54 protein-coding genes (1 of these 54 running past the window's edge) are annotated in these 57,671 nt (G+C 37.2%); 50 read left to right on the forward strand and 4 right to left on the reverse strand.

Annotation, left to right across the window (positions count from 1 at the left end; all coding sequences use genetic code 11):
- The 16 genes from QRD39_RS02055 to QRD39_RS02130 form a co-directional block, all read left to right on the forward strand.
- The coding region (locus tag QRD39_RS02055; RefSeq protein ID WP_285955486.1) for an LPXTG cell wall anchor domain-containing protein at nucleotides 1-332 on the forward strand (332 nt) is incomplete at its 5' end.
- 250 nt (nucleotides 333-582) lie between these two features.
- Nucleotides 583-2,268 carry an LPXTG cell wall anchor domain-containing protein gene (locus QRD39_RS02060; RefSeq protein WP_285955487.1) on the forward strand — a complete coding sequence of 562 codons (1,686 nt, stop codon included), beginning with the start codon at nucleotides 583-585 and terminating at the stop codon, nucleotides 2,266-2,268.
- Between the two features lie 318 nt (nucleotides 2,269-2,586).
- The gene (locus QRD39_RS02065) at nucleotides 2,587-2,814 is read left to right on the forward strand and encodes a hypothetical protein (RefSeq protein WP_285955488.1); all 228 of its coding nucleotides are present in this window, start codon (nucleotides 2,587-2,589) and stop codon (nucleotides 2,812-2,814) included.
- Between the two features lie 76 nt (nucleotides 2,815-2,890).
- Nucleotides 2,891-3,235 (forward strand): hypothetical protein, encoded by a 345-nt coding sequence (locus QRD39_RS02070; protein WP_142390727.1) that lies wholly within the window; start codon nucleotides 2,891-2,893, stop codon nucleotides 3,233-3,235.
- 61 nt (nucleotides 3,236-3,296) lie between these two features.
- Entirely contained in the window at nucleotides 3,297-4,046 is a 750-nt protein-coding gene (locus tag QRD39_RS02075) for a hypothetical protein (RefSeq protein ID WP_037599298.1), read from the forward strand.
- 86 nt (nucleotides 4,047-4,132) lie between these two features.
- On the forward strand, nucleotides 4,133-4,438 hold the full coding sequence (locus tag QRD39_RS02080; RefSeq protein WP_285955489.1) for a PrgI family protein: 306 nt from the start codon (nucleotides 4,133-4,135) through the stop codon (nucleotides 4,436-4,438).
- A complete protein-coding gene (locus QRD39_RS02085; RefSeq protein WP_285955490.1) occupies nucleotides 4,389-6,794 on the forward strand; it encodes a VirB4-like conjugal transfer ATPase, CD1110 family in 2,406 nt (801 codons plus the stop codon). Before QRD39_RS02080 ends, QRD39_RS02085 begins: the two co-directional genes overlap by 50 nt.
- 56 nt (nucleotides 6,795-6,850) lie before the next feature.
- Entirely contained in the window at nucleotides 6,851-9,622 is a 2,772-nt protein-coding gene (locus QRD39_RS02090) for a phage tail tip lysozyme (protein WP_285955491.1), read from the forward strand.
- 24 nt (nucleotides 9,623-9,646) lie between these two features.
- On the forward strand, nucleotides 9,647-10,330 hold the full coding sequence (locus tag QRD39_RS02095; protein ID WP_049546151.1) for a hypothetical protein: 684 nt from the start codon (nucleotides 9,647-9,649) through the stop codon (nucleotides 10,328-10,330).
- An 18-nt stretch (nucleotides 10,331-10,348) separates the two neighbouring features.
- Nucleotides 10,349-10,618 (forward strand): hypothetical protein, encoded by a 270-nt coding sequence (locus tag QRD39_RS02100; protein WP_285955492.1) that lies wholly within the window; start codon nucleotides 10,349-10,351, stop codon nucleotides 10,616-10,618.
- A 2-nt stretch (nucleotides 10,619-10,620) separates the two neighbouring features.
- On the forward strand, nucleotides 10,621-11,523 hold the full coding sequence (locus tag QRD39_RS02105; RefSeq protein ID WP_285955493.1) for a hypothetical protein: 903 nt from the start codon (nucleotides 10,621-10,623) through the stop codon (nucleotides 11,521-11,523).
- A gap of 12 nt (nucleotides 11,524-11,535) precedes the next feature.
- Entirely contained in the window at nucleotides 11,536-12,060 is a 525-nt protein-coding gene (locus QRD39_RS02110; RefSeq protein WP_285955494.1) for a DUF3801 domain-containing protein, read from the forward strand.
- A 9-nt stretch (nucleotides 12,061-12,069) separates the two neighbouring features.
- On the forward strand, nucleotides 12,070-14,064 hold the full coding sequence (locus QRD39_RS02115) for a VirD4-like conjugal transfer protein, CD1115 family (protein WP_285955495.1): 1,995 nt from the start codon (nucleotides 12,070-12,072) through the stop codon (nucleotides 14,062-14,064).
- 33 nt (nucleotides 14,065-14,097) lie between these two features.
- A complete protein-coding gene (locus QRD39_RS02120; protein ID WP_156921844.1) occupies nucleotides 14,098-14,253 on the forward strand; it encodes a hypothetical protein in 156 nt (51 codons plus the stop codon).
- Nucleotides 14,254-14,326: 73 nt separating this feature from the next.
- Entirely contained in the window at nucleotides 14,327-15,508 is a 1,182-nt protein-coding gene (locus QRD39_RS02125) for a JAB domain-containing protein (protein ID WP_285955496.1), read from the forward strand.
- 11 nt (nucleotides 15,509-15,519) lie between these two features.
- A complete protein-coding gene (locus QRD39_RS02130; RefSeq protein WP_285955497.1) occupies nucleotides 15,520-15,798 on the forward strand; it encodes a hypothetical protein in 279 nt (92 codons plus the stop codon).
- Here the strand turns inward: QRD39_RS02130 and QRD39_RS02135 are convergent.
- A complete protein-coding gene (locus QRD39_RS02135) occupies nucleotides 15,784-16,734 on the reverse strand; it encodes a hypothetical protein (RefSeq protein ID WP_285955498.1) in 951 nt (316 codons plus the stop codon). The two genes, QRD39_RS02130 and QRD39_RS02135, sit on opposite strands and share 15 nt — an antisense overlap.
- Nucleotides 16,735-16,900: 166 nt before the next feature.
- Here QRD39_RS02135 and QRD39_RS02140 point away from each other — a divergent pair, with 166 nt between their 5' ends.
- From QRD39_RS02140 to rpsU, 13 genes are all read left to right on the forward strand, one after another.
- Nucleotides 16,901-18,646 carry a DNA topoisomerase gene (locus QRD39_RS02140; RefSeq protein ID WP_285955499.1) on the forward strand — a complete coding sequence of 582 codons (1,746 nt, stop codon included), beginning with the start codon at nucleotides 16,901-16,903 and terminating at the stop codon, nucleotides 18,644-18,646.
- A 15-nt stretch (nucleotides 18,647-18,661) separates the two neighbouring features.
- Nucleotides 18,662-21,895: a PBECR4 domain-containing protein gene (locus QRD39_RS02145; protein WP_285955500.1), complete on the forward strand. Its 3,234-nt coding sequence runs from the start codon at nucleotides 18,662-18,664 to the stop codon at nucleotides 21,893-21,895.
- A gap of 78 nt (nucleotides 21,896-21,973) precedes the next feature.
- A complete protein-coding gene (locus QRD39_RS02150) occupies nucleotides 21,974-22,276 on the forward strand; it encodes a hypothetical protein (RefSeq protein ID WP_285955501.1) in 303 nt (100 codons plus the stop codon).
- Between the two features lie 445 nt (nucleotides 22,277-22,721).
- A complete protein-coding gene (locus tag QRD39_RS02155; RefSeq protein WP_070849653.1) occupies nucleotides 22,722-23,096 on the forward strand; it encodes a plasmid mobilization protein in 375 nt (124 codons plus the stop codon).
- Nucleotides 23,059-24,702, forward strand: a complete 1,644-nt coding sequence (locus tag QRD39_RS02160; RefSeq protein ID WP_285955502.1) for a helical hairpin domain-containing protein — start codon at nucleotides 23,059-23,061, stop codon at nucleotides 24,700-24,702. Before QRD39_RS02155 ends, QRD39_RS02160 begins: the two co-directional genes overlap by 38 nt.
- A 60-nt stretch (nucleotides 24,703-24,762) precedes the next feature.
- The gene (locus QRD39_RS02165; RefSeq protein ID WP_285955503.1) at nucleotides 24,763-24,957 is read left to right on the forward strand and encodes a competence regulator inhibitor paratox; all 195 of its coding nucleotides are present in this window, start codon (nucleotides 24,763-24,765) and stop codon (nucleotides 24,955-24,957) included.
- A 77-nt stretch (nucleotides 24,958-25,034) separates the two neighbouring features.
- Entirely contained in the window at nucleotides 25,035-25,763 is a 729-nt protein-coding gene (locus QRD39_RS02170; RefSeq protein ID WP_285955504.1) for a hypothetical protein, read from the forward strand.
- An 88-nt stretch (nucleotides 25,764-25,851) separates the two neighbouring features.
- Nucleotides 25,852-26,436 (forward strand): recombinase family protein, encoded by a 585-nt coding sequence (locus tag QRD39_RS02175; RefSeq protein ID WP_285955505.1) that lies wholly within the window; start codon nucleotides 25,852-25,854, stop codon nucleotides 26,434-26,436.
- 178 nt (nucleotides 26,437-26,614) lie between these two features.
- The gene (locus tag QRD39_RS02180) at nucleotides 26,615-27,025 is read left to right on the forward strand and encodes a hypothetical protein (RefSeq protein WP_285955506.1); all 411 of its coding nucleotides are present in this window, start codon (nucleotides 26,615-26,617) and stop codon (nucleotides 27,023-27,025) included.
- A 164-nt stretch (nucleotides 27,026-27,189) separates the two neighbouring features.
- Nucleotides 27,190-28,503, forward strand: coding sequence for an ISLre2 family transposase (locus tag QRD39_RS02185; RefSeq protein ID WP_285955507.1), 1,314 nt, complete (start codon nucleotides 27,190-27,192; stop codon nucleotides 28,501-28,503).
- Between the two features lie 427 nt (nucleotides 28,504-28,930).
- Nucleotides 28,931-30,040, forward strand: a complete 1,110-nt coding sequence (locus QRD39_RS02190) for an aminotransferase (protein WP_285955508.1) — start codon at nucleotides 28,931-28,933, stop codon at nucleotides 30,038-30,040.
- Between the two features lie 67 nt (nucleotides 30,041-30,107).
- Nucleotides 30,108-30,902 (forward strand): transporter substrate-binding domain-containing protein, encoded by a 795-nt coding sequence (locus QRD39_RS02195; RefSeq protein WP_285955557.1) that lies wholly within the window; start codon nucleotides 30,108-30,110, stop codon nucleotides 30,900-30,902.
- A 428-nt stretch (nucleotides 30,903-31,330) separates the two neighbouring features.
- Nucleotides 31,331-31,507, forward strand: coding sequence for a 30S ribosomal protein S21 (gene rpsU / locus QRD39_RS02200; RefSeq protein WP_002884573.1), 177 nt, complete (start codon nucleotides 31,331-31,333; stop codon nucleotides 31,505-31,507).
- A gap of 157 nt (nucleotides 31,508-31,664) precedes the next feature.
- On the opposite strand, the gene mscL is transcribed toward rpsU, so the two are convergent.
- A complete protein-coding gene (gene mscL, locus QRD39_RS02205; protein WP_285955509.1) occupies nucleotides 31,665-32,057 on the reverse strand; it encodes a large conductance mechanosensitive channel protein MscL in 393 nt (130 codons plus the stop codon).
- Nucleotides 32,058-32,218: 161 nt separating this feature from the next.
- On the opposite strand from mscL, the gene dnaG reads away from it, so the two are divergent.
- The 21 genes from dnaG (at nucleotide 32,219) to radC (ending at nucleotide 56,420) form a co-directional block, all read left to right on the forward strand.
- Entirely contained in the window at nucleotides 32,219-34,030 is a 1,812-nt protein-coding gene (gene dnaG / locus QRD39_RS02210; protein WP_143568018.1) for a DNA primase, read from the forward strand.
- A 3-nt stretch (nucleotides 34,031-34,033) separates the two neighbouring features.
- Nucleotides 34,034-35,143, forward strand: coding sequence for an RNA polymerase sigma factor RpoD (gene rpoD, locus QRD39_RS02215; protein ID WP_008535195.1), 1,110 nt, complete (start codon nucleotides 34,034-34,036; stop codon nucleotides 35,141-35,143).
- 54 nt (nucleotides 35,144-35,197) lie between these two features.
- Entirely contained in the window at nucleotides 35,198-35,533 is a 336-nt protein-coding gene (locus tag QRD39_RS02220; RefSeq protein WP_008535193.1) for a metal-sulfur cluster assembly factor, read from the forward strand.
- A gap of 10 nt (nucleotides 35,534-35,543) precedes the next feature.
- Nucleotides 35,544-36,470, forward strand: coding sequence for a glycosyltransferase family 2 protein (locus tag QRD39_RS02225; protein WP_285955510.1), 927 nt, complete (start codon nucleotides 35,544-35,546; stop codon nucleotides 36,468-36,470).
- Nucleotides 36,471-36,472: 2 nt separating this feature from the next.
- Entirely contained in the window at nucleotides 36,473-37,948 is a 1,476-nt protein-coding gene (locus tag QRD39_RS02230; RefSeq protein WP_285955511.1) for a glucosyltransferase domain-containing protein, read from the forward strand.
- Between the two features lie 48 nt (nucleotides 37,949-37,996).
- Nucleotides 37,997-38,884, forward strand: coding sequence for a dTDP-4-dehydrorhamnose reductase (rfbD, locus tag QRD39_RS02235; protein WP_285955512.1), 888 nt, complete (start codon nucleotides 37,997-37,999; stop codon nucleotides 38,882-38,884).
- Nucleotides 38,885-39,002: 118 nt separating this feature from the next.
- Nucleotides 39,003-40,256, forward strand: a complete 1,254-nt coding sequence (locus QRD39_RS02240) for an MATE family efflux transporter (RefSeq protein WP_285955513.1) — start codon at nucleotides 39,003-39,005, stop codon at nucleotides 40,254-40,256.
- A gap of 1 nt (nucleotide 40,257) precedes the next feature.
- Nucleotides 40,258-41,238 (forward strand): glycosyltransferase family 2 protein, encoded by a 981-nt coding sequence (locus QRD39_RS02245; protein WP_285955514.1) that lies wholly within the window; start codon nucleotides 40,258-40,260, stop codon nucleotides 41,236-41,238.
- 32 nt (nucleotides 41,239-41,270) lie between these two features.
- Complete coding sequence (locus QRD39_RS02250; RefSeq protein WP_285955515.1) at nucleotides 41,271-42,239, forward strand: glycosyltransferase family 2 protein; 969 nt, start codon at nucleotides 41,271-41,273, stop codon at nucleotides 42,237-42,239.
- On the forward strand, nucleotides 42,240-42,956 hold the full coding sequence (locus QRD39_RS02255; protein WP_205030435.1) for a glycosyltransferase family 2 protein: 717 nt from the start codon (nucleotides 42,240-42,242) through the stop codon (nucleotides 42,954-42,956). It abuts the gene before it with no gap.
- Nucleotides 42,956-43,312 (forward strand): DUF2304 domain-containing protein, encoded by a 357-nt coding sequence (locus tag QRD39_RS02260; RefSeq protein WP_285955516.1) that lies wholly within the window; start codon nucleotides 42,956-42,958, stop codon nucleotides 43,310-43,312. The genes QRD39_RS02255 and QRD39_RS02260 overlap by 1 nt, the downstream gene beginning before the upstream one ends.
- Nucleotides 43,302-44,078, forward strand: a complete 777-nt coding sequence (locus QRD39_RS02265) for a glycosyltransferase family 2 protein (RefSeq protein ID WP_285955517.1) — start codon at nucleotides 43,302-43,304, stop codon at nucleotides 44,076-44,078. Before QRD39_RS02260 ends, QRD39_RS02265 begins: the two co-directional genes overlap by 11 nt.
- Nucleotides 44,079-44,288: 210 nt before the next feature.
- The gene (locus QRD39_RS02270) at nucleotides 44,289-47,240 is read left to right on the forward strand and encodes a rhamnan synthesis F family protein (protein ID WP_285955518.1); all 2,952 of its coding nucleotides are present in this window, start codon (nucleotides 44,289-44,291) and stop codon (nucleotides 47,238-47,240) included.
- Nucleotides 47,227-48,534, forward strand: a complete 1,308-nt coding sequence (locus QRD39_RS02275; RefSeq protein WP_285955519.1) for a DUF2142 domain-containing protein — start codon at nucleotides 47,227-47,229, stop codon at nucleotides 48,532-48,534. Before QRD39_RS02270 ends, QRD39_RS02275 begins: the two co-directional genes overlap by 14 nt.
- A 3-nt stretch (nucleotides 48,535-48,537) precedes the next feature.
- Nucleotides 48,538-49,785 carry a glycosyltransferase family 4 protein gene (locus QRD39_RS02280; RefSeq protein ID WP_285955520.1) on the forward strand — a complete coding sequence of 416 codons (1,248 nt, stop codon included), beginning with the start codon at nucleotides 48,538-48,540 and terminating at the stop codon, nucleotides 49,783-49,785.
- A 166-nt stretch (nucleotides 49,786-49,951) separates the two neighbouring features.
- Nucleotides 49,952-51,100 (forward strand): beta 1-4 rhamnosyltransferase Cps2T, encoded by a 1,149-nt coding sequence (cps2T, locus tag QRD39_RS02285; RefSeq protein ID WP_285955521.1) that lies wholly within the window; start codon nucleotides 49,952-49,954, stop codon nucleotides 51,098-51,100.
- A complete protein-coding gene (locus tag QRD39_RS02290; RefSeq protein WP_285955522.1) occupies nucleotides 51,097-52,035 on the forward strand; it encodes a glycosyltransferase family 2 protein in 939 nt (312 codons plus the stop codon). The genes cps2T and QRD39_RS02290 overlap by 4 nt, the downstream gene beginning before the upstream one ends.
- Nucleotides 52,036-52,842, forward strand: a complete 807-nt coding sequence (locus QRD39_RS02295) for an ABC transporter permease (protein WP_021146225.1) — start codon at nucleotides 52,036-52,038, stop codon at nucleotides 52,840-52,842.
- The gene (locus QRD39_RS02300) at nucleotides 52,842-54,044 is read left to right on the forward strand and encodes an ABC transporter ATP-binding protein (protein ID WP_021146224.1); all 1,203 of its coding nucleotides are present in this window, start codon (nucleotides 52,842-52,844) and stop codon (nucleotides 54,042-54,044) included. The genes QRD39_RS02295 and QRD39_RS02300 overlap by 1 nt, the downstream gene beginning before the upstream one ends.
- Nucleotides 54,045-55,688, forward strand: a complete 1,644-nt coding sequence (locus QRD39_RS02305; protein WP_285955523.1) for a rhamnan synthesis F family protein — start codon at nucleotides 54,045-54,047, stop codon at nucleotides 55,686-55,688.
- Nucleotides 55,689-55,733: 45 nt separating this feature from the next.
- A complete protein-coding gene (gene radC, locus QRD39_RS02310; protein WP_008535178.1) occupies nucleotides 55,734-56,420 on the forward strand; it encodes a RadC family protein in 687 nt (228 codons plus the stop codon).
- Nucleotides 56,421-56,479: 59 nt separating this feature from the next.
- Here radC and QRD39_RS02315 read toward each other — a convergent pair whose 3' ends face one another.
- Together QRD39_RS02315 and QRD39_RS02320 are read right to left on the reverse strand one after the other, a co-directional pair.
- Nucleotides 56,480-57,175 (reverse strand): gamma-glutamyl-gamma-aminobutyrate hydrolase family protein, encoded by a 696-nt coding sequence (locus QRD39_RS02315; protein ID WP_285955524.1) that lies wholly within the window; start codon nucleotides 57,173-57,175, stop codon nucleotides 56,480-56,482.
- On the reverse strand, nucleotides 57,168-57,671 hold the 3' portion of the coding sequence (locus tag QRD39_RS02320; protein ID WP_002889417.1) for a redox-sensing transcriptional repressor Rex. It continues 156 nt past the right edge of the window; only the last 504 of its 660 coding nucleotides appear in the window; its start codon lies beyond the right edge, outside the window — the gene reads right to left on this strand; it ends in the stop codon at nucleotides 57,168-57,170. The genes QRD39_RS02315 and QRD39_RS02320 overlap by 8 nt, the downstream gene beginning before the upstream one ends.

Below are 57,671 nucleotides of genomic sequence, written 5' to 3' on the forward strand. Positions count from 1 at the left end.
ATGTATCAGACGGGACTTCTGGTGTTACAGCACCTACCACACCTGTGACACCAGCTCCTTCAACAACACCCAAGTCTAAGGAAAAACCATCTACTTCTAAGACGAAGAAGTCAAAAACAACTGCTTCTAACAGTCAAATTCCTGATCCAAATAAGGTAACGGATAAAGCCCCTGAAGCTAAACCGTCAACTGACAAACAAGCAGTAGCCACTGAAACAGAGTCGTTACCACATACTGGTGATGATACCGCCCTTACAGTAAGCCTTACAAGCCTAGGCGCATTTCTAATTGCAGCAGGACTTGGTTTCTTGCCAAAACGTAAGAAGGACTAGATGGATTACCTAAGACCAATTTTAGGAATTATTTTATCCTTTGTAATTTTAGTTGGCCTTAATATGTTATACATTTTAATTAGCCGTTATATTACAAATTTGAAAAAATTACCAGGACGGTTTGAATGGCTTGATAAACCCGTCTTTAAAAAGAGGTTCACTACAACCTCAACACAAAAAAACCCCGACGGCCATCGGGGTTAGTTAAAAATTTTAAAAAATTTAAAACCTACGGAGATATTATACCATAATGATGTCAGAAAATAAAACTTACACAGTTCGTAAAAACAAAAAATACCGCAATTTGTGTGGTGCTATTTTAGCAGCTGCCTTATTCTTGGCATTAGGTGCAGCAAATGCTTCAGCAGATGAAGTAACACCTTCAACTGCCTCAACAAACACAACAAACACCACTCAGGTGTCGCCGGTAAACACAACTGAAAAAGTTGAAGTCTCAAAAGATGCTACGTTTAATACGGAAGTTCCTACGACTACAAAACTTAATGAAGTTGTTTTTAGCGCCAAAAATGCAGGTGTGACGGTCAATGAAACATCAGCGACAACCGTTGATAATGACAAAACAGCTCACAACGATTACGACAAACAGGCAGTAGCTATTGATAAAGCTACACAAGATTATCAAAAAGCAACAGAGGCTTATAACAAAGAAGTTGAAGCCTACAACAAAGCTACAGATGTAGCAACTGAGGGTAAAGGGGAGTCTCAGACTACCCAAGACCAAGGGCAATATAAGACTTGGCAAAAAGTCACTGTCAACAATGACGGTACTTTCACAAGCACACACGATCTGAACGATGGTGTTTCATCATTTGCACAAGGAACACTTTCAGGAAAAATCAACTACACAGTGTCTAATAATGGTGATGGTAGCGAAAAAATCACAGTATCAACTGTAGATTTGAACAGCTACAATCTCAACGTTACAGGGCCAAACACAGCAGTTAATAAGGATATTCGCTATGTAGCGAAATCTCCAGACGGAACAGAATGGTTTGCATGGAGCCACAATGGTCTTGAGTCAAAAGATAACGCTATCAACAAATCATTTGCACTCAACCAAACATTCAATGTCAAAACAGGTGAATACACTCCTTGGGTCAACTTCTTGAAGATTGATGACACATGGATTGAAGACACATTTGGTCAACTCTATTTCCGTATTCAAAACAAAAACACAGCACCAACAGCGCCAGCAGTTGCCTCTGTATCATGGCACAAAGACAATGTTAAGAAGCCAATTTCGGTTTCTAAACAAGTAGTGGACGCTGATGGTAAAGACATCAACAATGGTACTGTTCAAGTAGGTCAAGAAATTGCCTATGTTCTTAATGGCGCACGCATTGAAAATCAATCAGCAGAAGCTATTAAGAAATGGAAGTTGATTGACTACCTTGATGGCAAACATGACGAGTATCTAGGTTGGGAACCAATCGCAGACTCAATCAAAGGCGTCAAATATGCTGACGGTTCAGCAGTTACCGTGGACGACATTGTAAAAAATGCTAACGTTACTTACAATGCAGAAAACCACAAGTGGGAACTCGACTTGCCACAAACATTCTTTGCAAAACTTGACCGTAAGAGCGCATTCGATCTCGATGTTAAATTGAAAGCGAAACGCATTGCGTCAGGTGACGCTTATAACGATGTGGTGCAAGTTCTCAACGATAAGACTGTTATTTCTAAAACAGTAGTGACCCACACACCAGAAAAACCAAAACCAGTAACACCAACTGGAGAAAAAACACCAACTACACCAGTAGTTTACACACCAGAAGCACCAAAACCAACAACTTATCAAGCTCCAGCGTTGCCAAAGACAGGTGAAGCAGAAACTGGTCTTGCTATCGTTTATGGTTTGTCTATGGTCTTATCTGCCGTAGGCATTGCAGGTATTAAACGCAAACAAAACTAATCACTAAAATATAAGCCAATTAGATTTCATTTAACCAAAAACTCCGATAAGACATTGGTTAGTGACGAGTGCTTTTAGGAGCATGACAGGGTTCGAGTCCCTGACTCGTTGTTAGTTTAAATATTGACCTAGATAAGTCAATAAACTGTCTATGAAATCTAATTGGCTTTTTGTAAAAATGGAGGTTCTATCATGATTGAATATAAACAAGAAGATTCACAAGTTATCCTGCTAGAAGATGAACCTTGTGTAATTATTGAAGAAAACTAACTAGAGGCTAATGCCTCTTTTTTGCAAAACAAAGGAGAAATAATAAAAATGGAAGTTGTTACAAAAATTATTACTGTCATGGGTGCATTGGTCGCTATTGGTGGCCTAGGATGGGCATTTGTAGGTGCAATTGAGTTCTTCCAAGGAAAAAAGAACCAAAACCCACAGCAAACCGATAACGGAATGGCGGGTATGGTTTATGGTGGCGGACTAGCTGTTGTAGCATCAGGTATTGCAGCTGCAATTGTTGCTGCAATCAACTCAATTCAATTTTAAAAGATATTTAGAGAGATACCAAAGCGTTAATAATTATGATACAATAAGAAAAAGATTAGGAAAGAGGTTGATGATTATGAATAGAGAAGAATGGATTGACTATTATGAAAGCATCAATGGTCATAAACCATCTATTTCAGAGGTTTATGAAGCCGAAAAAAATGGTGATATTTTTGTAATTTCTGAGTCATCTACTCCTTTAACTGTCGAAAGTCAGGATTATATTTCAAATCATAGTCCTAACTATCGCAAAAAATCAGCCTGGAGAAGCCTTTGGAATGCACTGACATTTATCTTCAGTGTTTTATGGGGGTTGGTAAAACTTGCTTTCTCACTTGCTTTATTTATAGTTAATATTATTTTGACCATTTTCTTCTTTTTTGTACGTATCATAGGTTTTGTTTTTCTCTTATCACGTTAATATTTATCATGAAGTGTTTCAGACACTTCTTTTTTTATCCTTAAAGTATGAAGGGAGGACTATGGACGAACTTATAAAAAACATGACAAAAAGTTTAAGGCAATATAATAGCGCTGCAAACCAAGCTGTTATTGGTATTAATAAAAGTTTTGTTGTAGTAGGTTATATTATTGTTAGTTTCTTTTTGTTAGTAGAAATGATGTCCTGGTACAAGTATCTTAAGCAACAAGGCGGAGAACTGACTTATCGTCTCATGTTAGAAGTTGCTTTAAAGTATCTTATTGCATACTTTCTGGTAGCCCTGTCAAGCCAAATTGTTGTTGCTATTATGCAGGTTACTAGTCTATTGATACGTATGGTTGGAGCTAACGTATCGAATGATCTTTTTGAATTTACAGCTCTTAAAAAAGGAAATTGGGTCATTAGGGCGGTTGTAAATGCACTAGCATATCTTTGCGGTGCCACAGCCTTGATGCTAACAAATATCCTAGTATTTATGAGATTTATTGAACTTTATCTCTACAGAGCCGTATCACCTTTAATCGTTGCTTTTTGGATGTCTGATGACACAAGAAGCATTGCGACTAATTTATTGAGAAAGACTACCGCAGCTGCCCTACAAGGACTTTTGATTGTCATTTTATTGGTTATTTGGCATGCCTTCGGAGTGCAAACCGATATTGACCTAGCTAATGCAGATTGGATAAAAACATTTGCATCAGGTTTTTCTTATATTGGAAAGTGCATTTTATTTGTTTGGTTGCTCTTAGGTTCACAACGGATGGCAAGATCACTTCTCCAAGCTAACTAAATGGAGGTATATAGTTGAATAAAAGTAAATTAGGGTCGATTTTCCTAAAAGAAATTGACCAGTATGAAAGGTCGATAGTAGGGGGTATGACGGCCCGTATTTTTATAATGGTCTTAGGTGTAGGAACTGTCGTTATGATTGGTGTCTTACCAACAGTTTTTTGGTCTATTCCTGACCTATATATGTATATGGTGGTTGCTCTAGGAACACCACCTTTTATCATCTATGGGTTTAAGTTGGACGGGATTGTTAAAGAACGGTTGCTATTTATCTTAACAATTCAAGAACGAAGCTATCAAACTGATGATGATTTCACAGCATTTGGAAATAAGGAGGTAACTTATGGCAATTCTGCCTTTTCGCAAGCAAAAGATGTCCACGAATGGAATTAAGCCAACTCTTACACAAGAGGAGCTAGAACGTGGGAAACAGCTACAAAAAGCATTAAAAAAATCAACTCAAAATACAATTAAGTACACGAGTCTTTTTGAAGATGGACTCATGCACATTACAGGTCGTGAATTTTCACGGACCTATGCCTTGGGTGATGCTAACTACATTACCGCAAGTGATGATGAAAAATCAGATATTATAGATTACTATGCTGATGCTTTAAATGTCTTAGACAGTGATAACACCTACCAACTCACGGTCATTAACCGTCCTTTACCTGACAATGCTGTAGAGCAAATTTCTTATGATAGAGTAAATGATGGTTTCAATGATTATCGTGATGAATACAACAAAATAATTAAAGATCGTTTTGATAAGGAACAAAATAACTTTGAGGTTAAAAAATTTGTTACAGTTTCTACAATAGCTGAAGATAGAAAAATGGCCTACCGTAGGCTTAATGACGTTGAAAACAACTTTACAGCTCAATTCCAGGCGGTAGATGTTGATTTCAAGGTATTAAATGGCTCAGAGCGATTAAATATCTTCTCTGATATTCTTAGAGGTAATCCATACTTGAACCTTGATTACCGTGACCTTATCCGAAGTGGTCTTGGTACCAAGTCATTTATTGCACCTGGTTCAATTTGGTTCCAACCTAAAATGATGAAGATTGATAATCAATTTGGACGTGTAATGTTTGTCAGAAATTATCCGAATTTCCTTAATGATCGTTTGATTAAGTCGCTCGTAGATGTTGGTATTGAATTAGTTATCAATGTTTTAGCACGTCCTTATGATGTAGGTGAGTCCTTGAAAAAAATCAATAATGCAGAGGCGGCTATCAAAATGGATATGGTCAAAAGTCAAAAAGCAGGGGCTCGTGATGGTATTTCACAGGAACTTGCTACTGGTGGGGTTGCTGCGGAGCTTGCTGAAGAAGCCGAAGTTTGGAAGTCTGAAATACAGGATAATGACCAAAAAATTTATTCAGGCATTTTCACAGTCTTCTTTAAAGCGGATAGCGAAGAAGAGCTAGAAGACTTTACAAGTCGAGTTAAGGCTGCTGGACGTAAGCATGGCGCAGAATTTGATGTAGCCTCTTACCAACAAGAAAATGGTCTTAATTCAACTTTACCGATTGGTATTCCGTTCCTTGAAGTGAAACAAAATTATATGCGTGACATGACAACCTCTAATATTGTGACACAGGTCCCTTTCACAAACGTTGACCTTCAAAGTAAGAGCCCCTGGGCAGTCTATTATGGACAAAACCAATTAAGCCATAATTCGATTACCCTTGATCGTCAACGTGATTTGAATACACCTTCAGGTGTTATTCTTGGGAGCTCAGGAAGTGGTAAGTCGGTAACAGTTAAATCAATGGAAGTAATTCCAACATTATTGAAAAACATATATGATAGAGTCATCATAGTAGACCCTGAAGACGAGTATAGTGATATCGGACGAGAATTTGGAGCGCAGATGATAGATATTTACCCAGGTTCTCAGACTCACCTTAACCTACTAGATTTGCCTGATATGGATAAACTGGATGCTGAAGATGGAGATCCAATTGCTCAAAAATCTTCATTGTTGATTGGTTTCTTTGAAAACGTACTTACAGAAGTTACGGATGCCCAGGTGTCTATTATTGACCGTGTGACTCACTTAACTTACGAACGTTTCCAAGATAAAGGACGTATGCCAACCCTTAAAGATTGGCATGATATTATGTTAGATCAACCAGAACAAGAAGCTAGAGATATGGCAATTGCTTCTGAAACCTATGCTAAAGGTTCTCAAGATATTTTCTCTTATGAAACTAATGTAGATATTGACCGCTTTGTTATCTTCAATTTGAAAAAACTTGATGGGAAATTGAAACCTTTCGCACTGATGGTTGTTCAAGACTATATTTGGAATATGGTTGTTAATAATCAAGGAAAATTCACTACACGTATCTATTTTGATGAAATGCAAAACCAATTTCAAACTGATAATCAGGCGTTGTTTTTCACTAACTTGTACGCCCGTGTCCGCAAGTATGGTGCAATCCCTACAGGAATTACTCAGAACGTGGAAACGTTGCTTGATCGTACTGAAGGACGTAAGTTATTGAACAACTCAGAATTTGTTGTTCTTCTAAAACAAAAAGGGTCAGATGCCCGTGAATTGGCTGCTATGTATGAATTGACAGAAAGTCAATTAAGATATGTAACGAAACCTAAAGCAAAAGGTACAGGTCTTATTATCGCAGGCGGAACAGTGGTTCCATTTGAAAATCCAATACCTAGAACAACGAAATTATTTAAACTAATTGCAACAGATGCTTATTCGGAAGCAGGTGCATAGAGGTGATAGATAATCACCTCTTTTTTCATATCTAAACAGAAAGGGGTGATTATTTCTTGAGTAATAAACAATCGCCAAAAAGTAGATACTCTCAAAGAAAACAAGAAATCAGTCAGGCTGTTCAAAGGCATAATAACAATAGAGGCCGAATTGCACAGCGAGGTGCTAATAAAGAGTATAAAGAAGCTAAGGCCGCTTATCGGGAAGCTGCTAAGAACTATCGTAAAGGAGGGGGAGCTGAAGCTCTCAAACTTAAGAAGAATAAAGATAACTTAAGGATTGCTCGTAAGACAAAGAAGATAGTTAAAAAGACAAACCCGACAAAGACTCAGAAGATTACAAGAGCTGTTGCTCAAACAGGTACAAGAGCTGCTACTTCCTATATTGCGGCAGGTTTAAGTCAAGACGAAGATTTAGAAGAAATTGTAAAGCATACGAGAACGTCAAAAAATGCCCTTCACGTTGCTAAAAAAGGTGCCAGAGGTATCGGAAGAGTATCTAAAGCAACAGGTAGGGGTGTTGTTAAGGGCTCTCGTTTTGCCAAACGTTCAACGAAATCAGCAGGAAGAGTCGCAAAAAGGACTGCTAAGAATGCTAGGCGTGCTGCACAGGCAAGTGTCAAAGGAGCCAGAAGAGCCTTGCAAGTGGCTCAGCTAGCTATTAAGGCTGCTGCTGCTGCTGTCAACGGAGCGATTGCTTTCTTTGCGACACCAGTTGGTTGGGTGGTTGCTGTAATTCTAGCTTTAATGTTACTTGTGGTCATGGTCACTGGTGTATTCTCGTCAAATATTGTTCAACAAACAGATTTCAGTTTAAATGACTCTTGGGTCCAATTATCTAAGACAGACCGTAAAAAATCGAATGATAAGGTTGAATACTACACAGATATTGATGAAATTCTACTATACATGAATTATCGTTACGGAGGAGAATGGGAACCATCTGCCAAGTGGGAAGATGGTAATGGTGGAAAATGGGCAGGAAAATTTGGCCTAAACCATTTCTCAGATGCTCTTGATGATATTTGGAAGCAGGAAAACGAAGATCCAAACAACCTGAAGACAATGAAAGATGTCTATACAAACGGGAAAGAGTGGACCAAACTCAGTAAGTCTGATCGTGAAGAATATGAAGAAATTCTTGAAAATGCAAAGGAGTCAGGGAAATACCCTGGAATGCAAGAACTTCAAAACCCTCTATATAATGCTGCTGATGATAAAAGTCAGTCTGAAGGAGTCATGATAGAAAAACGATATGGTTATACAGCAAAAGATAAGTTTAGCTATAACACGACTATCAAGGCCTCTTCAGGTCAAAAACTTTATGCGCCTATGGACGGAAAAGTTGAGGTTGGAAAATCTACACTAAAGACCTTTAAAACGAACCTTCCAAAAGATAAAAAGGAAAGCGAAGAAAAGAAACAGAAGACTAATATCATTATCTATACAGATGATGCAGAGTTTATTTTCTATAACGTTTCAGGAGCTCGTGTTAAGTCTGGAGACAAGATTGAAGAGGGGACTGAATTAGGGTCTGTTCAAGGTAATGGACAAGAAATTGCCTATGCTAAACGCAAAGAGACTTTGGACAGTAATGACAAAGATGACAAAAGGTATTATGACGAAGCCAAATATCTTGAAAAACGTGATGAAGATAATGAGGATGCCAGAACCTTCACCCGTAATGTAGATAAAAAAGGGAAGAAGATTGATAAATGGCAAATCGTCAATCCTGGCTTTTACTTCCCTTTTGTCGCCTATAGCCAACATACTCAAGTAACAACGATAGAGACAGCAGGTGAAATGAGTGGACGAGCAAAACAACTTTATGATTTAGTCAAGAAGTACCTTCCTGAAGCGACTGACAATGGAATTGCTTCAATGGCAGGGTGTTTTGGTGTAGAGTCTCTAATTGAGCCTAAACGTGCTGAAGGAGATTATCTCTCCCCTCCTGTCGGGGCTTCTGCCGACTCATGGGAAAATGAGGAATGGTTGAATATGGGAGGCCCTGCTATTTATGGTGGAGGTTTTCCAAACATTCTTCACCGTGGACTCGGTCTAGGTCAGTGGACAGACACAGCAGATGGGGCAACACGTCACACACTCTTACTTGAATATGCTAAGAAGATTGATAAAAAATGGTACACGCTTGAAGCTCAAGTCCGTTTCATGCTTGAAGGTGACAACCCTTACTATATCAATATTCTGAAAAGCGTATTAACAAGCAATGATGACGTAGATACCCTGACAAGTCGCTTTCTTTCTCAATGGGAAGGTGTTCCAGGTGATAAAATCAGCGAACGTCAAAAGATTGCGAAACAGGCTTTGACCTGGTTCCATCAAACACCTAAGAGTTCAGGAACAGGTTCAGGACCAGGAGGCACTAAGGCCTCTTCTTGGGACTTCCCTAGTGAATACGAAGGAAAACTAAAATGGGGTCAACCGTCTAGCAACACTATCACAGGTTACCCAGGAAACAATTACCCTGCAGGACAGTGTACCTTCTATGTTTGGAACCGAGTCCACGAAACTTGGGGACTTGATGTAGCTCCACAACTTGGAAACGGTCAAGATTGGGTTGCTAACCTTGTAGCTCAAAACGGTTGGCATACTACCTCAACCCCTCAAGTTGGGGCCGTATGTTCAACTGCTGGTGGCTTTGACGGAACTTTAGGTATCTATGGGCATGTAATGTTTGTTGAGCACGTTAATGATGATGGTTCATTCTTGATTTCTGAGCTTAACTATACTTTTGTCCAAGATAAGGTCCATTGGAGGGTTGTCAATAATGCAAATTATTATAGTTTCGCTATGCCTCCTGGACAGTAAAATACAATGAAAGAAAGGTCTATTATGATTGATACATTCAAAGTTAAAATTTTAAAAGGAGTAGGAATTGCTATTGTGGTGGTTCTGATCTTCGTTATTGGGTTCGGTGTTGGACATATTGGAAAGTCAACACAGAAAGTGTCAGCTCCTAAAACAAAAAAAGTTGCTGAAGGAACAGAATTGACCCAGGACTATATCAGGAAATTCTTGATTGCCTATTACACGAAGAAGGACCTAGAGGAGAACCGTTCTCGTTATAAACCATTTATGACTGATGGACTATATACGTCTGTTGTCAATATGGAAAATGAACCCGTTAATCAAACTTATAAGGGTTATGTTGTTGACCAGGCTTTCAAATCAGCTGATATCTTTATTGATGAAAAGAACAATACAGCCATTGCCACAATCAACTATACAAATACACTTCTGAAAAATAAGGGCGACTATAAAGATGCTCAGAAGAATGTTGCTAGTAAAAATACACTGCGCCTAACATTTACTAAAGATGGTAAAAAGTTCAAGGTCAATAACATGAGCTACCTTATTGTTACAGACTCAGCAAATGTTACAGACACTACTAATAGCTATGGCACACTAGAGAGTGCTTCAAGCTCTGGAAGTAATACCTCTGCTTCTACTGGTACTAGCGGAAGCGGAAATGCTACTTCACCAACCTCTACAGACTCTTTAAACAGTGAGGAATAATGAAAGGGAATATAAACAATGAACGACTATCAAGAAAAACTACAAGAAGAACAAACTGAACAAAAACCTAAACGTAAAAAGAAAACAATTCAAGAACGCTTAGATAGGGCTTTAGAATTGAAAGCAAAGACGGAGAAACAACTTGCTAACATTCAGAAGCGCCTGGATGGTTATAATAAGCAAGTCGAAGAGCTCCAAGTGGAAGCACGTCTTGAAGTAATCAAGCGCTATGATATAAGTCCTGAAGAATTAGATGCTGCTCTTAAGAACTACAAGGAGGGTGATTGATAATGTTTCAAGTTACAAACCTACAGACAAACAAAATTAGTGAGTTTACTAATCGTGCTCAATTTCTCTATGAGATGGAACAAATTGAAACAAGACACTTAGCTACAAACACTATGGGGCGCTATAAATTAACTCATTTAAACGCTAAAACAAATGAAGTCCTAGAAGAGAAGACTGTGGAAATTCCCCCAACTGAAGGTGATCTTGAACAATCTCTGAAAGACTTTGGTTTAGTCGCTGAAGGAGGAGGCTTGTTTAGTCGTCGTAAACCTAAACAATCCCTAAAGGTTCCCTCTCAATCAGTATCAGAAGAAGATAGTAACCCAGTGAATATTGATGATGTGGAACAAGTGTCACCTATCTCAGACACAAAAACAAATCTTCCTACTAGCAATAGTGTTGTTCCTTCATCATCTTATTCAGGAAGCAAACTTAACATTGTAAGTTTTGGTAAAATTGTGGCTTGGTTGGCGGTTCTCTTCTTAGCTCTCTATGGAGCAGGTGTTTCACACACTATTGCGGTAGGGCTTAAATCTGGAGCAATTAAAACAACACAGTCTACACCAAAACAAACCTCAACTGTTAATGATATGTCAGATGAACATGAAGTAGATGTTTTCAGTCGCTATTTTATTGGAGCATATCTTACCAATAGTGACCTTGATAATTTCATTAGCTCAAAGGTTTCTAACAAACCTTTTGACAAGGTGACTACAGCAGCGGTCCTACTTGAAAAGGCACAAACCAAAGATAAGCAGACCTATGAAATGACTTATGTTGTTAGCTATAACAAAGACGATAAGACTAAATCATCACGCTTTAAATTTACTGTTAAAAAAGCCAAAAAGGCTATGTATGGCTATGAGGTAACTAAGTTGCCAAAAGAGTCAGATTATCCAGGATAAAGGAGAAGAAAAATGGTTGTAGATCAAGAAGCTGTCATTAGAGAATTCAAAAATCAAGGGGGGATGAGTGCCAGACTCCTATACAACATCAGTTGCGTTCTAGCAAAATCATTAGCAGATAGAGCTGCTGATATACGCAAGATGGTTTCATCAAAAATTGAGACAATGCCTGGGGAGAAAAAATCTATAGATGCCCTAAAGAAGAGAGGCGATACATTAGATTACAAGCAATTCTCAAATAATGAAATGAACCTAGACAAGTTAAAAGCCTATTTGAAAGAATATGGTATTCAATTTCACGCAGAAGAGCTAGCAAATGGCAACTATAACTACTGGTTTAAATCAAAAGATCAAAAACAATTTCAAGCAGCTCTTGAAAGAGTAAAAGAAGATATTATTAACGACAAAAAACAAATTAAATCTCTTCAGAAGACTCCTAAAGACTTAAAACCTCAAGAACAAATCGCTAAACACAAGACAGCAACGCCAAAACAATCAGTAGGAACTAAAGTTAAGAAGCCTACGAAGTCAGTTTAGGAGGGGCTTATGCAAAAGAAAAAACCTAAATTCTGGCCATTTGCAGTATTAGGGCTTATCTTTGCCCTAGCTTTAAACCGTGGCTACACACTGTTCTCGATGTCCCCACCTGTAACGGCAGAACACTTATTCATGCCTTATGAGTATACAGTAACAAACTATTTCAACCCTCCTTATTTTCTCTTTAGTTCCAAGCCTTTAGGGTTTGCTGCAATGGCTATAGGTTTCTTTATTGCTCTTGTTCTTTATAGTAAAATGAGTACCACAAAAAATCTAAGATCAGGAGAAGAAGCAGGGTCGGCCCGCTTTGCGACTCCAAGAGAACTTCAGGGGTTTCAGGACAAAGAGCCTGAAAATAATATGCTTTTCACTCAGAATGTGAAGATGGGGCTTTACAACAAGCGCCTCCCCTTTGAGTGGCAACTAAACAAGAATGTTCTTGCCTGTGGTCTTCCTGGTGATGGTAAAACCTTTACTTATGTTAAGCCTAACCTGATGCAGATGAACGGTTCTTATGTCGTTACTGACCCTAAAGGGTTGCTAGTGCATGAAGTGGGTACAATGTTGGAAAAACATGGTTATCAGGTTAAAGTGTTTGACCTGGTAACTTTATCAAATTCAAATACGTTTAACCCTTTCAAGTATATGCACTCAGAACTAGATATAGACCGAGTAACTGAAGCTATCATTGAAGGAACTAAAAAATCAGATTCCCAGGGGGAAAATTTCTGGGTACAAGCCAACTTGCTTTTAACTAGGGCCTTAATTGGTTATCTCTATTTTGATAGTCAGGTTCGAGGATATGAACCTAACTTATCTATGATTGGGGATCTCTTGCGTAACTTGCAGCGCAAAGAGGATGATGTTCCTGCTCCTGTAGAACTAATGTTTGAAGAGTTGGAAGAGGCACTCCCTGGGAACTATGCTTGTCGTCAATGGGACCTTTTTAATGCAAACTTTCAAGCAGAAACAAGAAACTCAGTGCTTGCTGTGATGTCTGCACAATATTCTGTCTTTGATCACCAAGCCGTGACTGATATGATTAAGACAGACTCAATGGATATTGACACATGGAATATTCAAAAGACGGCCGTCTTCATTGCAATTCCAGAAACAAATAAGGCTTTCAACTTCTTAGCCTCAACGTTCTTTGCAATTATGTTCGAGGAATTAACACATGGTGCTGATGCAATTATCCAGGGAAGACGTGAAGGCTACAGCTATGAGGATCTTCTTCACGTTCAATTTATTATTGACGAATTTGCCAACATTGGCCGTATTCCTAATTTCAATGAAGTCTTGGCCTCTGTGCGAAGCCGTGAAATGTCCATTAAGATTATTTTACAAGCCATTAACCAACTAAAGGCCTTGTATAAGGATGACTGGAAAACAATCTTAAATAACTGTGCGACTCTGCTTTATCTAGGTACCAATGATGAAGACACCATGAAGTATTTCTCAATGCGTGCAGGGAAACAAACAATTGATATTCAGAACTATTCTGAAAGCCGTGGACGTGGTGGCTCAAGTAGCACGTCTCACCAGCGCCAAGGCCGTGACTTGATGACACCTGACGAGGTTGCACGTATCGGTATTGATGAAGCCTTAGTCTTTATTGCTAAGCAGAATGTTTGTCGAGATAAAAAGACAAGTGTCAACCTCCATCCTATGAAAGACTGGCTTGCGGATAGTCCTTCTGATAAAAACTGGTATGATTATGTCCGCTATGGGTCTGATATTGAAGAATTTTTGGCCAATATCGAATATGAAACAGTCGTTGATTTGACTGCTGAACTCGAAGCTGAAATTGCTAGAAATGAAGCGCAAGCAAGCAACGAAGAAGCAGGGACTAACCAAGCTGAAATGACCTCTGAAGATAATGCTGAGATTGCCTCTGAGAGTGTATTTCAAGAAACTGTCTTACCAATTCATCATGAAACAGTCGTAGAAGACGACCTAGAAGAAACTGAAGATGTTTTGCCTTTTGCATGGGATGAAGATTGATAGTGATATAATACAAGAAACGGAGGTGATTATATGACTGAAGATATCAAACAAAAACCACGAGGTTTTAAGGGCCTGATGGAAGATTTAGGGGTAAGTACATTTGACGAACTTATTGACTATATGCAAAACAATCCCACTGATCCACTTGTCCAGGAATTGGAAGAACTTTTAAATAAATTTTATTAGTCTAACTAAAGATAAAAGCCAGGTCAATTAAGACTTGGCTTTTTCTATTACATAAAAATGGAAGGAATAACAAATGAGCTTATATGATTACTTTGGCGTTGCAACCCCCCAAGAGCTTTATGACCTGATAACGAACGATGACCCACGAGTTGATGACCTTCAGAATTTCCTGACTTATGCGAAACAAGAAATTAGCTATGAGTCACCAAAAGTTTTTAATTATGAGGCTCTATTTAAACTTGTGAATAGTGAGCAATTGATTCCAAGGGAGAATGAAGCCTATATTATTGGTTTTTCGACTCAACGGAGCCCGACATATTATGCAAAAATTTCTGGGGATATGTCTGAGAAAGAGGTTCTTAATATTGCATTTAAGGCAGATATTAAGTCTTACGCTATTGTAGATCACCCAAATATCTTTTCTCAAGATCAAGATGGTGTAATTAGAGATATTGATTGTAATATTGGATTGATTAGAGGGGTTTATGGAAATACCGCTAGGGACTGTCTTGATAGAATATCAATTTATGGTGAAGAAGGCATACTTCCGCTAAGAATGTATTCGCATGAAGCCGAGACATATGAACCTGTTGATTTTATGGGTTACGATCATACTGCTGATTATAAAGAATTTATTATTGGAAATGATAGCATTTATGACTTGCCTGAAGAACTAACAGCAGCATCCGAACTAAGTGATTTTGTTGGCTACTATGTAACAAAAGAACTTGAGGGCTTAAATGTTTATTATGATGAACAAAAAATTGAGTCGTTATTATGTATGAAAGCTACTATGAATAGACAGGAGGTTTTCACAGTTATCACTTATGATGACCAATTAAACATTAACGGTATTAAGGATATGTTTATGGGTGCCTATAGTAATACAGTCGTTGACCTTGCTTTTGTCATGGATCAAGTCAATAAAGGCCAAAATAAGGGCTTTATTGTTAGTCATAATCATCCTTCTGGCGGATTAAGGGCTTCTAAAGCTGACATAGAGACTACAAGAGCTCTAGGACGTCTTGGCGAATTATTTGAAAAGCGCCTATACGATCACTATATTGCATCAAGCAGAGGGGTTACGTCATTAGCTCAAGAAAGTACTATTGGTCGTGCCCCTAGAGCGAGATTTCTTGCAATGGCTAAAGAAAGGGAGGTAGACAAGTATTTGTTAAAACTTGCAGATACTCTTGAGAAACAAAGCGCTAAACTACAAGATAGCCCTAAAAAGAAACAAGGGCGGAGTATTTAAGGAGAAGTAAGATGTCAACACAAGTAACCAACGAGAAAGTAGATAAAAAATATTATGCTGTACTTATGCTAGTTCATATGGGAAACTCTGTTTGGCTAGTCCCACAAGATAACGGAAGTTTAGCTTGGTCAAATGAGTTTTGCGATACGCAACCATTTTTAAGCTATGAAGAAGCTAAAAGTGTAGTTGAGAGTCACTTTTTACAAACTTTTGGGTTTATAGGTTCATACAAAATCATTGAACTTACTTATGAAGAATTGTTGGACTTTGAAATTTTAACTGATAACTAAATAATCTAGAATATCTACATGTTTAACAGCAGGATTGATGTAATCTTTTGTGGGGTGTTTCTTGAACCTACCAAAGAAAAATAATCTTAATGGTTGTCCATCCTTAGCTGCTTTTTCTAAAATATCGAGTTTATATTTAACACCACGATGACTAGCTGATTGTTTGTTAATCGTGATTGTAGGAGTGGCGGTTACATTATTCAAAGTACATTTACTTTTGAACTGCACTAGGAAATAGTCATTTTCAGGTTTGTCCTCAAAATTGATATATCGTACGGAAGCATTATCAAAGTAGATATGGACGTCTTCAAGATTGATATTTCTTTGTCCTGCTTCTGATAGATCAATGAAATACTTTGATAAGTTTATCTCTTTATTATTTTTATTGAAAAACGTGTATCGTTCGCCTGACTGTTCATCCAAGTAATATTGAACGAGGTCTTTCAGCCGCTTAATGTGCATTTTAAAGGTCTTGTCATCAATATATTTGGACTCTCTAGACTTTGTTTTGGAGTTAGATAAAGGGCCAGACATTTGGGGCTCGTTTTCTTTCTGTCTAGGTTGTGAAATAACAGCTAAATCTCCTTTGACAAGATTGACATCAATAATAATCTTATTCTTATCACGATAAAATGATCCATGGTTTTCCTTTTCAGTTTCAAGTTCCCTTAATTCGTAATTTTTTACGATTACATCGCAGTTTTGACAATCGTGAACTTGATTTCTTGCTCCAGGTGTAAAGTGAGGAGTCTTGTTATAATCTTCTAAACCGAAATTAGTCAAAGTCAGTCTAAAAGGGCACAATTTGCCACACTGGAAGGCGCGCTTATCATATAGTTTATTAAAATCTCCCGTTGATAATATGGATCGTCTGTGTGCCTCCAAGGGTGTTAAATCAATATTAGCTTCTAAGCTATACGCTTTTTCATATGACATGAAATTTACCTCTTTCTAGTGGTTTAATTATTATATCTTTATTATGTTGTTTTTTTACAAAAAAAATAACATAGCTATATCATAAAGGAAAATGATAAAAGATTCAGTAAGGTGACAAACCAATTTACCTTATTAGCATAACATATATTTAGAAAGGAATAATAAGATGCGAACAATACTACTCTTAGCAGAAAAGCCCGATCAGGCAAAAAAATATGCTAATGCTTTGGGAAACCCAAAGAAGACTGATACTGGTTGGGATGTTTATTCCGAGCAACTATCTGCCCAGGTCCTTGTCCGTCCTGCGGTTGGACACTTGGTTGAACGGTCTAACCCCTGGACTAATTTTGAAAATTGGGAAAGCGTAGAACGACTTCCAATGTTCCCCGATCATTTTGATTTTGAAATCAAAAAAAATACCAAGAAGAATTTTAACGCCATCAAGAATGCTATTAAGACCGTTGACAGTATTATGATTGGAACGGACCCAGACCGTGAAGGAGAAGCAATTGCCTATTATATTCTCAACAAGATACCAGGTAGTTTGAAAAAGGTTAGTTATCGTTTATGGGCCAACTCACTAACTCAAAAAGGGCTAGATATGGCATTTAGAAACTTAAGAAGACCTGAAGAAACAGTCAACTATTACCATGAAGCGGAAGCACGAGGAGAAGCTGACTGGCTGGTAGGTTTTAATTTGAGTCCATTTACAACTCTTATGATGCGAGATCATGAACTAATTCCTGAAAAGTCCAAAGGTATGACGGTCGGACGAGTACAGACTCCTATTGTTTCGCTAATTGTTAAAAATAACGAGGAAATAGAGAATTTTGTTTCAAAACCATTTTGGCAACTCCGATTATTTGACCAGACAAACCAGGTCGCTTTCTCTCATGAAGCCAAGTTTGAAACTGAGGCAGAAGCTGTAGAAGCCCTAGAATTATTGTCAGATAGGGCAACGATTACCCAGGTATCTTCTGAGAAAAAATCAAAGACAGCTCCTAAACTCTATAACCTTACAGATATTCAAGCTGAAATGTCTAAACTCTATAAATTTGATGCTGATAGGACAAAAAGTATCATCCAAAGTCTCTATCAAAAAGGTTATATGTCCTATCCACGGACAAACTCAAATCTTATCACAACTAATGAATTTGATTACCTAGTAGAGCATATTGACGACTATCAAGCAGCTATTGGTAAGACCATAGAAACGCCAAATAGAAGCCCTAGAAAGTCTTTTGTCAATGATAAAAAAGTGGTGGAACACTATGCTATTATTCCTACCGAGATCATCCCAAATATGGAAGAGCTAGAAAAAGAAGAACGTCTGATTTATCAGATGGTGACCTTCAGAACGTTGTTGATGTTTGCACCAGATTATGAGTACACGTCAACAAGTATTACCCTGGATAATAACGGACAGGAGTTTAAAACAACTGGCTCTGTGACTTTATCTAAAGGTTGGCAGGTCTATCTTCCTAGTCAAAGTAAGGAACAGGTTTTACCTCCATACCAGGAGGGACAGGAAATTGCTGTAGAACGTCAACTGAAAGAAGATGCAACAAAACCTCCTCAACGTATCACTGAAAACAGCCTTTTGAAAAAATGGCTACCTAAGTACAGCTTGGGGACACCTGCTACACGGGATGCCATGATTAAGTCTGTTCAGGATAAAGGGTATATCACAAAGGACAAAAAGAGTGGCCAACTATTCCCAACCGAACGAGGAATATTGCTAATTCATTATTTGGATAAGCTCAATATAGCTTATACCAATCCTGAAACAACTGGTAAATGGGAAACAGCACTTGCCAAGATAGGTGAAGGGAAAATGAAAAAAGAGGACTTTGTGGCCAAAGTTAGACTGGCCATAACAAAACAAATTGAACGAGGGAAAGAAATCGGATAGAAAGGAAATTAACCTATGTCAAATGCAGCAGAACGAGGACAAGCACTATCAAACCTACTATCAAACAAACAACTCCACTCAGCAAAGGCTAAAGATATTCTGGCTGTTGCTGAAGGTCTTGGAATGAAACTTATTCCAGAACGTGGAAACGTCTATCATTGGGAAGAGCACGACTCTTTGAAGCTCTATCCAGATCGAAACACTTTTAGATGGTGGTCTCAAGAAACAGGTGGTGACACTATTAACCTGGTACAAGTTATTCAAGAATTAAACACTGGAAAACGTCCAAATTTCAAAGAAGCTGTCAACTACCTAATTACAGGAGAGTTTGAAACCATTGAAGTCGAACCTCTACCAGAAAGAGAACCATTTAACTATTATCTTAAGCGTTTTGAATCAAAAAACTTTGACCTGGGACGTGATTATCTAAAAAATGAAAGAGGGCTATCAGATGAAACGATAGACCTCTTTTTAAAAGCGGGAGTCTTGGCCCAAGCTAATCATAAGACAGGAGATTTGATTGAGCCTGTAATAGTCTTTAAGTCACTTGATGTAGATGGTTCGCTTAAAGGAGCAACACTTCAGGGAATTGAAAATCATCCCGATATTCACGAACGAGGGCGCTTGAAAAAAATCATGACTCACTCTGACGGGATGATGGGTTTAACACTTGATATTGGCCAACCTAAACGCTTGGTCTTTGCAGAAGCTCCTATTGACCTTATGAGCTATTACGAGGTCCACAAGGAAAGTCTGAAAGATGTCAGACTTGTTGCTATGGATGGGCTTAAAAAGGCCACTGTGAGCCGTTATGTGGCTGATATGGCCTCTTCTGACCCAACTGGGCCCAATCGCCCGTCACAAGTCCTAAAGGACAATAGAAGGGAGCTAGGACAGCTTATTGATCGTCTGCATATGCTTGATAACGTTTCTCAACGCCTAGAAGATGGTTTAATTACTCTAGCCGTAGATAATGACGAAGCAGGCCGAAAATTTATAAAAGAAAAATTTCAAGATATGAATATTCCTGTTAAAGTCGATATTCCCCCACTTGCAGACGGCCAAAAGAAAAACGACTGGAACGACTATCTAAAAGCTGAAAAAGGACTTATCAAACTAGATAAAAAAGCTCCTGAGAAGGCCCAGGAGCATACAAAAAAGGCTGAGAACGCATTCGGGGATTTACCTGGAAACCAGGAGGCAGCACCTCTACCTGAAGCGGATGAACCGCAACCTTTGAATGAGTCGTCACCGACTCAAACTCAGTCTCAACCTTTACTTCATTTTACCATATCTGAAGCGCCAAAGTCAATTTATAAGGTGGGTTATCACCCTATTACTGCTAGTGAATTAAATAGGTTAAATAACTATGTACAGCATCTTCAGGAAGCAGCCAAGTGGTATGATGAAACACTTGCGGATAGTAAGGTAACTTATTTTGTCAAAGATGAAGATGAAATCAATTCTATTGAAATTACTTTTGAGAAAAAACAATTCATGCACTTAACAGGTATTTATCTTGTTAAGCAAGGCATTACTTCGAGCATAGCCCTAGATAATATCATTCAGGGGCAAGGTCACTATGAAAATATCTATCTTGCTAATAGAAATGCTGCGTTCTCAAAACTTCAAATTATGCCAGAGCTTAAAGCTATAGCTGACTCAAGTTCATTCTATTTCAATGATGTAAGTGACATTAAGAAGTTCCAAAGACTGGATGCATCGAAGGCTATTCGTACAAAAGGGAATGAGCTGGTACTTGCTTTAAGGACAGATGACGGCAAAACGTTTCCTGCTTCTTTGATGAAGCCTGGTAAAACGTTAAATATACTAATGGACGAAACTGCTGAAGAAAGAGCTATTTTAGGTATCTATCGCAAGAAGGGTGGAAAAATTGATACCCTTTCTGTTAACGAGCGTTATATTTCAGATGGTGGTAAAGAAATGTTAGAAATTATGAAAAACAATGATTTTAGTCTAGTACAGTCTGAGTCACAAGGGATCAAGCGAAAACAATCATTAGCCACACTCGACTCAGATGGTGACGGTTTAAGTGATGAAGTAGAAATTGCAAGAGGTACTAACCCTTATTCTCCTGACTCAGATGGTGATGGAGTACCTGATGGTCAAGAGGTCGCAGAAGGCACTGACCCACTTAGCGCTTCTGATAATAGCTACACTAAGCAGCAACGTGATATGACTGTAACCAACATGATTAAGAATAATGATATCAAGGCTCTTAACGAGCATTTGAAAGAAGGAATTAAGTCCTATTTTAATTCGGACAATTACAAAGAATTCCTCAACGGTATGGCCGACTTTAACAATTATTCTCCTAGAAATATCCAACTAATAAAAGCACAACTTCCTCAAGCAACATTGGTTGCCTCTTTCAATCAATGGAAAAAGCGTGGTGGTTCTGTTAAAGGACAAAAGGCTATTTATATTCAGGCCCCTGTTAAAGTTACAATCAAGGATATATACGGGAACCCCAAAATAGATCCTAAGACAGGTGAAGAACTTAAGCGAATAATCTTCAGAAGCGTCCCTGTATTTGATGTGTCTCAAGTAACACCGCAAGAAGGAAAAACATTAGATATTCCAAGTATGAGTGGGGATGCTACAACACCACTCAGCAAAGAAGACTATAACAATATGTATCGTAGTCTAAAAGAAATCTCACAAAGCAATGGTGTTCCAATTCGGTTTGACCAAACAGAACCAGGTGTGGGTGGCTTTTATGATACAAAGAGAAACGAGATTGTTATTTCTAACCAGGCAAAACGACAACCTGCACAAGTGATAGGAACACTCATTCATGAAATGGCTCACTCAGAATTACACAACGACAAAACGATTGCTGAAAATTATCCTGACCTTAAATATTCGACTGGTGAATTACAAGCTGAGTCAGTTGCCTATGTCGTTTCAAGACACCTAGGTATTGATATGGGTATAGAGCGAAGTTTTGGTTATCTAGCTTCATGGGCTGTTGCCGAAGGTGGTTTGGAAAGTTTGACTGCTCAACTAGAGATTGTTCAAAAAGAAAGCGCTAGTTTGATTGAGCGTATTGATCACGCTATGACCAAATATCAAAAATTATCAGAAGATAAGGTTGTTAGCCGTGATAAGGTATCAACTAAAGAAAATACCTTCTATGATAGCCTAGCACAAGCAAAAAAGCGCACTAGCGGAAAAACTGCTGAAGAAGACGAAGCCCCAAAAAAATCACAAGGAATTCAAATGTAATGTCCCGCAAGAATTCCTTAACAAGAAGGGACAGAACAAAAACACTCACACAAATTGAAAGAAGAGAGGAAGAGAAAGATGACGATTACTAAAGAACAAGAAACAACTGTTGAAATGACGCTAATGGATTATCTTCTTGATATGGAAGATTTTATCCAAGGTCAGAAGACGCTTAATGCTATGAATGTTCGTAGACCTAAAGCAGCACTAGTTAAAATCATACAAGCTGACCTAGACGATTTTAAACAAAACGGCTTTGAAAATGGAGGTGAAGAATTCGCCGAAAACCTTACACAAACTATAACAGCTCTTGAAAATATGACTGATGATGAATATACCAAAATCAAGCAAGATATCCTTGAGTTTGAACCTGGTTCTTAAATGGGAAATATATTTTAAATGGTCATCTTAAAAAGATGTCCATATTATCAAAGTGTGCAAGTTGTAAAACTGCACACTTAAAAAGAGTGTACAGTTTGGAAAAGTGTCACTCATGAAAGAGAGCGCAAGCGACAAAGTCAGGGGTTTGGGGTCTTCCCCAAGATTAAAAAAGTATCGCAAAAACAGGTCCTAAAATAGAGGCCTGGTTCGAGCGATTTCTTTTTTATTTCAGTATGTGGGGCCCCACATACTATGCTTGCCAGATAGAAAGTATACCCCGATATCATGGGGTTTGTCCATCACTCTATATCCATAGATTTGGCATAACCAAAGTAGAAAAAACTAGATTTTTTTACAATAAGCAAATAATGAAGGATGTTTTTATTTAGGTTTAAGTCACATAATAATAGCTAAAAAAATAGGCAAACATGAAAGGATGTAACAAATGGTAAAGCGTGAAAGATACATAGAATGCAAACTACGACTAAACCCTAAAGAGGTTAAAGAATTAAAAAAACGTGTAGATCAATCAGGAAAAAGTCGCCAACAATTTCTATTAGAGTTAGCACTTAATGGGGAAGTTAATAACTATGACTATTCCGAACTTATGCAACTACGTCAAGAAGTTAATGCTATTGGGCGTAACGTCAACCAAATTGTTAGATACATTCATGAAACAGGAACAGTTGAACCCGAAGCCTTTGAGATGTTACGTCAAGAGATAAAAGAAATGAACAAGGTTATCATGACTGAGTTTAAAGAAGGGAATTTATTGAAAGAAAATGCCAATTACGAAAGTACTCCAAATCAAAAAGACTGAGAACCTAAAGAGGTCTATCAACTATATCACACAAGATGCAAAGACGTTGAAAGCAGAGATAAACACTTTAGAACAAGATTCATTTCCTATGGAGCTTATTGACGGGACTTTGTGTAAACGTCTAGTCAGTGGTCACAATCTTACTGATGAGTCTGATGCAGAAAATATATTTGACGACTTTGTTTTGATGAAAGAAAGTGCAGATATTTTTAATGGCCGTTCTGGATTGAACGCCTATCAATCTGATCTACATGACCCTAAAAAAGTTTTAGCACACCATATTATTCAATCTTTTTCACCTGAGGATAATTTAACCCCAGAAGAGGTACATGAGATAGGTCGCAAAACTGTTATGGAATTGACGGGTGGACAGTATCAGTTTGTTATTGCGACACACTTGGATAAAGGACACTTACACAACCATATTATTTTAAACACTACCAATACCGTTACCCTGAAAAAATTCCAATGGAAGAAAAATACAAAACAAACTTTAGCAGCAATTTCAGATAAGTATGCAGAGATTGCAGGTGCTAAAGTTATTGAACCAAAACTAAATAATAGCTATACAAAATATTCTGCCTGGAGAAGACAAAACGTCTATAAGGTTGAAATAAAAGAACGTCTTGACTTTTTATTGAGGCACTCTCTTTCCCTGGAAGATTTCAAGGAAAAAGCAAAGAGACTAAATGTAACCGTTGATTTCTCAGGTAAGTATGTTAAGTATCGTTTAGATGACAAGGGGCAACAAAAGTTTACCCGTGATCGTACACTTTCCAAAAAAGGAAAATATTCTTTAGAGGAGATTAAGAAGGCTTTAGCAAAGAATGAAGTTGTTTATTCCAAAGAAGATGTTGCTGCAATGTACCAGGAAGAGCAAGAACAAAAAGAGGAAGACTTTGAGTATAAGTTAGATATCGAAGAGTGGCAAGTTGATGAAGTGACCTCACAAGGTATCTTTGTAACAGTTGATTTTGGTATTGACCAAAAAGGTCAAATCAAAATACCTGCACGGATGCTAGATCAGAACGAAGACGGAACTTTCACAGCTTACGTTAAACAAAAAGATTTCTTTTACTTTCTCAATCCTGACCACTCAAGTCAAAACCGCTATATCACAGGTGGAACTGTTATGAAGCAACTCTCACAAAAGAGTGGTGACCTCTTGCTTAAGAAAAACAAATACATTTCTAAGTTGGACCGCCTGGTGGATGAATTGAACTTTTTATCAGATAACAATGTCACTAACTCACAACAATACGAAGACCTGGAAAATAAACTCCTGGAACAATTAGAAGAAACCGACTTTGAGTTGGACCGTTTAGATGACCGTCTTTCAGAAGCTAACAAAATTATTGGAGCTTTATCAACTTATCAAGGCCAGTTGGCTAATGTAGAGGTTGCTGAAGAGATACTTGAGAAAAATCATATTGATAAGAATACAGACCCTTATCAAATGAAGAAAGTCCTGGAAGAAGTACAGTTAGAAAGGGCTGCTCTTAAAGAAAAACGTGATGACGTTGTAACTAACTTGACTAAATATCAAAGCATAAATCAAGAACGTCAACACAAGAAAGAAGACAAGGAATTAAAGAAACAACTATAATTTCTTCAAAAAAACAAAACTTTTTACGAATAGATAAATAAAAAGAAAAGGAGTTTGAAGATGATTACAGTTGATGAATTGAGAGAAGCTATTGAAAAAGGCTTTATAAAAGGGAAAACAGTTAGTGTTGTCCGTAGGAATAACCAAATTCATGACTATGTATTATCAGGTGAAAAAGTAGAACCCTGGGAAACTGTCAAAGAAGAATATATAGAAAACATTCTTGAAGAATTAAGAAATACAAATTTGAATTAATTTATAACTACAAGTTCTCTTTACTTACACTATAGTAATAATGTATACTATAGTACGTATTATATTAGGAGGAAGTTATGGATAAAGTAGTCGATGAATTATATAAAAAAATAGAAGACTTTGAAAAAGATTATGATACTTGGGAAAAAAATTCTCATAAAGAGTTAAGAAAGTATCGAAAAAATCTCTTTATTAGTCTTGGCGTTCTATTTCTTCTGATTATTCCTTTTGTAGTTGGGGTAATAGAATGTCAGTGGGGAATCTGGTGGGCTGTAGGTATAATCCTTGGTAGCATAGTTGACATAATAGCTATTAGATACTACTATGTTTGCTTTGATAAAGAGTTTCAAAAGGTCCCTACTAAGTTTGATACTGTTTGCAAAAAAACAGCAGAAGAATTAAAACGTGTTTATGGAGATAACGTATCGAAGTTCATTGATCTTTTAATATCTGATTTAACAAATAAAAAAGCAAATACCTTGAAAGGATATAATAACACAATCAAAGCAGTTACTTCATTACCAACGTTGGTAGCAACTACTGCGTTAGGTTTCCTTTTAAAGGGTGGTTTTGAGTCTAAATTTAGTCACTCTAATTTGAATTTGATTTTTGGAATTTCCCTCCTGATTCTGATTTTTAAGGCAGTAAGTTACGGTATTGTCTCAACTATTAATAACCCTTCTTGGGGTAAACATTATCAGGAATCCACCCTTTTAAAAATTCTTCAGGTAGTTAAATATGAGGTTTTAACGGATACTGAAGGACAAGCTGAAGAACAAGCTGAAGAACAAACTGAAGGACAATAGGCTGTAGCCTATTGTCCTTTTTTTATTTTATTGCTATGATAGGCTTTGATAAACGGACAATAGGGTTAGGCAAAACAAGGAGGACAAAATGGCAAGAATTGGTTACGCTAGAGTAAGTACAATCGATCAGAATTTAGACCGACAGCTTGAACAACTGAAAGATACAGAAAAGATATTTAAAGAGGCTGCAAGTGGAGCGAATAAAGAACGTCCGCAGCTTAAAACCTTACTAGATTTTATTCGTGAAGGTGATATTGTTGTTGTGACTGAGTTGGAAAGACTAGGCCGTAATAACAAGGATCTAACGTTTATAATGAACTATATTCAAGAGAAGGGGGCAACTCTGGAAGTTTTAAACCTTCCAACTCTTAGAGGGATTGAGGATGACAATTTAAGAAGGCTGCTTAACAACCTGATTTTGGAAATATACAAATACCAGGCACAGGCAGAAAGAGAACGTATTAAGGAACGTCAAGCCCAGGGAATTGCTCTAGCAAAAGCTCAAGGAAAGTACACAGGAAGAAAAGCATTATTTACAGAAGATGATGAACGACTTAAGCACGCATTTGATTTATATTTGTCGGGTTATTCAGACAAAGATGTTGCCTCTATGACAGGGATCAATGAAAGAACCTTCAGGCGGTATCGGACCAAATATGGGATATCAAGATAACCCCTTCCTATAGGCTGCGTCACCCCTATAACGGAAAGCGTAAGAGTTTTGCAGATTTTTAATTGACAATTCAATACTCGTTTATTTTGATTTAAAAAGAAAACTTTTTATTTTTATGTTTCGTAGATATAAAAAGGGTTATAATAAAGTGACACGTTAAAAATTGAAAGGAAGAGGCATGGCCCAAATCAATATCAAACTGACAGATGACCAAAAACAACAGATCAGTGATATAGCAAAAGAAAGAGGCATCAGTATCACTCAGCTGGTTATCAGTTCTATACTGGTTAAAGAAAAATTCTATACTGATAAAGATGGTATAGAAAGTATAGAAGAGGGTATAGACCGTAAAGAAAAAGATAAAGAAGTTGGTGTAGAAAACAATAAAGAAGATAAAGAAAACAGTGTAGAAGAAATCATCTATAAAGAATACTGTGAGACCCTGAAAGAACAGATCATACAAAAAGATAAGCAGATAGATCAACTTCACCAAATTATATATAATAAAGACACCTTACTTATAGAAACAAGTATAGAAGATATAGAAAATGATGCTATACATAAACATTGGTGGCAATTTTGGAAATAAATAGCGTATAGAATATTTCTATACGCAAACCGAGTATTTATATACTAAAGTATAGAAGTGTTCTATACTTTCTATACTGTGTTCTATCCTAAAATAACCCCCTCATTTTAAGAGGGAGTTATTTTTTTGTCCTTAATTTATAATAGTTAGGGGAGGGAAATATAATGACAGCATTTAACGAACTAGACTTTAAGCGGAAATTGAGGGAAAATAATCAGCAATTTTTCCTTAAGATGGTAGCTTCTTATGAGAAGACGATAGCAGCAAGCATGAGGGCTCAAGGCTTTAAGAGAATTAATCAAAAAGAACGGACAGTGACGTTCTCTTTTGGCACCATGACTTTTTCAAGAAGTCGGTGGAAAAAAGGAGATATTATTAGAGTCCCTTTAGACGAAAAATTAGGGCTTATACCACGGCAACGCTTTTCACAAGAGTTTCTATACTTGGTGACTATTTTGGCCTCTTTTATGCCTTACCGTAAAGTCGTTGAGGTATTTGATTTATTACAAGATATTGGTATTTCAAAGAATGTCGTTCATAGGGCCGTGTCTGAAGCAGGTAATCTCATCAAGCAAAAAGAAGAGTACGATTCTTGGGCTTTATCAGAAAGTATCGAACGAAAGGAAAAAATCAAGACCGACATAATTTATATTGAAGGTGATGGTGTTTGGGTGAGAAAGTCGGAACGATCCTCCATAGAATTAAGCCATTTTGTCGTACACACGGGTTCTGATAGTAGCTGTAGAAAGAAACTGCAAAATAAATTTGAAGTTATTAACTCAAAAGTGAAAAAAGCTAAAAATACACTGCTTGATTATATAACAACTAATTTTGAGCTTGCACCAGGAACAACTATCATCACAAACTCAGATGGAGGAAAAGGCTACACCCCGTCATCATTCCGTGAATTTGTTAAATTTTGTTCCAAGGGTGAGCATATTCACTTTTGGGACCCCTACCATGTTAGTGAGTGTATCAAGAAAAATCTTACTCCTATTTCTTGCGATTTAGCTGATGCTGCAGTCAAGAAAATTAGAAAAAGAGACAGGACAGGCCTAAAGGTAATCTTAGATACAGCAGAGTCGCTATTAGAGACAGATGCTAAGATAGAGTCATTTCAGGCCTTCAAGAAACGTATTATCAATGACTTTAGCTATACGGCATCACCAAAGGATAGAGGTCTAGGGGATTTAACCATTGGTGTGATGGAGTCACAACACAGAAAAATGACATATCGAATGAAAAAACGTGGTATGTATTGGTCAGAAGAAGGTGCTGTTGCTATGGCTCAAATAATTTTGTTGTATTATTCAGGAGATTTACGAGATATATTTTTTGGTAGTTGGAGAAAAGAATACAAAAAAATAAAAAAACTAGATCATTTTGATCTAGTTAGGGGAGAAAATAAAAGTGAGCATTTGATCCCTAGAGCAAGAATTGCACGTGATGGCTTGACTCCTATGATTAGGAAATTATGATAATAGAAAATTAAAAGAACCCTTGATATTACAGGCTTTTAAGAAACTTTATTTAGCAAAAACACTTGCAATTTACTCTAATTGTGATATAATAATCTTATAGATAAAACACGAGAAAAAGACGGAAGGTGCGCGAACACCTTTCCGCCTACCGATTAAACAAAGCGCACCTTTGCTTAATCAGTTTAGAATTATTGTATCATCAAGATAACAGTAAAGTCAAGACTGAAATGAGTGAAAACGCTACACCTTTTCGGCCTTTCTTTTATGTTCTCTTGGTGATTTTAGTTTCTCCCAAAATGGGACACATACATACCCCATTTTTTATTGAATTCTATGTTAAAAACAGGTATTATCAATGTAAGTCTGTCATAAATGACAATAAATAATGTAGTAAAGCAAAGCTTGAGATTAGCAAGGAGAGATAATGAAGCTACCACGTTTTGGTGTTGAAGAATGGCTTAATGTCCATGAAAAATCGGCCATTTATGATATTGCAGGTGTTTCAATTAAGGCCCTAACCCTAGAGGAATTATTTGACCTCTCAGGTATTGATAAGGACACTTTTTTTAACCAACTTTTAAGGAAAAAGATGGATTACGGCTGGATTGAAGGGTCACCAGAGTTCAAGGCTCAGGTGTCAAGTTTGTACAAGAATATGCCAGTTGACAATATCCTCCAAACTAATGGGGCTACAGGTGCGACTATGCTTGCCCTCTATGCTCTGATTGAGCTAGAAGACCACGTTATCTCTATGTATCCCACCTATCAGCAGCTTTATGATATTCCTAAATCCTTAGGAGCAGAAGTGGATTTCTGGGAAGTTCAGGAAGATAAGGGCTGGTTGCCTGATTTGGATCAACTGCGTCGGCTGATTCGTCCTAATACCAAGATGATTTGTATTAACAATGCTAATAATCCTACCGGTGCCCTTATGGATGCTTCCTACCTCAAGGAGTTGGTGGCCATTGCTAAGGAAGTGGGCGCCTATATTTTCTCAGATGAGGTTTATCGCAGTTTTGATAATCCTGCTCCTTCCATCGTTGACCTGTATGACAAAGGCATTACCGTCAATAGTTTGTCTAAAACTTATTCAATCCCTGGCATCCGAGTAGGCTGGGTAGCTTCTAATACTGAGGTGGCAGACATTCTACGTGACTATCGTGATTACACAATGATTTGTGCCGGTGTTTTTGATGATATGGTGGCGACCCTTGTCCTCAAAAATAAGGAAGCCATCTTGGAGCGTAACCGTAAGATTGTGACGGAAAATATAGCTCTTATGGATGCTTGGATTGCTGATGAGCCTAAGGCTTCTTGGATTCGCCCAGCTAGTGTATCGACTTCCTTTGTCAAGTTAGAGGTTTCTCGTCCCATTGAAGACTTTGCTCTTGAACTCCTACAGGACTATGGTGTTCTCGTTGTTCCAGGTAACCGTTTTGACAAGGAATCCCATGTCCGCATTGGCTATTGTTGTGACAAGGAAGTTCTCCAGAAAGGTTTGGAAAAACTTTCGCAATTTTTGCATAAATGTTGACATTATCACTAATTTCAAGTAAAATAACAAGCGAAAAATTATATTTATACAGGAGTTTCTTATGAAAATGAAAAAACTTTTCCTTGGGGCTATGGCTCTCCTTGCTACTGTGACTTTGGTAGCTTGTGGGTCAAAAAAGGATGCTTATGAATCCATTAAAGAAAATAAAAAGCTTGTTGTAGCTGTGAGCCCAGACTACGCACCATTTGAGTTCAAAACCTTGATTGATGGCAAAGACCAAGTGGTTGGTTCAGATATCAAATTGGCACAAGCTATCGCCGATGAACTCGGGGTTAAACTTGAAGTGACAACAATGAGTTTTGACAATGTCCTCTCTAGCCTTCAAGCTGGTAAGGCTGATATTGCTATTTCAGGTATCTCAGTGACAGCTGAACGTAAGAAAACCTTTGATTTCTCAGATCCTTACTACGAAACACAAAATGCTATCATCGTACGTAAAGATCAAGCCGCTGATTACTCAAGCTTAGATGCTTTCAAAGGTAAAAAAGTAGCCGTTCAAAAAGGAACTATTGAAGAAGGCCTTGCTAAGAAACAATTGAAAGATTCAACAGTCGTATCACTTACAGCTATGGGTGAAGCTATTAACGAAGTCAAATCTGGCCAAGTTGATGCTGTTGACCTTGAAAAACCAGTAGCAGAGGGCTATGTAGCCCAAAATTCAGATTTAACTTTGGCAAGCGTTGCCCTTAAAGTTGATGATGGCGATGCGAAAGCTGTTGCCATGGCTAAAGGTAATGACAAGTTGAAAAAAGCTGTTAATAAAGTGATCAAGAAATTGAAAGATAATGGTACTTACGACGAGTACATCAAGGATGCTTCTAAATACACAGCAGTTGACTAAAATAGGAACTGGAGATGATTTCTCTAGTTAGCTTGAAGACCAAGTCTTCTTTTTGAGACTTTCCTTAGGTGAAGTTGGAACTTATCGTTTCCTAAGGAGGTTTCAAACCTAGAATCTCAAAACTACCAGCGCCTGAAACTATAGAAGTTTTAGGCGTTTTATCGTGGCAGAAAGTTGTGTTAATAATCTCCTTATTGGAGAAAGGACTACACCAAGGCTTTTGAAGTGATACTTAGGTCATCTCACTATTTAAAATGCTCTGTATATGTATTGACTAGAGAAATTTTTATTATGCCTAAGGAAGTAAAAACCTATCTAGAATTTCAAAAGGTGGAAACCTAAAAGATATTTCTTGACAGACAAAGATGAGTTTTGTATACTTGAATAGAACGTGTAAAATGTTACATTATCTTGAGGAGGTGAATTCAATGTCAAAAACAGTTGTTCGTAAAAACGAATCACTTGACGACGCTCTTCGTCGTTTCAAACGTTCTGTGACTAAAGCTGGTACTCTTCAAGAGGCTCGTAAACGTGAACATTACGAAAAACCTTCTGTAAAACGTAAACGTAAATCAGAAGCAGCTCGCAAACGTAAAAAATTCTAATTAAGAATGATTCTATAGCAAAAAAGCTTGAGTATATTCTCAAGTTTTTTTCTGTTTTAGCGAATAGATAATACAGTTGGTTTTACTAAAACGAAAAAGATGTCTAATAATTATCAGACATCTTAGTTTCATATGCTTTTAGTTAAACAAATAGAGATTATTTGTTTGCAAGAAGGTCGCGGATTTCAGCGAGCAATTCTTCTTGTGATGGACCAGCATTTTCAGCAGCATTTTCAGCAGCTTCTTTAGCGGCTTTATTGCTAAGAGCAGTTGCTTTACCAGCAGCTTTAACAACGAAGAAGAGAGTAGTACCAACGATGATGAAGTTGATGACTGCGCTCAAGAAGCTACCGTATGCGATACCGTTCCATGACAATTTAGAAAGGTTTTCAACGTTAGCAGCCTTAACAACTGGGTTAAGGATAAGTGGTGTGATGATATCACCAACAAGTGAAGTAATGATAGCGTTGAAAGCAGCCCCCATAACAACGGCTACAGCAAGGTCAAGGACATTCCCCTTGAACAAAAAGTCTTTAAGTTCTTTAATCATTTTGACAATGATTCCTTTCTTTTATTTACTTTTAATAGTTTATCCGATTTTGTATACCTTGACAAGGGATTTGCTCAGAAAAATCATTTTTATTTTACTTTCATTTTTCATCATGCTATAATTAAGGGTAATGCAATTATGGTAAGATAGGGGGCGAGTAGATGGCAATTGACAAAGCTTTAATAGAAGATATTAAGAGCAGCACCAATATCGTTGACGTGATTGGTGAAGTTGTCAGTCTAAATCGAGCAGGTCGAAATTACCTCGGACTTTGTCCCTTCCATAAGGAGAAAACCCCCTCTTTTAACGTTATTGAGGACAGGCAGTTTTACCATTGCTTTGGTTGTGGAAAGTCTGGGGATGTCTTTAAATTTTTAGAAGAATACCGTCAGATTTCTTTCCAAGAAAGTGTCAAGGTTCTGGCAGATCGCTTAGGTATCGCAGTTACGATAGATGCGCCAAGGCAAGCCCAACAGCAGCATTCTCCAAATCAAGCTTTTTATGATCTTCATGAGGATGCTCTTAAATTCTATCATGCCGTACTGATGACGACTAAGATAGGAGAGGCGGCGCGTGCTTATCTTTATGAGCGTGGCATGACTGACGATTTACTTAAGGCCTTTCAGATTGGTCTATCCCCTGACGAACCAGATTATCTCTATCAGTCTGTTTCCAAAAAATACGACGAAGAGGTGCTGACAGAATCAGGTCTTTTTAATCTTTCTGAAAGTAATCGTCTTTTCGATACCTTTAAAAATCGAATCATGTTTCCGCTCAAAAATGAATTCGGTAAGACAATAGGTTTTTCAGGTCGTGTTTGGACTAAGGAAGCTATTGAACAAGGGCAAGCTAAGTACAAAAATACCAGAGCTACTCGTATTTTCAATAAATCCTATGAACTCTACCACTTAGATCAGGCTAAGCCAGTGATTCAGAAGACTCATGAAGTCTATTTGATGGAGGGCTTCATGGATGTTATTGCTGCTTATAGGGCTGGGCAGGTTAATGCTGTAGCTTCTATGGGAACGGCTCTGACGCCTGAACATGTCAATCGTCTGCGCAAACTAACCAAGAAGATTGTTCTGACTTATGATGGTGATAAGGCTGGGCAAAATGCTATTGCTAAGTCTTTGGAGCTTTTGTCGGACTTTCAGGTCGATATTGTTAAAATACCAGACAATATGGATCCTGATGAGTACCTTCAAAAAACATCTGAAGAGGCTTTGGGCAAACTGTTGGTCGAGTCTCGTATCTCAGATGTGGAATTTTGGATTGGCCAACTTAAGCCTGCTAATGTAGATAATCTTCAAGCAGAGATTGCTTATGTTGAGCAGATTGCAAAGATTATTGCCAAGTCACCATCTGTGACGGCGCAAAATTCCTACATTTCTAAGGTGGCTGACTTACTGCCTGACTTTGACTTTTTCCAAGTTGAGCAAGCAGTTAACAACGAGCGCCTGGCCTTGAGAAATCAGCAGACGGCTCAATTATCGGCTGCCGGCAATAGTAGTTATGAGTCTTCTGCGTCAGGATTTAGAGGAACGGTTAAGCTACCATCTACGCCTAAGATTACAGGCCTCCGTCGGGCGGAAAATCAACTCTTCCATCGCATGCTTAATCATCCTATGATCTTGAATGATTACCGGATGCGGGATGATTTTTTCTTCCAGACAGCCGAGCTAGAGGAGCTTTATCAGGTTCTTAAGCAGGATGGCCAGATTGACACGGTAGCTTTGTCTGTGCTTCCTCAAGAGGTACAAACAGCCTATTATCAGGTTTTAGAGGAGATTTTGCCACCTGAAACCAGTTTAGAAGAAGTCCAGGCTATTGAAGAGCGTAGAAATCATTTTCTGAGGGAACTGGACTTTCGTAAGCAAAGTAAACAAATAAGAGAATCAAGTAACCATGGTGATGTGGATGCAGCGGTGGAAGCCCTGCAGATGCTTATCGCCCAAAAACGAGATATGGAGTAACACATGGCAAAGAAAAAACAAAATACAGCATTTAACGTTCAAGTCGCTGATTTCATTCGTAACCACAAAAAAGCGGGTACAGCAATTGATGATGAAGTCACAGAAAAACTGGTTATCCCATTTGTTCTTGATGCTGACGGTATTGATGACCTTTTGGAACGTTTGACAGACGGTGGTATCTCTATCACTGATAAGGATGGAAACCCTTCATCTAAATATGTTGTTGAAGCACCAAAACCAGAGGAATTGACAGACGAGGAGCTTCTTGGTTCAAACTCAGCTAAGGTCAATGACCCTGTTCGTATGTACCTCAAAGAAATTGGGGTAGTCCCTCTTTTGAGTAATGAAGAGGAAAAAGAATTGGCTATCGCTGTCGAAAATGGTGACTTGGAAGCTAAACAACGTTTGGCAGAAGCCAACCTTCGTTTGGTCGTCTCAATCGCTAAACGCTATGTGGGACGTGGTATGCAATTCTTGGACTTGATTCAAGAAGGTAACATGGGGCTTATGAAAGCCGTTGATAAATTTGATTACTCTAAAGGCTTCAAATTCTCAACTTATGCGACATGGTGGATCCGTCAAGCTATCACACGTGCCATCGCAGACCAAGCACGTACCATCCGTATCCCAGTTCACATGGTTGAAACCATCAATAAATTGGTCCGTGAGCAACGTAATCTTTTGCAAGAGTTGGGCCAAGACCCCACACCTGAACAAATTGCAGAGCGCATGGGTATGACACCAGATAAGGTCCGTGAAATCCTCAAGATTGCTCAAGAACCAGTCTCACTTGAAACACCTATTGGTGAAGAAGATGACAGTCATTTGGGTGACTTTATCGAAGATGAAGTTATTGAAAATCCAGTCGATTACACGACTCGTGTCGTTCTTCGTGAGCAATTGGATGAAGTCCTTGATACTTTGACAGACCGTGAAGAAAACGTTCTTCGTCTCCGTTTTGGTCTTGATGATGGGAAAATGCGTACTTTAGAAGATGTTGGTAAAGTCTTCAACGTTACTCGTGAACGTATTCGTCAGATTGAAGCGAAAGCCCTTCGTAAATTGCGCCATCCAAGCCGCAGTAAACAGCTTAAGGACTTTATTGAAGACTAAGAGAGTAAAATGGAGTAGGGCCTGATGTAGGGCCCTGATTTTGGAGGAAAAGCTATGTCTGAAGTGACCTATACTGAAGCAGAAATTGAAAAAATCAAAGACCGTATCTTGGAAGCCCTGGAAATGGTTATCGACCCAGAGCTAGGGATTGATATTGTTAACTTAGGCCTCATATACGACATCCGTTTTGAGCAGGATGGTTCCACTGAGATTGATATGACCTTGACAACGATAGGTTGTCCTTTGGCAGATCTTTTGACAGACCAAATTCATGATGCCATGAAAGAGGTGCCAGAAGTCACTAAGACTGAAGTGAAGTTGGTCTGGACGCCAGCTTGGTCTGTAGAAAAAATGAGCCGCTATGCCCGTATCGCTCTAGGTATTCGTTAGGAGAACGTTTATGAAAACACTGGCTATCGTTGTCCCCTGTTATAACGAAGAAGAGACTATTCATCCGTTTTTAGAAGCTTGTCAGGCTGTTGAAAAGCAGATAGCCAATCAACTAGCGTTTAACTATTACTTTGTGAATGATGGTTCTAAAGATAAAACTTTAGAGGTATTGAGACAGGTTTCAAAGCAATTTGAAAATGTTCACTATCTATCTTTCTCACGTAATTTTGGTAAGGAAGCTGGCTTGCTTGCAGGCCTTGAAGCAGCTCAGGGAGATTATGTGACAGTTATGGATGCTGACCTTCAGGATCCGCCTGAACTGCTTATTGAGATGTATGCCAAGATTCAAGAAGGTTATGATGTTGTTGGGACTCGTCGTGCTGACCGTAAGGGAGAGCCTCCGATTCGTTCCATTTTTGCCAAGACTTTCTATTGGCTAATTAACAAAGTTTCTGATACCGAGATGGTTGATGGCGCACGTGATTTTCGTTTGATGACTCGCCAGGTTGTTGATGCTATCCTAGAACTCAAAGAGGTTAATCGTTTTTCAAAGGGACTCTTTTCTTGGGTTGGTTTCGATGTGGCCTATGTCTCTTATGAAAATCGTGAACGTGTAGCTGGAGAAACCTCTTGGTCTTTCTGGAAACTATTGAATTACTCTTTAGATGGTTTTATCAACTTTTCAGAAGTTCCTTTGAAACTAGCTACATGGGCAGGAACCTTCTCATTCTTGATTTCTTTGGTTGGAATTGTTTTCGTCATTATCAGAAAGTTGACCATTGGTGGAAGCGTAGCTGGTTGGGCGAGTCTTGTCTCTATTATCCTCTTTATCGGAGGTATTCAGCTCTTAGCGCTTGGTATTATCGGTCACTACATTTCCAAGATTTTCTTAGAAACTAAGAAACGACCAGTGTATATAATTAAGGAGAAGGGTTGAAAATGATTGAAGAGTTTTTAGGAGTATTTAATAATTTAAAGAACTATATTAAGAAAAATAAATTTGTTTTATCTCTTATCTTAGGTTTTTACCTCTTGGTTAATATCAACATCAGTTTAGCAGAGTTCCCGTATATTGATGATATAGGTCGACAACTTTTGGGATATACTGGATTTTCTCAACACTATTCTAGATATTTGAGTGAAGTCTCAGCACGACTTATCCAGGGAGGGGCTCATTTAACTGATCCAGGTCTAACCACAAATATTATCTCAGCCTTTATATTAACGTTTGCAAGCACTATATTGTTGTTTGTATTGTTTCCATCGAAAAAGGTTACTCCTGTTTTAGCCTTAGCATCAACTATTATTGGAATAAATCCTTGGTTTTTAGAGCCTTTGAGCTTTAGGTTTGACAACCCATTTATGTCACTGAGTATCTTAGTGTCAATGTTTCCTTTTATCTTTTGGGAGTCTAGGAAACTATTTAGTTTATGTTCGGTTGTATGTATTTATCTCATGTGTAATTCATACCAAGCATCATCGGGAATTTATATTCTCATGACGCTAACACTTCTCTTTTTAGAAGTAGTCTACGGTGGTAAATTGAATATAAAGAGTTTAGTATGTTCAATTTTATCCTATGTTGGGGGTATGGTTTTATATAAAATACAAATTACTATCAAGCCACCGATTTTTGCTGACCAAGGAAGTATCCCAAGTTTATTACATCTTCCTAGTATTATGTTAGCGAATACTAAAGGCTACCTAAAAAATATATATCTTCAAAGTTCAAAAATTTGGATTCTACTATTTCTAATAGTTATAGTTTTATTGGTATTCAATATTATAAGTACTAGTAAGCAAAAGAAACTATTAACATTTGCTTTAACAATTGCTTGGCTTGTTTTGGGAAGTATTTTTAGTTACGGAAGTTACCTAATACTTTCGGAACAATTTTATCTATTGAGACCTAGGTATGAATACGGGTTGGGAATATTTTCTTCTATCGTTTTAGTAGTTGCTCTGGGAATAACCAATAGAAAACAATTTATTAATATTTTAAAATCAGTACTTTCAAGTTTAATTATTTTTTACTTCCTTGCTTTTTCATTTATTTATGTTAGCAACTTAAAGCAACAGAATAGTACATTCACAGTACAAAGCACTATGCTAGGGAACAGCTTGAATAAGTATTTAACTGATAAAAATAATGTGGTAAATATTAATCGTTTTGTTGCTAATTCACCTATTTATGAAAATGCAACTTCAGTTTATCCAATGATAAGTAGTTTGATAATGCCTAATACTAATGTTTCTTGGGATATGACAATGAGGTTTAATGCGATTACTAAATTAGATATTGACTTTAAACCCTTTGATGCGACTACCTTAAATTCAGAATATAAACAATTAGAAACGACCAAATTGTACGATATTTATAGGAAAGATAATCAACTTTTTGTCGTGATGAAGTGATTAAAATTTATTATACGAGAGCAGATTTTTTCTGCTTTTTTTGTTAAAATGAAACTAATATTATTTAATTACAAGGAGAAAAATATGATTCTAGTAACAGGTGCAAATGGCCAACTCGGAACTGAACTTCGTCACCTTCTTGACGAACGCAACGAAGAATATGTAGCAGTAGACGTAGCTGAGATGGACATTACAAATGCTGAGAAAGTAGACGAAGTGTTCGCAGAAGTGAAGCCAAGTTTGGTCTACCACTGTGCAGCCTACACTGCAGTGGATGCCGCTGAAGATGAAGGCAAAGAACTTGACTATGCTATTAATGTGACAGGAACTGAAAATGTCGCTAAAGCTTCAGAAAAGTATGGTGCAACGCTTGTTTATATTTCAACAGACTACGTTTTTGATGGTGAAAAACCAGTTGGACAAGAATGGGAAGTTGATGACAAACCAGATCCACAGACAGAATATGGTCGTACAAAACGCATGGGTGAAGAACTTGTTGAAAAACATGTTTCTAACTTCTACATCATTCGTACTGCGTGGGTATTCGGTAACTATGGTAAGAACTTTGTCTTCACTATGCAAAATCTTGCTAAGACTCACAAGACACTTACAGTCGTTAATGACCAACATGGTCGTCCAACTTGGACACGTACTTTGGCAGAGTTTATGACCTATTTAGCTGAGAACCGTAAGGAATATGGTTATTATCACTTGTCTAACGATGCGGCTGAAGATACAACTTGGTATGACTTTGCGGTTGAAATCCTCAAAGACACTGATGTTGAGGTGAAACCTGTAGATTCAAGCCAATTCCCAGCTAAAGCTAAACGTCCACTTAACTCAACAATGAGCTTGGCAAAAGCTAAGGCTACCGGATTTGTCATTCCAACATGGCAAGATGCTTTGAAAGAGTTTTACAAACAGGAAGTGAAATAAACTCAAATATTTTTTGATTTCAAAAGAGAGAACAGGTGTAATAATGCTGTTCTCTCTTTTTTCATTGAGAATATGATATAATTAGTGGAATATATGTGTCGAAAGAGAGTGAAAATAGTTGAAAAAAGTATCTGCCCAAAAGGTTTTCTTTTGGAATATTTTAGGAAGTATGTCTTCAGCAGCTGTTTCTGTTATACTTCTTTTTATTGTTACACGCGCCTTGAATAGTGTCTCGGCAGATATTTATAGTTTTGCCTATGCGATTGCAAACCTATTTGTTATTGTTGCTAGTTTTCAAGTCAGAGACTTTCAAGCAACAGATATAAGAGAAAAGTATTCTTTTGATACCTATTTTGTTACTAGGATCATTTCTAATATTGCAATGGTTCTTCTTTTAGTGGCTTATCTAATCTTTAATCCAAACACGCATTCGAATGTTGGAATCATATTTTGGGTCTCTTTCTTCCGAGTTAGTGAAGCTTTATCAGATGTTTTTCAAGGATTGTTTCAGCAGCAGGAACGTTTGGATATTGCTGGGAAGTCTCTTTTCCTGAGAAATACTATCTCAACAATTGTATTTGCTTTAACTTTAGTTATCTCTAAAAATCTATTGTGGTCAGTGATTGCACAAACAATCAGTTCATTCGTATTTATCGCTCTATTTGACTATCCTAATTCAAAAGTTTTCCATAGATTGAATCCTTTAAGTGTTAAGCCTGGTAATATCATTAGTGTATTGAAAGATTGTTTGCCTTTATTTATTAATGCTTTTTTGCTGGTTTCAATTTATAACCAACCTAAATATGCATTGAATGATATTTTTAACCAAGGACTAATTGGTAACGGTGTTCAGAGGGATTTTAGTATTTTATTCACACCCATTTTTGCCATGAATCTGATGATTGTGTTTCTAAGACCAATGATTACCCAACTTGCAGTTTTCTTGGAAGAAAAGAAGATTTCGCATTTTATAACTTACAAGAATAATCTCTTCAAGATTCTACTTGGTACGTGTACCTTCATTTTTCTTGTTGGTGCTTTTATAGCGATTCCAGTACTGGATATTGTATATGGAACTCATCTAAAACAGTACCAAACTAGTTTTGTAGTTTTGTTATTAGGTGGGATTGCAAGTACCTTTTCAACAGTATGTGATAATATCTTGACGATATTTAGAAAGCAGCATTTTTTAGTGATTTCATTTGTCGTAGGTTACACTGTATCACTCTTAACGGCTAAGCCTTTAGTTTCTAAATTTGAGATTTTTGGGGCATCCCTATCATTTCTTTGTGCGATGATAGCATGGTTACTGACATCTCTAGTAATTTATTTTATAACGAATCCATATACAATTTTTAGGAAGAAAAATTAAAATGAAATTTTCAATTGTGGTAGCTGCTTATAACGTGGCAGAGTATTTAGAAGAATGTGTAGATAGTCTTGCAAATCAAAATTTCCCTAATTCTGAATATGAAGTTGTTATTGTTGATGATGGTTCTACAGATGGTCAAACTGGAAATCTTTGCGATCAATTAACCTCTAAATATGAAGTTGTTAGAACTATTCATCAAGAAAATGGTGGCTTATCTTCAGCAAGAAATACTGGTATCAAAGAATCTAAGGGAGATTATTTATTATTTGTTGATGGGGACGACTTTTGGAGTAATCCAGAATTTCTTCATACACTATCGGAAAATATTGAAAACTATCGAAGTGATGTCATCGTATTTTCTTATAATAAATATCACGGATTAGATGATAGTGTTAAAGTTAGTTTCGATTTTATTCCTAATCAAGGTGATATCAATGATGAATTGGCTGAATTAGTTAAAAATGAAGTTTTAACTGCACCAGCGTGGAATAAATGTGTGAGGAGAAATCTGTTTAAACAAGGTTTGGATTTTCCTATTGGCTTTTTATCTGAGGATTGTTTATATTGCGCAGACCTATTAAAATTAATATCTTCTTATTCGATTTTGAATGTAGACTGTTATCAATATAGACAGAATCGCTTAGGAAGTATTACTAATATCATTAAGGAGCAAAATGTAATTGATATTTTAAAGAGCATTGAAATTGGTTTAACTGACATTGACAAATTGAGTTCTAATGTTAAGGATGCATTGAATATTTATTTTGCGATTTCTTATATTTCAATCCTACCTTTTGTTAATCAATATTCTAGTCATCCTGAGATTCAACGTTTACTTAGAGATTATAAATTTCTTCTTAAATTTTCAAATGAAATAAAAAATAAATCCTTTAAATACACTGGATTACTAACTAGATTATTTGGAGTGAATTTATCAATTAAGATATTCCCACACCTAATGAAATTATATAAAAAGTTTTAATGTGTAACAGTAAAATAATTAGAAAGTATCATATGTCTAATCCAATCGTTTCCGTAGTTATACCTGTATATAATGCTCAAGAGGGTATTAAACAGTGCTTAGATTCACTCTTAAACCAAACATTTAAAGATTATGAGATTATTCTTTTGAATGATGGATCTACAGATAACACCTTAGAAGTTATAAAAAGTTATGCTTCTAAAAATGACTGTATCAGGGTTATTGATAAGGAAAACGAGGGAGTTGCTAAAACTAGAAATAAAGGCATACACCTCGCTAAGGGTGAGTATATCGTCTTTATTGATAATGATGACTTTGTTGATTCTGATTATTTAGAGCGTTTTTATAATGCAATAGATCAAGAACAACTAGATATTGTTCTTGGTGGCTATAAGCGTGTTAATCAGGACTTGAAGACACTTTTCAAGCAAGACCTCACACAGTCTGAATGGTCTAAATATATTATAGTTGCACCTTGGGCACGTATCTATCGAACTTCATTTTTAATCGATAATGAGATTGAGTTTTTTGATTATCCAATTGGTGAGGATGTTATTTTTACGTTATCAGCTTACAATTTAACGGAAAAGATAAAAATAATTGATTATAATGGCTACAATTGGTATTTTAACGAGAAAAGTATTTCAAATACATCACAAAGAGGGTTTAATCCGAATATAGATATTGTGTACTTCTTGAGCCATCTACTTCAAGTTGCTGGTGATTCAAAATATATTCGTTATTTTATCAAACGCTACTATATTTGGTATTTACTTTTTTCTGGGAGAGCAGCTTCTAGCTCATCATTTATGGATCAATATAGAAAAATTAAGCAGTGGATTTCTAAAGAAAATATTGATTCAAGTTTAACCCCCTTATCATCGGAAATAACAGGAGAACGAATGCAAACCGTTGTTTCGGTATTGACTTTTAGAACCTTCGAGCGTTTGAGACTTGTCTCACTGTTTTCAAAATTATACTGTAAAGGAAAGGAGAAGTAGTTGAGAGTTTTAATGATTATTCCTGCCTACAATGAGGAGGAAAGCATTTTCGACACGGTAACAAGTATCTTGAATTACCGCAAGAAAGTTGATTTTGAGTTGGACTATGTTGTGATCAATGATGGATCAACGGATAAGACAAAAGAAATTTTGAAAGAGAATCATTTTAATGCTGTTAATCTTGTCATGAATCTTGGAATTGGTGGTGCGGTTCAAACAGGTTACAAATATGCACTGGAGCATGACTATGATGTAGCTGTTCAATTTGATGGTGATGGACAGCATGATATTGAGTCTCTATCAGAACTGCTTGAGCCAATTCGAAAAAATGAAGCAGATTTAGTTATTGGTTCTCGTTTTGTTGGTGATGTTAAGTCGGAATTTCAAACGACGTTTATGCGACGTTTTGGAATTAGTGTGATTTCTAATCTCATCAAATGGACGACAGGCCAAAGAGTTTTAGATACGACATCGGGCTATCGTTTGGCTGATAAAGCTATTATCAAACAATTCGCTAAACGTTATCCAATCAAGTATCCAGAACCTGAGACTATTGTTCATATTTTGAAACGTAAATATCGAGTTGTTGAACAACCAGCAAATATGTTTGAACGTACTGGAGGTGTTTCTTCCATAACGCCAATTAAATCTATTCGTTATATGCTTGAAGTGTGTTCATCTATTGTTATTGCAGCATTTATGAGGGAGAGTGAATAATGTCAGTTTTATCTATAGTGATGTTGATAGCTTCAATCTTTTTCCTTTATCTAGTCATTAGAAATATCAATAAAAATAATATTTTATTTGAGCAAGCCTTCATGTGGATTGTCATCAGTCTGGTAATGATTGTTATTTCCATTTTTGATGTTATTCCGGTTTATTTTGCAGGATTACTTGGATTTGAACTGACTTCGAATTTTTTGCTGTCACTTGCTATCTTTTTCTTGCTGGTCATCGCTTTTTTGCAAACATTGACTGTGTCTAAGCAAAAGGAGCAGATTAAGCACTTAGTTCAAGAATTATCTATTCTAAAAAGTCATGTAGAAGAGAAAGAGGAAAAGAATGAAGGATAATCATACTTGGGTAATTTGTGCTTATGGAGAAAGTGATTATCTAGAAGCTTGTATTCAATCTTTGAAAAATCAAACTCTTAAATCACAAATCATCTGTTATAGTTCAACGCCCTTAGATTCGATTAAGGAACTTTGCCAGCGTTATGCTATCCCATTTTATACTAAACAAGGTGGAGGAATTGGTAAGGATTGGAACAATGCTATGTCTTTTGTAGAGACTAAATATGCTACAATAGCTCATCAAGATGACTACTATGAGCCAGAATACACTGATAAAGTATTGGGCAAAATGGAAAGGAATTCTGATGTTTTAATCGGATATTCTGATTATTTTGAAGAAAAAAATGGTCTTAAGATTCCTGCCAATACAAATCTTAAGATCAAAACCTTGATGCTCAAAACCTTGAATCTTTTTCCAGCTAGTCATTTTTGGCGCAATCGTGTGATGGCTTTTGGAAATCCTATTTGTTGTCCGGCTGTCACTTATAATCTTGAAAAGTTGAAGAATTTCTATTTTGATGAGGAGATGAAGGTTAGCCTTGACTGGTATGCTTGGTATAAGATTAGCGAGTTCAAGGGACGTTTTATCTATGTAGCAGATAAGCTTATGTGTCACCGAATTCATGAAGAGTCTGAGACTTCTAGGACTATTGCTGATAATACTCGTAGTAAAGAAGATTTGTATATGTACCAACTCTTTTGGCCAAAGTGGATAGCTAAGGGGCTAATGAAACAATATGTGAAGAGTCAGAAGACAAATGGCTAACGAGCTAATATTAAGATAATGAAATGCAGATTCGCTCTGCTTTTTTTGTTTCTCAATAGCAAGAGGACTTTTTCTTTTTTGTTTAAACTATAGTATAATTGAGGTAGTATGCACCTTCAAAGATTGGTTATCACCGTAATCTTTGAAGCTAGTAATGTTAGTAGTTATCAAGTACTAATTGATATTTTGTTAAACAAAATGGATGGAAAAATGAATAATTTAATCTCAGTGGTTGTTACCTGTTATAATCACGAAAAGTATATTGAGCAATGCTTGCGAAGTATTTTTAATCAGACTTATCGAAATATCGAATTAATCGTTTTGGATGATGGTTCGACGGATAGTTCAGCTAAAATTATCCAAGAGGTTTTGAAAGATTCACCTTTTGAGACAAGCTTTGAATCTCATGAAAATCTAGGTGTTGTAAAGAATCGGAATATGGGGCTTGGTCTAATCAAAGGAGACTATTTGCTGTTTGTAGATAGCGATAACTACCTGGATATGGATTATATTGAGCAGTTGCATAGCAAATTGATTGAAACAAATGCTGATATTGCATATTGTGATCTTTTTAATCCTGAAAAAGAGGAGTACTATCTTAAAAGTCGTGAATTTGATCTAACAGATTTTCTAAATGCTAGTTTCATCGATAACTGTTCTTTGATTCGTAGAAGTATTATTGGGGATGCTCGTTATGATGAGAAGTTAAATCGTAAAAAGCTTGAAGATTATGACTTTTTATTGAATCTCATTATTAATAATGGAGCTAAAGCAGTATATCAACCAAATACTAAGCTTAACTATCGTGTTTTTGAAACGGGATCCATTTCTGGGCGTGACTCTGTTCGCTATCATTATGAAGTATATCTTGAGATTTTGGAGAAATATCTTGATAAACTTCCTCATGAAATCTATCGTGCTGTTTGTGGCAATCTCATGGTTTTAGAAGAACGCTTAGATAAATTGCTGAAACATCATAATAAAGTAACTGACTATGTTCACCAATTGAAAAAAGAGCGTGATCAGCTTGAACGAAGAAAATATACGCAGTCTAAACAACTGAAAGACGCTCATGAAGAAATGGAGCTTATCCGAGGTTCGCTGTCATATCGTTTAGGTAACGCCCTTATCACTCCTATCAAGACAGCTGGAGTAATTGCAAAGAATCCAAAAGCTATTAAAAATTATTTGAGAGCTTTAAAAGTCAAAGCTGTACAACTGCGTCGTCATGTGACACCACTTAAGGTTCGTCAGTTACGTCGTCTTAGAAATAGTCAACGTTCAGCCCTGTCATTTACTGGTAAAAGAGCTCTAGTCTATGTCATTTTCGAATCTGAAAATCGTTTGCAAGAATACAAATTACGATTTTTACAGGCCTTATCCCCGTTAATGGATGATGTCATTGTTGTTGTAAACGGTCAGCTTCATGTTGATGATGTCAATAAACTTGAACCTTATGGACAAGTTTTGACCCGTGACAATAAGGGATATGACACAGCAGCCTTTAGAGAGGGTATCTTTGCTTTTGGTAAAGATAAGCTTAAAGATTACGATCAACTGTTCTTGGTCAATGATACCAATATTGGACCAATGAGAGATTTGTCTCAGCTTTGTCAAGAGATGACTGATAGGCATCTTGATTTCTGGGGGATTTCATTTGGAGAAGAGCAAGAAGATGTTACTAAGGAGAACCCATACGGCTATATTCCTAAGCATCTTCAATCTTATTTCTTGGTTATTGAAAAGCTCATGTTAAATGATGATGCTTTTTATGAATATTGGACACATTTGACAGACACAGATTCTCGTGACAAGGCTATTGGACGACATGAGACACGTTTTACCAAGTATTTTGCTGATTTAGGTTATCGTTTTGATGCTGTCGTGCAAGAATACGAAGACTCTGCCATGTATATCCACCCACTTAAGATGCTCAAAGCAGGTAGTCCTTTGGTGAAATACACGGCTCTGAAAAATTATGATGAAGACCAATTCTTGTGGCAAGGTCTTGAGCGTGAATCAGAAATCCCTGATTTGCTAGAGTATGTTGCTGAGAAAACAGATTACCCCGTTTCAATCTTGCAAGATATTGTCAATAAATTCAAGGCTGTTCCTCGGGAACAATATATTTTACTGATTGATGGTGTTGAAAATATTATTCCACAGTGTACTCGCTACCGTGTCTTGAATAAGGCGGAGCAATTGCGTAAGCATGGCTTTGAAGTTAAGGTTGTTAACCTATCAGATTTACAACTGTCAATGGCTCAAAATGCTAGTCATATTATTATCTATCGTTCTCCAATTTCGCCTGAGCTTCTGCGTCTCTGCCATTTGGCTAAAGAATATGGAAAACCTGTTTTCTTTGATATAGATGATTTGGTATTTGATACGGTTTACACGGACCAATTGAGTTACACACAAGGTCTTGATCCGGTTGAAAAAGGAAATTATGATGCCGGAGTTCGTAATTACGGTTATATGTTAGAGAACTGTGATGGTGCCATTACTTCAACTAACCAGTTGCAAGAGGAGTTGAAGAAGTATCAAAGCAAGGTTTTGCTTAATCGTAATCTAGCCTCTGATGAGTTAATCTCTATCAGTAGTCAATTTATTAAGGACTATTCTCAAGTATCAGACATTGTTAAGATTGGTTATTTCTCTGGTTCAATTAGTCATAATGAGAATTTTGAATTGATTAAACCAGCTATTAAGCAACTGCTTACAAAATATAGTAATGTTCAATTACATATTGTCGGAATTCTTGATATTCCAAAAGATATGAAGCTCTTTGAAAATCAAATTGTCACTCACGATTATGTGGACTGGGATAAACTGCCTGCCTTGATTAGCGAGGTTGATATTAACCTGGCACCGCTTGTGGATTCTATCTTTAATCGTGCCAAATCTGAGATTAAGTGGATTGAAGCTGCTTTGGTAAAAGTGCCAACAGTAGCGAGCAAGATAGGAGCTTTTTCGGATGTGGTTATTGATGGTGAAACAGGTCTGTTAGCTACTGATGATCAGTGGTTTGACAAGCTAGAGGCTTTAGTTTTATCTCCAGATTTAAGACAAAAGTTAGCTGAATCAGCTTACCGAGAGGTCCTTGGAAATTGTACCTTAAGCAAGAAAGATGAAATGGTGACTTATTTTGAACAGAATTAAACAGATAAAAGTTGAAAATTTATTTTTCATATTAGCAACGATTTTTATTTTCTCATTTATGTTTGTATTTCCGATTAATCGTGTGCCAGATGAGACAAATCATGCACGCATGACATGGGAAACTTTACATAAACCAACTGAGAAATCTTTTAAGTGGATGAACGAGATTCCAAGTAATGATAAGGTTAAACTGGCAGAATATAAACAGATTTTTGCTCAAAAAATTGATATGAGTAAGGAACCTTTTCATTTTGGTGTGAGTTTGAAATCAATCTCATTTATTCCACAGTTGATAGGGATGACGATTGGAAGCTGGATTAGTCCTACAGTTGGTATGATCATTTATATGGGCCGTATTTTTAATGCATTGGCTTATATTCTAGGAATTTACTTTTTAATACGTTATTTCAAGTATGGAAAGACAGCCCTAATGTTTATATCGCTTTTACCTATTATGGTTCAACAGGCTTCATCTCTTTCTTATGATGTGATGAACTACTTGGAAGTGATGTTGGCTCTTGGTTTTATCACCAATCTTGCCTATTCTAAACGTTTTACCAATCGTAATCTTATTCAAGTGATAGGTCTTGCGATTTTGCTTTTAGCGACTAAACCAAATAACATTCTAGTGTTGGGATTAATACCATTTGTACCGTTTAAGTTTGAAGGTGCCCTTGCCTTCCTAAATCGTCCAATGCAAGCAGTCAAGGCCTTTATTTCGAAATTTAAAGGAGTCTTCTATCTTCTCTTTATTTTGGGTGTTGTTGCGGTTCTTCAATTTTTGATGAAGAATCAGGGTGGTCTTCACCATTATGGAGACGTCTTGCGTAATACACTTTTCAATCCTGAGTTGAATGATAATTTGAATGGTATCTTGTCCCTTGGAATGTTTGGCTACCTTGGGAATCTTACCTTGCAAATGCCACTTTGGTTAATTTTCATTGACATTATGGTTTTGACTCTGTTATTTCTCTCAAGCAAGAAGGATTTCTTTACCAAAGATTTCGCAAATGCATCATGGATTCTCTTCTTATTAGAGATTTTAGCTGCAATTACAGTGATGTATATCCAGTGGACACCTCTTGTTCTTGGTAAGGGAGCTAATATATCAGTTGGTTCTCAAGGACGTTATTTTACGCCATTTATCATTCTTTTATTACCTCTAGTAGCTAATATGGCTAATATCGATTTATCTCGACATAAACGATTGAAAATAGCAACAGTGACTTTAGTAGCTAATTTCCTAGTTGCTATGTATTTGATTCTTTTCCATTACTGGGGGGTATTTGCATAATTTATGACTAAGACAATTTTATTTATTTCACCGACAGGGACTCTGGATAATGGTGCTGAAATTTCTATCGTCAATTTGATGAAATTTCTAGTAGACGAAGGTTATCGTGTCTTGAATGTTTTTCCGGATTATAAAGTGCCATCTCAAGAAGAATATCGAACAGCATTGCAGAATGCAGGAATTGAAACCTATGGTCTTACAGCAGTCAAATGGTGGTGGGAAGAAGCACCAGGTGGCTCACCAGGTAATCATTTTATGCGAGTGACCTCCTACAATAAGAATATTAAAGATATTCGAAATATTATCGTAGATAACAAGGTAGACCTTGTCATCAGTAATACGGTAAATGTTTTTCAAGGCGCACTTGCTGCGGCTTTTGAGAATGTCAAACATTTTTGGTTAATCCATGAATTTCCTGAGGGAGAATTTGGTTACTATAAGGGAAAACTGGACTTTATAGATAAATTCTCAGATGACATTTTTGCTGTTACGGGCGCTTTAACAGAAGATTTGGAAAAGTATTTTCCTAACAGAAAGATTTATTCCTTTGCCCCATATACTCAAATGGATCCAAAAGAAGAGATTAAAACAGACTCAAATTTCCATAATCGTATCATTTCAGTTGGTCGTTTGACTCAGAGAAAAAATCAGCTTGAGTTGATTAAGGCCTTTCAATTACTTAATCTAGAAGGAACTGAGCTTGTATTTTTAGGGGCATGGGATGAGGACTATAAACAAATTTGTGATGATTATATTGCAGAACATCATCTGAAGTCTATTTCCTTTTTAGGACATGTAGACGATCCTTGGTCTATGATTACTGATAAGGATTTAGCAGTTTTTCCATCTAGTATGGAGACGTTTGGTCTTGTTTACGTTGAGTCTGTTTTAAATGGCATTCCAACAATTTTATCTGATAATGCAGGACACAGATCTGCCTTTGAATATATGAATGAGCAAGGTCATATATACCATTTGGGTGATTTAGAAGCATTAACAAGAATCATTTCAGATACCCTTGCTCAATTTAATAAAGAGAAACGTGAAGCAGTACAAGCTGTTCCTAGTTTGAAAGAGAGATACTCTCTTGAGAGTGTTTACGCTAATATTACTGAAAAGCTTGAGGATAATGAATTGCATCATAAAAAAGTCAATAAGTCTGACATAGATTTTCTAAATACTAAAAAAGCTCTAACAAAGAGTGTCAAATCTGCTATAAAGAAATTATTTCAGCTTAAGAAAATAAATTAAGATAGAATATAGTTTTCCATGTCTATGGATAGAGAGGCCGTTTTTTGACGGCCTTTTTGTTTTACTCTTTCTGTTCAGTCATGCAAAATACCTTCCAAAATGGTATAATAAAAGCTACTATGTATGATTCTGTGTATTTTAGAGACGTGGCGAATGGAGGTAAACTTTGAAGGATATTTTTATCATAGGTAGTCGTGGTTTACCCGCTCAGTACGGTGGCTTCGAGACATTTGTTGAGAAATTGGTCTCGCATAAGGTATCGCCTAGAATACGTTATCATGTGGCTTGCTTATCGGATGAACGTACAGGCAAGCATTTTGATTATAAGGGAGCGGATTGTTTTACAGTTAATCCTCCCAAACTAGGTCCTGCGCGTGTTATAGCTTATGATATGATGGCTATCAATTATAGTTTGAAGTTTATTAAAAAAGAGGGAATTCAGGAACCGATTTTTTATATTTTAGGAAATACTATAGGTGCCTTCATCGCCTATTTCTCAAAGAAAATTCAGTCTATTGGTGGAGTTCTTTTAGTCAATCCTGACGGTTTAGAATGGAAGCGTGCTAAGTGGTCTAAACCTGTTCAAAGTTATCTCAAATACTCTGAAAAAGAAATGACAAAGTATGCAGACCTCATTATTTCTGATAATCGAGGTATTGAGACTTATATTCATAATACCTATCCGTGGTCTAATACAACTTTTATTGCTTATGGAACGGATTTATCAAAGACGACCTTGACTGCTGAGGATGACTCTGTTCGAGATTGGTATCAAAAATGGCAAACTCAAGAAAAAGAATATTATTTGATATTAGGGCGTTTTGTTCCAGAAAACAACTATGAAACGGCGATTCGAGAGTTTATGAAGTCCTCTACAGAACGTGATCTTGTTATTATCTGTAATCATGAAGGTAATCCTTACTTTGATGAACTAAGACGGATAACAGGATTTGATAAAGATAAACGTGTGAAATTTGTGGGAACTGTCTATGATCAGGATTTGCTTAAGTATATCCGAAACCAGGCTTTTGCTTATATTCATGGACATGAAGTAGGTGGAACGAATCCAGGTTTATTAGAAGCTCTGGCTCAAACGAATCTCAACCTTATCTTTAACGTAGACTTTAACCATCAGGTTGCTCAAGAGACTGCCTTGTATTGGAACAAAGAGGATGGAAATCTGTCGGGTTTGATTGATTCTGTAGATGGTCAAGTGTCATTTGAAGACTTGGGAAATGCTGCTAAAGCAAATATGAAAGAAAATTACACCTGGGAAAAAATCGTGGGTGAATACGAGGAGCTATTTTTATCATGAAAGTAACTATTCTCATGTCTACTTATAATGGCGAGAACTTTTTAGCAGAGCAAATAGAGAGTATTCAGCAACAGACTTATACTGATTGGACCTTATTAATTCGTGATGATGGTTCTAAGGATAAAACGAGAGATATTATCAAACGTTTTTCTTTGGAAGATGACCGCATTGTCTTTATCAATCCAGATCAAACTGAGAATTTAGGCGTTATAAAGAGTTTCTTTACACTTTTAAAATACCAAGAATCCGACTTTTATTTTTTCTCTGACCAGGATGATATCTGGCTTCCTGAAAAATTATACGTTCAACTTGATGAAGCTAATCGCTATCCATCTGATAAACCTCTTCTGGTCTATACTGATTTAAAAGTTGTGAATCAGGATTTAGAGGTTCTTCATGAGAGTATGATACGTACTCAGTCAGATCATGCTAACACCGAGTTGGTTCAAGAAATGACTGAAAACACTGTTACGGGTGGTGTCGCTATGATTAATCATGCTCTTGCTGAGTTATGGACTGGTAATGAGGTCCGTGAACTTCTAATGCATGATTGGTACTTAGGTTTGCTCGCTTCAGCATTTGGAAATCTAGTTTATGTTGATCAACCGACAGAACTTTACCGTCAGCATGCGGATAATGTTCTAGGAGCTAGAACGCTTCGTAAACGTATGCAGAATTGGATTCGACCTCAGACCTTATTCAATAAATACTGGAAGTTGATTAGGGCTAGTCAAAATCAGGCGGAAAATCTTCTTTCTTTGCCACTGGATGCTGAAAAGAAAGAGCTGGTTGAGAACTTTGTGACTATAATGGATCAAGGGTTAGGCGAGCGTTATCGTCGTTTGAAAACATATGGTTATCGTAAAAATAGAGCCTTTCACACCTTTGTATTTACGAGTTTGATTTTGACAAAATTCATGTATAAGGAGGACTAAATGGAATTCTTTAGTCAGAAAAATCGAGTTTTACTTAAGGAACTGATTAAAACAGATTTTAAATTACGTTATCAGGGTTCTTTTATTGGTTATCTTTGGTCTATTTTGAAACCGTTGATGATGTTTACAATTATGTATCTTGTCTTCGTTCGTTTTTTGAGATTTGATGACGGGACACCACACTATGCTGTAGGCTTACTTCTAGCCATGATTTTTTGGAGTTTCTTTACTGAGGCTACCAATATGGGAATGCTCTCTATTGTTTCACGAGGTGATCTCTTACGTAAACTAAACTTTCCGAAGCAAACAATTGTTATCTCATCTGTACTAGGAGCTGCAATTAACTTCTTGATTAACCTAGTGGTTGTTTTTGCATTTGCCTTAATTAATCAGGTTCCGATTGGTATTAATACCTTGGTCATTATTCCTCTTTTCATGGAGGTTCTCTTAATGGCCATGGGAGTTGCTTTTATCTTGTCGGCACTCTTTGTTAAATACCGTGATATTGGTCCTGTCTGGGAAGTTGTTCTTCAAGCAGGTATGTATGCGAGTCCGATTATCTATTCCATCACTTACCTTCTTCAAAGAAACCAGACGTTTGTTGCAAAGGTTATGATGCTGAATCCAATCGCTCAGATTTTACAGGATATGCGTCATTTTATCATTGACCCAGTTAACCCAAGAGGATGGGATATTATTAACAATAAATTGATTGCTTTTGTTCCTTATGCGATTCCTGTTGTGATTTTTATCATTGGTTTCCTTGTCTTTAATCGAAATGCTAAACGATTTGCGGAGATTCTATAATGTCAAATAATATTGCTGTAAAAGTAGATCATGTAAGTAAGTATTTTAAATTGCCAACTGAGGCGAGCCAGAGTCTAAGAACAACTCTTGTTAATCGCTTTAAAGGGATTAAAGGGTATACTGAGCAACATGTCTTGAAAGATATTTCTTTTGAAGTCGAAAAAGGTGATTTTTATGGAATTGTTGGACGTAATGGTTCAGGGAAATCAACGCTTCTAAAAATTATTTCTGAGATTTATGTTCCAGAAAAAGGTAAGGTTACCATTGATGGTAAGTTGGTATCTTTCATTGAGCTGGGGGTTGGATTTAACCCAGAATTGACTGGCCGTGAGAATGTCTACATGAATGGGGCTATGCTTGGTTTCTCAACAGAAGAAGTAGACGCCATGTATGATGACATTGTAGATTTCGCTGAACTTCATGACTTCATGAATCAAAAGTTGAAGAACTACTCAAGTGGTATGCAGGTTCGTCTTGCCTTTTCTGTAGCTATCAAGGCCCAAGGTGATATCCTCATCCTTGATGAAGTGTTGGCCGTGGGTGATGAGGCCTTTCAACGTAAATGTAATGATTATTTCATGGAACGTAAGCAATCTGGAAAGACAACTATCTTGGTGACCCATGACATGTCAGCGGTTAAAAAGTACTGTAATAAGGCAGTTCTGATTGAACATGGTCTAGTCAAAGTTGTTGGTGATCCTGATGAAGTTGCCAATCAATATAGCTTTGATAATGCTGCTGGTCAAAAAGTTTCAAATGATGATGTGGTGGTTGAAAATCCCAAAATCACTAATTTACAAGTTAAACTTTTGACTGAAAATATTATCAGTCCTGATCAAGATATTTCATTCGAGATTTCTTATGATGTGAATGAAGATATTGAGACCTATATTGCCTTTTCAATTACAGATATTGACCGTGGTATCTGGATTTATAATGACAATTCCTTGGACAATAAGACCAGTGGTTCAGGAAGAAAAACACTCACATATAAATGCAGTTTGGCTCATCTGAATGATATTAAGCTCAAGCTTCAAGTCTCTATAAGAGATAATGATGATCAGATGATTGCTTTTGCTGATTCAGCTAATTCACCAGTCATTCTTTTAAATCGAACAGATATTGAAGATGATGATAAGTCAGCAAAAGATTCTGCAACTGGTATGGTTCAGAGAAATGGAAAATGGGAGATTAAGGAATAAATGAAACGTCTCTTGTTGTATGTTCATTATAATAAGTACAACGAATTAAGTGGTCATGTGCTCTATCAATTAGAGCAGCTTAGACCACTTTTTTCTAAACTTATTGTGATTTCAAATAGTCAACTAACAGGGTCCGCATTACAAACTCTCAAAGATCTGGGTGTAGAGAAGGTATTACAAAGAGAAAATCTAGGCTTTGATTTTGCAGCTTGGAGAGATGGTATGGCTCATGTCGGTTTTGACCATTTAACGGATTTCGATTTAGTCACACTCATGAATGATACTTGCTTTGGTCCTCTATGGGATATGACTGACCTAGTTGAAGGCTTTGAAAAACACTCGAATGTTGACTTTTGGGGAATGACGAATTTTAGAAAAACCAAATATTTCGATGAGCATCTACAAAGTTATTTTATATCTTTCAAAAAGCATGTTGTTGCTTCAGATGCCTTTCAAAAATTTTGGACTTCTATAAAGACTTTTATCGACGTTCAAGATGTTATTGACAATTACGAAACTAAAGTTACTAGTGTTCTGGTTGAAGCAGGTTTTCATTATGATGCTGTCTTTAATACCATTGATGAAGAGGCAGAAGATTTAATTCACCCTGATTTTTCTTATTACAGACCAATAAGTACCCTTGAGCATAAGGTACCCTTTATTAAATTGAAAGCTTTTACAGGTGATGAGAAAAAAGGAAAACTACTTTTAGATTATCTTACTAACCGATCAACTTATCCGGTGGCACTAATCAAGTTGCATCTGAACCGTTATCATTCCCCTGATAGTTTGGTATTTTTAGATGATAAGATGGTTGATTCTAACTTTAACACAATTACAAGGTTCAATTGTCGTTTAGCTATTCATGTACACATTAGTGATGTAGAGAGACTAAAAGTATTTACGGACACAAGTTTGTCTGCTTTCTACTATTTTACCCTTTCAAGCCATATCGATAGAAATGAAGTTGAGGTTATCTTATTAAATTGTTTTGAGAAAGATAGATTCCAGCTTGTTTCTCAAACTTTTGAAAATCATTATCATGCTTTAGTATCTTTGTACTCTCAGCTTAGAGAGTATGACTTTGTTGGGCATTTCCACACATCAGACTTTGGAAATGAAGGTCGCCTTGTTGATGAAGCTACAAGACATGCTCTAGTGGATATGCTATTAGATGAAGAGAGACTAGTATCAATTTTTACACATTTTCCAGAGGTTGGTCTGGTGTTTGCTGATTTGTCTAAGGAACTTTATTGGACAGACTCAATCAGCACTTTAAACCATAATCAGGAACTTGACTTAAATAACCAATGTCTAAAAGCTACTAATAATTCACTCTATGTTTTCCAAGGCTCCATGTGGATGTCAAAAGATTTTTTGGGGAAAATTATACTAAAGGATAAACCCATTTTTTATCATTTTGATGAGAATATTCTGGATTATCTCTTTTATCGAAAAGTTTGGGATGAAGGAATCGATTATCGTATAATAACTTCTGAAGCAATATCTTATGCCGAACGATATAAGGTTCATCTTGCTGAGATGGAACAGATTCCGAAACCACTGACACTCAAGGATAAGTTTTCAGCCTATCAAAAGGCCTTTTTAAGAAAAATAGGTTTAAAAAAAACCTCAGTCGTTTAATTTCCCCCTCCCACTTACGAATAAGTAAGTAGGAGGTTTTTTCTTATGTATAGTATTGTAGCTGAGGAGTCGGGACTTTTGCCTCGTGAGCGTCTCTTGCAGAAGGGGGCGGAGGTTTTGTCAGATCAGGAGCTGTTGGCCATAGTGCTGCGGACGGGAACTAGGTCGGAGTCGGTCTTATCTATGGCTAGTCGTATTTTGAAAGGGATGACGAGTTTGGCGGATTTGTCTCGTTTGTCTTTAAATGAACTTCAGGCCATTCCTGGTATTGGGCGTGTGAAGTCTATCGAGTTGAAGGCTATGGTGGAGCTGTCTAAGCGGATTGAGAAGGCTGAGTTGGCTCGTTCTGAGCAGATTATGTCTAGTCAGCAGGTGGCCCGTCGTATGATGTTGGATATTGGGGACAAGCCTCAGGAGCATTTGGTGGCCATTTACCTGGATACGCAGAATCGTATCATTCAGCAAAAGACGGTGTTTATTGGTGGGGTGCGTCGTTCGATTGCAGAGCCTCGTGAGATTTTGCATTATGCTTGTCATCTGATGGCGACATCTTTAATAGTGGTTCACAATCACCCGTCTGGTGAGGCCTACCCTAGTCATAATGACATTGATTTTACGCAAAAGATAAAACGGTCTTGCAATGACTTGGGGATTTGTCTCCTTGATCATTTGATTGTAGGCAAATCCACCTATTATTCTTTCCGAGAGGAAAGAGAGGATTTTGAGCTCTAGTAAGAGTCCCGATAATATAGAAATACTATAAAAGCAACTGAGTGCAGTCTCAGTTGCTTTTATAGTTCGTTAACGACGTATTCAAAGAGTTTGAGGTCTTCTTCACGTTTGTCTAGGAGAAGCTCAGGATGCCATTGTACGCCTAAGAAGCGAAGGTTTGGCGTGTTTGACTCAACCGCTTCAACAGTGTTATCCTCAGGGTCACGCGCAATGACACGAAGGTCAGAGGCCAAGTGTTTGATGCTTTGATGGTGGAAAGAGTTAATAGAGGTTTCACGACCGTAAATTTCCGCCAACTTGCTGTGCTCTTCAATCACCATCTCGTGGTAAAGATAATCCGAAGGTTTGTCTTGCCAGTGGTGTTCGATATCTTGGTGGAGGCTACCACCAAGGGCAACATTCATGAGTTGGGTCCCACGACAGATTGAAAAGATTGGTTTCTTTTGTTTGGTAGCTTCTTCAATCAGTGCCATCTCAAAGAGGTCTCGCTCGAGGAAGAAGTCATTTTCACTGGCATGATTTTCTTCGTTGTAGAATTTAGGGTCAACGTTTTGTCCACCAATGAGGATGAGTTTATCAATCATGGAGATGTAGCTCTTGGCTTCCGAAGGATCAGAAACAGGTAGGAGGATTGCTAGGCCTCCGGCTCTTTGAACCCCTTCGACAAAGCCAGTTGGAGCATAGGACCACTTAATATCTTCATGGGCTGGGTTTGGCCTTACATTGGCTGTGATTCCGATAATAGGTTTAGTCATTACTTCTCCTTGATTTTTCTTCTTCTTTCATGAAATAGAGTAGGGTTTGTAGTTCACTAGTGAGGTCCACGTACTGGACAACCACATGGCGAGGAAGATTAAGGTTGACTGGAGAGAAGCAGAGGATGCCTTCAATGCCAGCTTCAACCAAAAGATCAGCCACTTCCTGTGCCTTGATAGATGGCACTGTCAGGATGGCTGTTTTGATGTCTTCTTGGGCAATCTTATCTTTGATTTGAGAAATTCCATAGATAGGGATATTGTCCTCAGTTTGAGTGCCTACCAATTCGTTATCGTCCGTGTCAAAAGCCATGACCAGCTGCATGCGGTTACGCTCTTGAAAACGATAGTGGAGGAGGGCACGTCCAATATTCCCAACCCCAACAAGGAGTACCTTGGTGGTTGAATTGTCGTTAAGGAGTTCAGCGAAAAATGTCATCAGCTTGTTCACGTCATAACCAAAGCCACGACGACCTAACTCACCAAAATAAGAGAA

The organism is Streptococcus raffinosi (assembly GCF_030284685.1).
GTDB lineage: Bacteria > Bacillota > Bacilli > Lactobacillales > Streptococcaceae > Streptococcus > Streptococcus raffinosi.

Coding starts and splice junctions, on each gene's coding strand:
- QRD39_RS02060 (WP_285955487.1), top strand. CDS start 583: ATGATGTCAGAAAATAAAACTTACACAGTTCGTAAAAACAAAAAATAC.
- QRD39_RS02065 (WP_285955488.1), top strand. CDS start 2,587: ATGGAAGTTGTTACAAAAATTATTACTGTCATGGGTGCATTGGTCGCT.
- QRD39_RS02070 (WP_142390727.1), top strand. CDS start 2,891: ATGAATAGAGAAGAATGGATTGACTATTATGAAAGCATCAATGGTCAT.
- QRD39_RS02075 (WP_037599298.1), top strand. CDS start 3,297: ATGGACGAACTTATAAAAAACATGACAAAAAGTTTAAGGCAATATAAT.
- QRD39_RS02080 (WP_285955489.1), top strand. CDS start 4,133: ATGACGGCCCGTATTTTTATAATGGTCTTAGGTGTAGGAACTGTCGTT.
- QRD39_RS02085 (WP_285955490.1), top strand. CDS start 4,389: ATGGCAATTCTGCCTTTTCGCAAGCAAAAGATGTCCACGAATGGAATT.
- QRD39_RS02095 (WP_049546151.1), top strand. CDS start 9,647: ATGATTGATACATTCAAAGTTAAAATTTTAAAAGGAGTAGGAATTGCT.
- QRD39_RS02100 (WP_285955492.1), top strand. CDS start 10,349: ATGAACGACTATCAAGAAAAACTACAAGAAGAACAAACTGAACAAAAA.
- QRD39_RS02105 (WP_285955493.1), top strand. CDS start 10,621: ATGTTTCAAGTTACAAACCTACAGACAAACAAAATTAGTGAGTTTACT.
- QRD39_RS02110 (WP_285955494.1), top strand. CDS start 11,536: ATGGTTGTAGATCAAGAAGCTGTCATTAGAGAATTCAAAAATCAAGGG.
- QRD39_RS02115 (WP_285955495.1), top strand. CDS start 12,070: ATGCAAAAGAAAAAACCTAAATTCTGGCCATTTGCAGTATTAGGGCTT.
- QRD39_RS02120 (WP_156921844.1), top strand. CDS start 14,098: ATGACTGAAGATATCAAACAAAAACCACGAGGTTTTAAGGGCCTGATG.
- QRD39_RS02125 (WP_285955496.1), top strand. CDS start 14,327: ATGAGCTTATATGATTACTTTGGCGTTGCAACCCCCCAAGAGCTTTAT.
- QRD39_RS02130 (WP_285955497.1), top strand. CDS start 15,520: ATGTCAACACAAGTAACCAACGAGAAAGTAGATAAAAAATATTATGCT.
- QRD39_RS02135 (WP_285955498.1), bottom strand. CDS start 16,734: ATGTCATATGAAAAAGCGTATAGCTTAGAAGCTAATATTGATTTAACA.
- QRD39_RS02140 (WP_285955499.1), top strand. CDS start 16,901: ATGCGAACAATACTACTCTTAGCAGAAAAGCCCGATCAGGCAAAAAAA.
- QRD39_RS02145 (WP_285955500.1), top strand. CDS start 18,662: ATGTCAAATGCAGCAGAACGAGGACAAGCACTATCAAACCTACTATCA.
- QRD39_RS02150 (WP_285955501.1), top strand. CDS start 21,974: ATGACGATTACTAAAGAACAAGAAACAACTGTTGAAATGACGCTAATG.
- QRD39_RS02155 (WP_070849653.1), top strand. CDS start 22,722: ATGGTAAAGCGTGAAAGATACATAGAATGCAAACTACGACTAAACCCT.
- QRD39_RS02160 (WP_285955502.1), top strand. CDS start 23,059: ATGCCAATTACGAAAGTACTCCAAATCAAAAAGACTGAGAACCTAAAG.
- QRD39_RS02165 (WP_285955503.1), top strand. CDS start 24,763: ATGATTACAGTTGATGAATTGAGAGAAGCTATTGAAAAAGGCTTTATA.
- QRD39_RS02170 (WP_285955504.1), top strand. CDS start 25,035: ATGGATAAAGTAGTCGATGAATTATATAAAAAAATAGAAGACTTTGAA.
- QRD39_RS02175 (WP_285955505.1), top strand. CDS start 25,852: ATGGCAAGAATTGGTTACGCTAGAGTAAGTACAATCGATCAGAATTTA.
- QRD39_RS02180 (WP_285955506.1), top strand. CDS start 26,615: ATGGCCCAAATCAATATCAAACTGACAGATGACCAAAAACAACAGATC.
- QRD39_RS02185 (WP_285955507.1), top strand. CDS start 27,190: ATGACAGCATTTAACGAACTAGACTTTAAGCGGAAATTGAGGGAAAAT.
- QRD39_RS02190 (WP_285955508.1), top strand. CDS start 28,931: ATGAAGCTACCACGTTTTGGTGTTGAAGAATGGCTTAATGTCCATGAA.
- QRD39_RS02195 (WP_285955557.1), top strand. CDS start 30,108: ATGAAAAAACTTTTCCTTGGGGCTATGGCTCTCCTTGCTACTGTGACT.
- rpsU (WP_002884573.1), top strand. CDS start 31,331: ATGTCAAAAACAGTTGTTCGTAAAAACGAATCACTTGACGACGCTCTT.
- mscL (WP_285955509.1), bottom strand. CDS start 32,057: ATGATTAAAGAACTTAAAGACTTTTTGTTCAAGGGGAATGTCCTTGAC.
- dnaG (WP_143568018.1), top strand. CDS start 32,219: ATGGCAATTGACAAAGCTTTAATAGAAGATATTAAGAGCAGCACCAAT.
- rpoD (WP_008535195.1), top strand. CDS start 34,034: ATGGCAAAGAAAAAACAAAATACAGCATTTAACGTTCAAGTCGCTGAT.
- QRD39_RS02220 (WP_008535193.1), top strand. CDS start 35,198: ATGTCTGAAGTGACCTATACTGAAGCAGAAATTGAAAAAATCAAAGAC.
- QRD39_RS02225 (WP_285955510.1), top strand. CDS start 35,544: ATGAAAACACTGGCTATCGTTGTCCCCTGTTATAACGAAGAAGAGACT.
- QRD39_RS02230 (WP_285955511.1), top strand. CDS start 36,473: ATGATTGAAGAGTTTTTAGGAGTATTTAATAATTTAAAGAACTATATT.
- rfbD (WP_285955512.1), top strand. CDS start 37,997: ATGAAACTAATATTATTTAATTACAAGGAGAAAAATATGATTCTAGTA.
- QRD39_RS02245 (WP_285955514.1), top strand. CDS start 40,258: ATGAAATTTTCAATTGTGGTAGCTGCTTATAACGTGGCAGAGTATTTA.
- QRD39_RS02250 (WP_285955515.1), top strand. CDS start 41,271: ATGTCTAATCCAATCGTTTCCGTAGTTATACCTGTATATAATGCTCAA.
- QRD39_RS02260 (WP_285955516.1), top strand. CDS start 42,956: ATGTCAGTTTTATCTATAGTGATGTTGATAGCTTCAATCTTTTTCCTT.
- QRD39_RS02265 (WP_285955517.1), top strand. CDS start 43,302: ATGAAGGATAATCATACTTGGGTAATTTGTGCTTATGGAGAAAGTGAT.
- QRD39_RS02270 (WP_285955518.1), top strand. CDS start 44,289: ATGAATAATTTAATCTCAGTGGTTGTTACCTGTTATAATCACGAAAAG.
- QRD39_RS02280 (WP_285955520.1), top strand. CDS start 48,538: ATGACTAAGACAATTTTATTTATTTCACCGACAGGGACTCTGGATAAT.
- QRD39_RS02290 (WP_285955522.1), top strand. CDS start 51,097: ATGAAAGTAACTATTCTCATGTCTACTTATAATGGCGAGAACTTTTTA.
- QRD39_RS02295 (WP_021146225.1), top strand. CDS start 52,036: ATGGAATTCTTTAGTCAGAAAAATCGAGTTTTACTTAAGGAACTGATT.
- QRD39_RS02300 (WP_021146224.1), top strand. CDS start 52,842: ATGTCAAATAATATTGCTGTAAAAGTAGATCATGTAAGTAAGTATTTT.
- QRD39_RS02305 (WP_285955523.1), top strand. CDS start 54,045: ATGAAACGTCTCTTGTTGTATGTTCATTATAATAAGTACAACGAATTA.
- radC (WP_008535178.1), top strand. CDS start 55,734: ATGTATAGTATTGTAGCTGAGGAGTCGGGACTTTTGCCTCGTGAGCGT.
- QRD39_RS02315 (WP_285955524.1), bottom strand. CDS start 57,175: ATGACTAAACCTATTATCGGAATCACAGCCAATGTAAGGCCAAACCCA.